The organism is Halobaculum sp. MBLA0143, assembly GCF_041361465.1.
Taxonomy (GTDB): Archaea; Halobacteriota; Halobacteria; order Halobacteriales; family Haloferacaceae; genus JAHENP01.
The window spans coordinates 1,866,491-1,923,084 of record NZ_JBGKAC010000001.1; the positions used below are offsets into that span (position 1 = coordinate 1,866,491).

Annotated in this window: 59 protein-coding genes and 2 tRNA genes (2 of these 61 running past the window's edge); 23 read left to right on the top strand and 38 right to left on the bottom strand. The window is 69.7% G+C overall.

Annotated elements, in window-relative coordinates; genetic code table 11:
* The 3 genes in view from RYH79_RS09555 to RYH79_RS09565 are tightly spaced (at most 59 nt apart) and all read right to left on the bottom strand, a layout consistent with a single transcriptional unit that may run on beyond the window.
* Positions 1–648 carry the 5' portion of an LD-carboxypeptidase gene (locus RYH79_RS09555; protein ID WP_370898511.1) on the bottom strand. Its footprint begins 339 nt before the window's first position, so 648 of the gene's 987 nt are visible here — the first part of the coding sequence; its start codon is at positions 646–648; its stop codon lies beyond the left edge, outside the window.
* Between the two features lie 59 nt (positions 649–707).
* Positions 708–1,277 (bottom strand): hypothetical protein, encoded by a 570-nt coding sequence (locus tag RYH79_RS09560; RefSeq protein WP_370898512.1) that lies wholly within the window; start codon positions 1,275–1,277, stop codon positions 708–710.
* A gap of 38 nt (positions 1,278–1,315) precedes the next feature.
* Entirely contained in the window at positions 1,316–2,287 is a 972-nt protein-coding gene (locus tag RYH79_RS09565; RefSeq protein WP_370898514.1) for a transcriptional regulator, read from the bottom strand.
* Positions 2,288–2,467: 180 nt separating this feature from the next.
* Between RYH79_RS09565 and RYH79_RS09570 the strand changes: the two genes are divergently transcribed.
* Both RYH79_RS09570 and RYH79_RS09575 read left to right on the top strand, forming a co-directional pair.
* A complete protein-coding gene (locus RYH79_RS09570; protein ID WP_370898516.1) occupies positions 2,468–2,923 on the top strand; it encodes a DUF2240 family protein in 456 nt (151 codons plus the stop codon).
* A complete protein-coding gene (locus tag RYH79_RS09575; protein WP_370898518.1) occupies positions 2,923–3,429 on the top strand; it encodes a DUF7993 family protein in 507 nt (168 codons plus the stop codon). The genes RYH79_RS09570 and RYH79_RS09575 overlap by 1 nt, the downstream gene beginning before the upstream one ends.
* 7 nt (positions 3,430–3,436) lie before the next feature.
* On the opposite strand, the gene RYH79_RS09580 is transcribed toward RYH79_RS09575, so the two are convergent.
* The gene (locus RYH79_RS09580) at positions 3,437–4,531 is read right to left on the bottom strand and encodes a CNNM domain-containing protein (RefSeq protein ID WP_370898520.1); all 1,095 of its coding nucleotides are present in this window, start codon (positions 4,529–4,531) and stop codon (positions 3,437–3,439) included.
* Positions 4,532–4,645: 114 nt separating this feature from the next.
* On the opposite strand from RYH79_RS09580, the gene RYH79_RS09585 reads away from it, so the two are divergent.
* A complete protein-coding gene (locus RYH79_RS09585; RefSeq protein ID WP_370898522.1) occupies positions 4,646–5,926 on the top strand; it encodes a DUF7405 family protein in 1,281 nt (426 codons plus the stop codon).
* A 102-nt stretch (positions 5,927–6,028) separates the two neighbouring features.
* On the top strand, positions 6,029–6,646 hold the full coding sequence (locus tag RYH79_RS09590) for a DsbA family oxidoreductase (RefSeq protein ID WP_370898524.1): 618 nt from the start codon (positions 6,029–6,031) through the stop codon (positions 6,644–6,646).
* A gap of 12 nt (positions 6,647–6,658) precedes the next feature.
* On the opposite strand, the gene RYH79_RS09595 is transcribed toward RYH79_RS09590, so the two are convergent.
* Positions 6,659–7,915, bottom strand: coding sequence for a saccharopine dehydrogenase family protein (locus RYH79_RS09595; RefSeq protein ID WP_370898526.1), 1,257 nt, complete (start codon positions 7,913–7,915; stop codon positions 6,659–6,661).
* Positions 7,916–7,991: 76 nt separating this feature from the next.
* Positions 7,992–8,855, bottom strand: coding sequence for an SDR family oxidoreductase (locus RYH79_RS09600; RefSeq protein WP_370898528.1), 864 nt, complete (start codon positions 8,853–8,855; stop codon positions 7,992–7,994).
* Between the two features lie 116 nt (positions 8,856–8,971).
* On the opposite strand from RYH79_RS09600, the gene RYH79_RS09605 reads away from it, so the two are divergent.
* Positions 8,972–9,826, top strand: a complete 855-nt coding sequence (locus tag RYH79_RS09605; protein ID WP_370898530.1) for a DUF7839 domain-containing protein — start codon at positions 8,972–8,974, stop codon at positions 9,824–9,826.
* On the opposite strand, the gene RYH79_RS09610 is transcribed toward RYH79_RS09605, so the two are convergent.
* Positions 9,823–10,476, bottom strand: coding sequence for a helix-turn-helix domain-containing protein (locus RYH79_RS09610; protein WP_370898532.1), 654 nt, complete (start codon positions 10,474–10,476; stop codon positions 9,823–9,825). The two genes, RYH79_RS09605 and RYH79_RS09610, sit on opposite strands and share 4 nt — an antisense overlap.
* 83 nt (positions 10,477–10,559) lie before the next feature.
* Here RYH79_RS09610 and RYH79_RS09615 point away from each other — a divergent pair, with 83 nt between their 5' ends.
* The 5 genes from RYH79_RS09615 to paaE are packed head-to-tail and all read left to right on the top strand — an operon-like array spanning position 10,560 to position 13,323.
* Positions 10,560–11,498, top strand: a complete 939-nt coding sequence (locus RYH79_RS09615; protein WP_370898534.1) for a Phenylacetic acid catabolic protein — start codon at positions 10,560–10,562, stop codon at positions 11,496–11,498.
* Positions 11,499–11,537: 39 nt separating this feature from the next.
* The gene (gene paaB / locus RYH79_RS09620) at positions 11,538–11,885 is read left to right on the top strand and encodes a 1,2-phenylacetyl-CoA epoxidase subunit PaaB (RefSeq protein WP_370898536.1); all 348 of its coding nucleotides are present in this window, start codon (positions 11,538–11,540) and stop codon (positions 11,883–11,885) included.
* A complete protein-coding gene (paaC, locus tag RYH79_RS09625; RefSeq protein ID WP_370898538.1) occupies positions 11,882–12,706 on the top strand; it encodes a 1,2-phenylacetyl-CoA epoxidase subunit PaaC in 825 nt (274 codons plus the stop codon). Before paaB ends, paaC begins: the two co-directional genes overlap by 4 nt.
* A gap of 2 nt (positions 12,707–12,708) precedes the next feature.
* The gene (gene paaD / locus RYH79_RS09630; RefSeq protein WP_370898540.1) at positions 12,709–13,125 is read left to right on the top strand and encodes a 1,2-phenylacetyl-CoA epoxidase subunit PaaD; all 417 of its coding nucleotides are present in this window, start codon (positions 12,709–12,711) and stop codon (positions 13,123–13,125) included.
* A complete protein-coding gene (gene paaE, locus RYH79_RS09635; protein WP_370898542.1) occupies positions 13,126–13,323 on the top strand; it encodes a 1,2-phenylacetyl-CoA epoxidase subunit PaaE in 198 nt (65 codons plus the stop codon). It begins immediately after the preceding gene.
* A gap of 45 nt (positions 13,324–13,368) precedes the next feature.
* Here paaE and RYH79_RS09640 read toward each other — a convergent pair whose 3' ends face one another.
* Positions 13,369–14,013 carry a hypothetical protein gene (locus RYH79_RS09640; protein ID WP_370898544.1) on the bottom strand — a complete coding sequence of 215 codons (645 nt, stop codon included), beginning with the start codon at positions 14,011–14,013 and terminating at the stop codon, positions 13,369–13,371.
* Positions 14,014–14,276: 263 nt separating this feature from the next.
* Here RYH79_RS09640 and RYH79_RS09645 point away from each other — a divergent pair, with 263 nt between their 5' ends.
* The gene (locus tag RYH79_RS09645) at positions 14,277–14,438 is read left to right on the top strand and encodes a hypothetical protein (RefSeq protein ID WP_370898546.1); all 162 of its coding nucleotides are present in this window, start codon (positions 14,277–14,279) and stop codon (positions 14,436–14,438) included.
* A gap of 55 nt (positions 14,439–14,493) precedes the next feature.
* On the opposite strand, the gene RYH79_RS09650 is transcribed toward RYH79_RS09645, so the two are convergent.
* The 3 genes from RYH79_RS09650 to RYH79_RS09660 are packed head-to-tail and all read right to left on the bottom strand — an operon-like array spanning position 14,494 to position 16,407.
* Complete coding sequence (locus RYH79_RS09650) at positions 14,494–14,835, bottom strand: type II toxin-antitoxin system PemK/MazF family toxin (protein ID WP_370898548.1); 342 nt, start codon at positions 14,833–14,835, stop codon at positions 14,494–14,496.
* Positions 14,832–15,194 (bottom strand): MarR family transcriptional regulator, encoded by a 363-nt coding sequence (locus RYH79_RS09655; RefSeq protein ID WP_370898550.1) that lies wholly within the window; start codon positions 15,192–15,194, stop codon positions 14,832–14,834. The genes RYH79_RS09650 and RYH79_RS09655 overlap by 4 nt, the downstream gene beginning before the upstream one ends.
* A gap of 52 nt (positions 15,195–15,246) precedes the next feature.
* Positions 15,247–16,407: a pentapeptide repeat-containing protein gene (locus RYH79_RS09660; RefSeq protein WP_370898552.1), complete on the bottom strand. Its 1,161-nt coding sequence runs from the start codon at positions 16,405–16,407 to the stop codon at positions 15,247–15,249.
* Between the two features lie 99 nt (positions 16,408–16,506).
* Between RYH79_RS09660 and RYH79_RS09665 the strand changes: the two genes are divergently transcribed.
* From RYH79_RS09665 to RYH79_RS09675, 3 genes are all read left to right on the top strand, one after another.
* Positions 16,507–17,094 carry a thymidine kinase gene (locus RYH79_RS09665; RefSeq protein WP_370898554.1) on the top strand — a complete coding sequence of 196 codons (588 nt, stop codon included), beginning with the start codon at positions 16,507–16,509 and terminating at the stop codon, positions 17,092–17,094.
* A 122-nt stretch (positions 17,095–17,216) separates the two neighbouring features.
* Positions 17,217–17,356, top strand: a tRNA-Met gene (locus tag RYH79_RS09670).
* 85 nt (positions 17,357–17,441) lie between these two features.
* The gene (locus RYH79_RS09675; RefSeq protein ID WP_370898556.1) at positions 17,442–18,602 is read left to right on the top strand and encodes a hypothetical protein; all 1,161 of its coding nucleotides are present in this window, start codon (positions 17,442–17,444) and stop codon (positions 18,600–18,602) included.
* Between the two features lies 1 nt (position 18,603).
* Here RYH79_RS09675 and RYH79_RS09680 read toward each other — a convergent pair whose 3' ends face one another.
* Positions 18,604–19,626, bottom strand: a complete 1,023-nt coding sequence (locus RYH79_RS09680; RefSeq protein ID WP_370898558.1) for a queuosine salvage family protein — start codon at positions 19,624–19,626, stop codon at positions 18,604–18,606.
* A gap of 337 nt (positions 19,627–19,963) precedes the next feature.
* On the opposite strand from RYH79_RS09680, the gene RYH79_RS09685 reads away from it, so the two are divergent.
* Positions 19,964–20,761 carry an HpcH/HpaI aldolase family protein gene (locus RYH79_RS09685; RefSeq protein WP_370898560.1) on the top strand — a complete coding sequence of 266 codons (798 nt, stop codon included), beginning with the start codon at positions 19,964–19,966 and terminating at the stop codon, positions 20,759–20,761.
* 11 nt (positions 20,762–20,772) lie between these two features.
* Here RYH79_RS09685 and RYH79_RS09690 read toward each other — a convergent pair whose 3' ends face one another.
* The gene (locus tag RYH79_RS09690) at positions 20,773–20,949 is read right to left on the bottom strand and encodes a DUF8178 family membrane protein (RefSeq protein ID WP_370898562.1); all 177 of its coding nucleotides are present in this window, start codon (positions 20,947–20,949) and stop codon (positions 20,773–20,775) included.
* A 49-nt stretch (positions 20,950–20,998) separates the two neighbouring features.
* Complete coding sequence (locus RYH79_RS09695; protein ID WP_370898564.1) at positions 20,999–21,592, bottom strand: DUF1684 domain-containing protein; 594 nt, start codon at positions 21,590–21,592, stop codon at positions 20,999–21,001.
* An 83-nt stretch (positions 21,593–21,675) separates the two neighbouring features.
* Here RYH79_RS09695 and RYH79_RS09700 point away from each other — a divergent pair, with 83 nt between their 5' ends.
* Positions 21,676–22,515, top strand: a complete 840-nt coding sequence (locus RYH79_RS09700) for an MBL fold metallo-hydrolase (protein WP_370898566.1) — start codon at positions 21,676–21,678, stop codon at positions 22,513–22,515.
* A 93-nt stretch (positions 22,516–22,608) separates the two neighbouring features.
* A complete protein-coding gene (locus RYH79_RS09705; RefSeq protein WP_370898568.1) occupies positions 22,609–23,136 on the top strand; it encodes a DUF7975 family protein in 528 nt (175 codons plus the stop codon).
* Between the two features lie 15 nt (positions 23,137–23,151).
* Here RYH79_RS09705 and RYH79_RS09710 read toward each other — a convergent pair whose 3' ends face one another.
* The 7 genes from RYH79_RS09710 to RYH79_RS09740 all read right to left on the bottom strand — a co-directional run bounded on the left by RYH79_RS09710 (position 23,152) and on the right by RYH79_RS09740 (position 29,986).
* Positions 23,152–24,390, bottom strand: coding sequence for a hypothetical protein (locus RYH79_RS09710; protein ID WP_370898570.1), 1,239 nt, complete (start codon positions 24,388–24,390; stop codon positions 23,152–23,154).
* A gap of 38 nt (positions 24,391–24,428) precedes the next feature.
* On the bottom strand, positions 24,429–25,364 hold the full coding sequence (locus RYH79_RS09715; protein ID WP_370898572.1) for a GNAT family N-acetyltransferase: 936 nt from the start codon (positions 25,362–25,364) through the stop codon (positions 24,429–24,431).
* Positions 25,355–26,629 carry a Glu-tRNA(Gln) amidotransferase subunit GatD gene (gene gatD / locus RYH79_RS09720; RefSeq protein WP_370898574.1) on the bottom strand — a complete coding sequence of 425 codons (1,275 nt, stop codon included), beginning with the start codon at positions 26,627–26,629 and terminating at the stop codon, positions 25,355–25,357. Before gatD ends, RYH79_RS09715 begins: the two co-directional genes overlap by 10 nt.
* Before the next feature lie 87 nt (positions 26,630–26,716).
* Positions 26,717–27,652, bottom strand: a complete 936-nt coding sequence (locus RYH79_RS09725; RefSeq protein ID WP_370898576.1) for an amino acid ABC transporter permease — start codon at positions 27,650–27,652, stop codon at positions 26,717–26,719.
* Positions 27,649–28,386: an amino acid ABC transporter ATP-binding protein gene (locus RYH79_RS09730; protein ID WP_370900848.1), complete on the bottom strand. Its 738-nt coding sequence runs from the start codon at positions 28,384–28,386 to the stop codon at positions 27,649–27,651. The genes RYH79_RS09725 and RYH79_RS09730 overlap by 4 nt, the downstream gene beginning before the upstream one ends.
* A gap of 44 nt (positions 28,387–28,430) precedes the next feature.
* Positions 28,431–29,147 (bottom strand): amino acid ABC transporter permease, encoded by a 717-nt coding sequence (locus tag RYH79_RS09735; protein ID WP_370900850.1) that lies wholly within the window; start codon positions 29,145–29,147, stop codon positions 28,431–28,433.
* 38 nt (positions 29,148–29,185) lie between these two features.
* Positions 29,186–29,986: a basic amino acid ABC transporter substrate-binding protein gene (locus RYH79_RS09740; protein WP_370898578.1), complete on the bottom strand. Its 801-nt coding sequence runs from the start codon at positions 29,984–29,986 to the stop codon at positions 29,186–29,188.
* A 279-nt stretch (positions 29,987–30,265) separates the two neighbouring features.
* On the opposite strand from RYH79_RS09740, the gene RYH79_RS09745 reads away from it, so the two are divergent.
* The 3 genes from RYH79_RS09745 to RYH79_RS09755 are packed head-to-tail and all read left to right on the top strand — an operon-like array spanning position 30,266 to position 32,765.
* Positions 30,266–30,673 carry a DUF7528 family protein gene (locus RYH79_RS09745; RefSeq protein ID WP_370898580.1) on the top strand — a complete coding sequence of 136 codons (408 nt, stop codon included), beginning with the start codon at positions 30,266–30,268 and terminating at the stop codon, positions 30,671–30,673.
* Between the two features lie 46 nt (positions 30,674–30,719).
* Positions 30,720–31,826 (top strand): oxidoreductase, encoded by a 1,107-nt coding sequence (locus tag RYH79_RS09750; RefSeq protein ID WP_370898582.1) that lies wholly within the window; start codon positions 30,720–30,722, stop codon positions 31,824–31,826.
* Positions 31,827–31,880: 54 nt separating this feature from the next.
* Positions 31,881–32,765 (top strand): DUF7547 family protein, encoded by an 885-nt coding sequence (locus RYH79_RS09755; protein WP_370898584.1) that lies wholly within the window; start codon positions 31,881–31,883, stop codon positions 32,763–32,765.
* On the opposite strand, the gene RYH79_RS09760 is transcribed toward RYH79_RS09755, so the two are convergent.
* From RYH79_RS09760 to RYH79_RS09770, 3 genes are read right to left on the bottom strand one after another with little or no spacing between them, the layout of a single operon-like run.
* Complete coding sequence (locus tag RYH79_RS09760; RefSeq protein WP_370898586.1) at positions 32,766–33,137, bottom strand: Zn-ribbon domain-containing OB-fold protein; 372 nt, start codon at positions 33,135–33,137, stop codon at positions 32,766–32,768. It abuts the gene before it with no gap.
* A complete protein-coding gene (locus RYH79_RS09765; protein ID WP_370898588.1) occupies positions 33,134–34,300 on the bottom strand; it encodes a thiolase family protein in 1,167 nt (388 codons plus the stop codon). Before RYH79_RS09765 ends, RYH79_RS09760 begins: the two co-directional genes overlap by 4 nt.
* Before the next feature lie 57 nt (positions 34,301–34,357).
* Positions 34,358–35,455 carry an NADH:flavin oxidoreductase/NADH oxidase gene (locus RYH79_RS09770; protein ID WP_370898590.1) on the bottom strand — a complete coding sequence of 366 codons (1,098 nt, stop codon included), beginning with the start codon at positions 35,453–35,455 and terminating at the stop codon, positions 34,358–34,360.
* Between the two features lie 136 nt (positions 35,456–35,591).
* Here RYH79_RS09770 and RYH79_RS09775 point away from each other — a divergent pair, with 136 nt between their 5' ends.
* On the top strand, positions 35,592–36,935 hold the full coding sequence (locus tag RYH79_RS09775; RefSeq protein WP_370898592.1) for a serine hydrolase domain-containing protein: 1,344 nt from the start codon (positions 35,592–35,594) through the stop codon (positions 36,933–36,935).
* Positions 36,936–36,941: 6 nt separating this feature from the next.
* On the opposite strand, the gene RYH79_RS09780 is transcribed toward RYH79_RS09775, so the two are convergent.
* A complete protein-coding gene (locus RYH79_RS09780) occupies positions 36,942–37,319 on the bottom strand; it encodes a DUF7510 family protein (RefSeq protein WP_370898594.1) in 378 nt (125 codons plus the stop codon).
* Positions 37,320–37,415: 96 nt separating this feature from the next.
* Between RYH79_RS09780 and malA the strand changes: the two genes are divergently transcribed.
* Positions 37,416–39,515 (top strand): alpha-amylase MalA, encoded by a 2,100-nt coding sequence (malA, locus tag RYH79_RS09785; RefSeq protein WP_370898596.1) that lies wholly within the window; start codon positions 37,416–37,418, stop codon positions 39,513–39,515.
* A gap of 15 nt (positions 39,516–39,530) precedes the next feature.
* Here malA and fer read toward each other — a convergent pair whose 3' ends face one another.
* From fer to RYH79_RS09820, 7 genes are all read right to left on the bottom strand, one after another.
* Positions 39,531–40,187 (bottom strand): ferredoxin Fer, encoded by a 657-nt coding sequence (gene fer / locus RYH79_RS09790; RefSeq protein ID WP_370898598.1) that lies wholly within the window; start codon positions 40,185–40,187, stop codon positions 39,531–39,533.
* A 294-nt stretch (positions 40,188–40,481) separates the two neighbouring features.
* A complete protein-coding gene (locus RYH79_RS09795; RefSeq protein ID WP_370898600.1) occupies positions 40,482–41,345 on the bottom strand; it encodes an ABC transporter ATP-binding protein in 864 nt (287 codons plus the stop codon).
* Positions 41,342–42,193: an ABC transporter permease gene (locus RYH79_RS09800; protein ID WP_370898602.1), complete on the bottom strand. Its 852-nt coding sequence runs from the start codon at positions 42,191–42,193 to the stop codon at positions 41,342–41,344. The genes RYH79_RS09795 and RYH79_RS09800 overlap by 4 nt, the downstream gene beginning before the upstream one ends.
* Before the next feature lie 84 nt (positions 42,194–42,277).
* Complete coding sequence (locus RYH79_RS09805) at positions 42,278–42,451, bottom strand: hypothetical protein (protein WP_370898604.1); 174 nt, start codon at positions 42,449–42,451, stop codon at positions 42,278–42,280.
* Positions 42,452–42,853: 402 nt separating this feature from the next.
* Positions 42,854–43,588 carry a hypothetical protein gene (locus tag RYH79_RS09810; RefSeq protein ID WP_370898606.1) on the bottom strand — a complete coding sequence of 245 codons (735 nt, stop codon included), beginning with the start codon at positions 43,586–43,588 and terminating at the stop codon, positions 42,854–42,856.
* Positions 43,585–45,228 (bottom strand): protein kinase family protein, encoded by a 1,644-nt coding sequence (locus RYH79_RS09815; RefSeq protein WP_370898608.1) that lies wholly within the window; start codon positions 45,226–45,228, stop codon positions 43,585–43,587. The genes RYH79_RS09810 and RYH79_RS09815 overlap by 4 nt, the downstream gene beginning before the upstream one ends.
* Positions 45,229–45,343: 115 nt before the next feature.
* Positions 45,344–46,135 (bottom strand): DUF3179 domain-containing (seleno)protein, encoded by a 792-nt coding sequence (locus RYH79_RS09820; protein WP_370898610.1) that lies wholly within the window; start codon positions 46,133–46,135, stop codon positions 45,344–45,346.
* Between the two features lie 164 nt (positions 46,136–46,299).
* Between RYH79_RS09820 and RYH79_RS09825 the strand changes: the two genes are divergently transcribed.
* Entirely contained in the window at positions 46,300–50,922 is a 4,623-nt protein-coding gene (locus RYH79_RS09825; RefSeq protein ID WP_370898612.1) for a DUF7997 domain-containing protein, read from the top strand.
* A gap of 200 nt (positions 50,923–51,122) precedes the next feature.
* Here the strand turns inward: RYH79_RS09825 and RYH79_RS09830 are convergent.
* From RYH79_RS09830 to RYH79_RS09855, 6 genes are all read right to left on the bottom strand, one after another.
* Positions 51,123–51,193: transfer RNA gene (locus RYH79_RS09830), tRNA-Gly, on the bottom strand.
* A 51-nt stretch (positions 51,194–51,244) separates the two neighbouring features.
* Positions 51,245–51,655 (bottom strand): MarR family transcriptional regulator, encoded by a 411-nt coding sequence (locus RYH79_RS09835; RefSeq protein WP_370898614.1) that lies wholly within the window; start codon positions 51,653–51,655, stop codon positions 51,245–51,247.
* A 76-nt stretch (positions 51,656–51,731) separates the two neighbouring features.
* Positions 51,732–52,814 (bottom strand): NAD(P)/FAD-dependent oxidoreductase, encoded by a 1,083-nt coding sequence (locus RYH79_RS09840; protein WP_370898616.1) that lies wholly within the window; start codon positions 52,812–52,814, stop codon positions 51,732–51,734.
* Between the two features lie 147 nt (positions 52,815–52,961).
* A complete protein-coding gene (locus RYH79_RS09845; RefSeq protein WP_370898618.1) occupies positions 52,962–53,933 on the bottom strand; it encodes an ABC transporter ATP-binding protein in 972 nt (323 codons plus the stop codon).
* Positions 53,934–54,136: 203 nt separating this feature from the next.
* Positions 54,137–55,810 (bottom strand): methyl-accepting chemotaxis protein, encoded by a 1,674-nt coding sequence (locus RYH79_RS09850; protein WP_370898620.1) that lies wholly within the window; start codon positions 55,808–55,810, stop codon positions 54,137–54,139.
* Positions 55,811–55,998: 188 nt separating this feature from the next.
* Positions 55,999–56,594, bottom strand: the 3' portion of a protein-coding gene (locus RYH79_RS09855) for an enoyl-CoA hydratase/isomerase family protein (RefSeq protein WP_370898622.1). The gene runs 367 nt beyond the window's last position; only the last 596 of its 963 coding nucleotides appear in the window; its start codon lies off the right edge, out of view — the gene reads right to left on this strand; its stop codon occupies positions 55,999–56,001.

A 56,594-nucleotide genomic window follows, 5' to 3' on the forward strand; every position in this document is an offset into this window, starting at 1 on the left:
CCGGGCGGCACACAGCTCCCGTCTGACGACGCCGAGTCGCCCGCCCCACACCGGACCGGCGACGGTGCCGCGGTCCCGCCACCGCCAGCCCGAGCGCGAGGCCGTCTCGTCGCCGAGCGACCGTCTCCCGTCGTCGCCGTCGGCCGACGCCGTCGGTGACGTGACGTCGCCGAGGCGTCCGAACAACGCCCGCGAGAGGCCGTCCCGGAGCCGGCCGTCGACACCAGCCTCGCGCGTCAGCGCCGGGTGCGCAGACACTCCCCAGGAGACGACTCCGAGCCGCCAGAGGAACAGTCGGACGGCGTCGACCCGGCCGGTGCCGAACAACCGAGTCGGGTGGCGGCGGAGCCGGCCCTCGTCCAGGTGTGAGACGACACGCGCCGCCGGACCGCCGTCGGCGACCGCGAACACGGCGTCGACGGCCGGGTCCGAGAACGCGCGCATCAGCTCTTCGGCCCGCTCGGCCGGCGGCGCCGGCCCGTCGGCCGGTGACCGCCGGGCCGTCGGGTACCGGGTCGTCGTCAGTCCGAAGACGGAACGGAGCCGTGTCGCCGCCAGCGCCGTCCGTCGGGCGGAGACGGGCACTCCCGGCGCGACCAACGCGACCCGCCCGTCCTCCCGCACGGGCGGCGGCCGTCTGCTCGTCACACCGGCGGTATTCTGTCGGCGTTCTTGTACTTTCGCCATCCGGCGGGCGGCCCCCCGGGCTAGGGGTCGGACTCCAACGGGAGCGCCGACAGCGGACGGTCGTGAGCGAGGTGGACAGTCAGCGACGTGGACGCCCCCTGGCGAGCGGCCCAGTGGACGGCACACGCCCGGTGGTTGCCGTCCAACAACCGCGGGGGCCACGACCCCGTCGGCTCGCCGTCGCCGTCGACCGCACGGGCGACGGCGGCGCCCAACTCCGTCGTCGCCGCCGGTCGCATGGCTCGGACCGTCTCCGTCGCCCCCGGGAACGACGACTCCACGCCGTCGGCGGCCGCGAATCGGTCGACCGCACCCGCGACGGTGCCGTCGTCGGACAGTCTGTCCCAGGCCGGCTCCGGGAACGTCCCGAGCGCTCCCAGCTCCGCGCCCGACAGCGTCACCGCGTGCCAGACTGGCTCGCCCGTGGCCGCCGGGCGCGCCGGCTCGTCGAACGTCTCGGCGAGCACGCGAATCGCCCGGTCGCGGTCCCAGCCCGTCGGGTCACGGTCCGGCGTCTCCGACTTGTCCGTCTCGCGGCGAATCCACTCCCGGAAGACGGTCGCCGGCGACAGTGGCTCGACGGAAGTCACGAGAAGGGCTGCGACGCGCGACGATCTAAAGCTGGCGGCTACGCCTCCTGTGGCTCGTCGGACCGCTCGCGGATGAGGTCGCGGAGTCGCTCGGGGTCGTCCGACAGCTCCGACCGGCCGACGACGGCCGTGCCGTCGACGGACTCCCGGTCGGCGTCGTCGTCGGTGAAGAACACCGCTCGAGTGTGGGTGACGCGGCCGATGGACGCCATCAGCTTGGCGCGTTTCTCGCCGGCCCGGGTGAGCGACGCCTGCGTGGACAACAGCGTGAACTCGGCGCCGGCGTCCTCCTCGCCGACCGTGTCGAACGGCGCCCGCTCCGTCGGGTGGACGACGAACCCGGCGGCGGACAACACCGCGTGGACACGCTCCGTCTCCGGGTCCGCCGATGGCTCCGGTTCGTCCGGGTCCGGCTCACCGTCGCGGACCTCCTCGGCGCCGTCCATCACGGAGACGGGGTCGGAGAACGGCTCGTCGAACACGTCCTCCAGCTTCACCGCCACCTCGACGGAGGCGTTCATCCCGTCCTCGTACTTCGCCACGGTGCGTCGGGAGACGCCCAGCTCCTCGGCCAGCCGGCCGAGACTCCAGCCGCGATCGCGCCGTTCGTCCGCCACCAGGTCGCCGTCGATGTTGACGTACAGCCCGCCGGGGGCGGCGTAGATCAGCGGCGGCACACCCTCCAACAACAGGTCGTACAGCGTGTCCGGGTGGATCGCCGGCACGCCGTGTCGGAAGTACACCACACCCGGCTTCAGGTCCTCGTCGCGGGTCCGCAGCCCGACGACCAACGGTGTACCCGACAGGTACCGGCCCAGGCGACGCATCTCACCGCCGGTCGCGGCGTCGAAGGCGTCCACGTTGCCCAGCACCTTGACGAGGAGCAGGTCCTCGCCCGACCGGGCAGCGAGGTCGAACCCCCGCGGACGGACCGCACACCGCTCGCTCGTCAGGAAGCCCGCGTCGGCGAGCAGCGCGGTCACGTTCTCCAGGAGTGCCTCACGGGACATACCACTACCTACCCGACTCCTGGTTGATAACGGTTGTGGCGACCGTGCGATCCTCGTCGGAGTCCCGTCCGGCGGATCGCCCACACGGGCGGCAAGTAGTTTGAAGTAGGGTCAGTCGGCGGCCCGCGCGGTCGGCACGGAGGGTGCGCTTTTTCACCCCACACGGCGACAGTGTGTGGCGTGAGCCTAGAGACGACCGTGGCGGTGCCGTTCCGGAGCGCCGGCACGGACAGGATGGGGGAAGGCGAGTTCGTCGTCGCGCTGTCGCTGGACCGGGACTGGTTCTCGCCGGACCAGGCCAAGCGGCTCGTCGACGTGGCAGAGGGTCGCGGACTCCTCACCCACGAGAACGGAGACCTGCGGGCGACGTTCGACCCCAGCGGCGTGACCGTGCCGGAGAACTTCACCCCGGACTCGGACGTGTTGACCGAGCAGTCCACGTTCGAACGGGTGATCGACCGGCTCGTCGCCGCCGGCGTCGAGAAACGGGAGGCGGTCGCGGCCGCCAACGAACGGCAGAGCGAGATCGCCGTCAGCCTGGAGACGGCGGCCGTCCTGGTGGCCCGCGAGCGTGGTGTCGACGTCGCCGACACCGCGGCGGCCGCCCGGACGGACCTGCTCGGGGGTGACGACTGATGGTCCAGGAACGACTCGACGACGGTGTCCGGATCGCACAGTTGTTGTCCTCGGAGCTGTCGAGCGAGGCCGTCCGCCCGACGTTCGCCGTGGTCGACGCCGACCCGGACGTGGAGCCGACGCCGGACGGCGCGACCGCGTACCGGGTCGTGCTGGACGGTGAGTCCGGGTCCGTCCCGGTCGCGTCCGTCGCCGTCCACCCGGACCGGGCCCACGCCGCCGTCACCGCGACGGACGCGACCGCGGCCGACCTGCCGGCGGTCGCCGCCGACGCCGCCCGCGAGGCCGGACTCCGGGTCCGTCCGAAAGCCGTCACCCCGCCTCAGACGCTCGTGTTCGTCGAGGACGGCGCCGACGTGAAACGGGTGCTCCCGGTGTTCGCCGCCGTCGCCGACGCACTCGGCGGGGGGGAGCCCGCAGACGACGGCGACGGAGAGGCCGCAGGCGACGGTGGGGGAGGACCCGCAGAGGGCGGCGAGAGAGGAGCCACAGACGACGGGGAGTGACCGTCGCTCAGTTCGGCGCGATGTCGTCCCGGCCGGCCGGGTGTGGTTCGTCCGTGTCCAACGGGTCCTCCAGCTCCCCCATCACCGTCTCTAGGGCGTCTGTCGCGGTGAGGAGGCCGACCACCTCGCCGTCCGACAGGACCAACGCGAGCTCCTGACTCTCCGCCTGGAAGCGGTCGACGGCGTCACTGACGGACGTGTCTGCGGAGATCGTCATCGGCGGCGCCGCGAGCTCCTCGAACGTCGTCTCCCCGTTCTTCAGCGCGTCCGTCTGGTCGACGACGCTCGGGACGTACACCATCCCGACGAACTCGTCGACGCTCTCGCCAACGAGCGGGTACCGGACGTACGCCGTCTCGGCGATCCGCCGCAGGTTCTCCGTCGGGTCGGCGGCCGTCGAGAGGAACGTCACGTCCGGCTCCGAGACCATCACCTCCCGCACCTCCGTCGTGCCGGCCTCCAAGGCGTGTAACACCTCCTCGCGCCGTTCGCCCGACAGCTCACCCTCCTCCAGCAGTGACGACAGCCGGGTTCGGAGCTGGGCGCGGGACTCGATAGCGTCTTCTTCCGCCTCCAGCCAGGCGCCGGTCATCTCGACGCCGAACAGCCGGAGGGTCTGTTTGGCCACCCAGTCGCCCAGCTTGATCAACGGCGAGATCACGACGTAGAAGTAGTGGAGCGGCGCGGCGCCGTAGCGGCAGACGAACCGCGACCGCTCGACCCCGAGGTACGTCGGGGTCTGCTCCCCGTGGGTGAGGTGGACGAGGTTGATGATGAAGTACGCGATCAGGGCGCCGGCACCCAACGACGCCAGCGCGGTGCCGCCGAACAACGGCTCGAACAACGCCGCGAGCGCCGGCTCTGCGACGATGCCGACCGCGATACTGGAGGCCGTGATCCCGACCTGACAGGTCGTGAGGTACAGCTCCAGGTCCTGTGTCATCTCCCAGGCGCGTTCTAGACGGCTGTCACCGCCGAGGAACTCCGACTCCGTGAACTGTCTAGCGCGTGTGAGCGCGAACTCGATTGCGACGAAGAAGCCGTTCGCCAGGATCAGGAGCGTGCCGGCGGCCAGCCGGAGCCCGATCTCGAACGTGTTCATACCGGTGGGCGGCGCGTCACGGGCCAGCCGTTAGTGGTCTTCGGTCGAATTCACCGTCGGCAGTCCGTGGGTGCCGTCGTAACCGACTAACCCCGCGAACACGGAGCGACGAGCGTGACGCTCGACGACACACTCCCTCGGCGGGAGTTCTGCAAGGCGGCCGTCGCAACCGGCGGGGCGGCGGCGTTGTCGGCGTGTCTGGACCGGTTCGGCGACGAGACCGAGCCCATCCCGGCCGGCGACGGCCCCGGCGCACACCCCCAGGAGCAACACGCCTGGAACGACCACGTCCGGACCGACGACCACGGGAACACGTTGTTGCCGCGCCACCAGCTGTTGCTGTACTGCGAGCTCCCCGGCGACGGCCCGCCGACGGAGACGGCCCGCGAACGGGTCGGAGCCGCCTTCGACGCCCTCGACGACGCGTTCGCCTGGAGCAACGAGGGGTTGCTCCACTCCGTCGCCTACTCCCGGGCGTACTTCGAGCGATACGGCTCCGGGCCGGCGGGGGTCGACCTCCCGCGGCCGCGGCCGCTGGCGGACTTCGAGACCCCGACGTTCGACGAACACGACCTGCTCGTCCACCTCGCGTCCGACCGCTCGACGGCGTTGCTCGCGGCAGAGGAGGCACTCCGAGGGCGACGCGACCGAGCCAACGACGCCCCCGTGCCGGCACTGACCGACGCCGTCGAGATCGCCGACCGCCGGACGGGGTTCGTCGGTGCCGGAATGCCGCGCGAACGCGCAGACGGGCTGGAGGGCATCCCGGACGGCAACCCGGTTCCCGAGGCCGCGCCGTTGTTCACGGGGTTCGTGGCCGGCTTTCGCCAGAACCAGGCGACCGAGGCGTACGTCACGCTCGAGGACGGGGCGTTCGCGGGCGGGACGACGAAGGCCGTCTCGAACTGGCGGCAACGGCTCTCGGACTGGTACGACGAACAGACCCACGACGAACGAGTCACGGAGTTGTTCTCGCCACAACACGCCGAACGGGGACTCGTCGACGGAGTCGGCGAGAGCCTCGGCGACGACAGCGGGGTCGACGCGTTCCTCGACGACCTCGGCGAGGTCGCCCGGGAACACGGCCGGATCGGTCACGCTCAGAAGGCCGCCCGGGCCAACCGCGACGCCGACGGCGACGTCCGTCTCCTCCGGCGACACTTCGAGTCGACCGACGACGGAGTGGCGAGTCTCCACTTCCCGTCGCTCCAACGGGACCTGTCGGCGTTCGAGGCGGTCCGGCGCGCGATGAACGGCGACGACGTGATGGACGCCACGCCCGCGGTCAGACAACGCGTCAACAACGGCATCTTGGAGTACGTGTTCGTCCGTCACCGGGGGTACTTCCTCGTGCCGCCGCGGGCCAAGCGAGCGCTCCCGCGTCCGGCGGAGTGAGGCGAGTGTCTCGGGGGAGACGGAACCGGTGTCCGTCGAGCGGCGGTACGCGACTCCGACTGGAGTCACTCTCCTGAAACCGCCACAGGACGAACGACGTGTGTGACCGACGACACACTGGCCGTCTACTCGGACTTCGTCTGTCCGTTCTGTTACTTGGGCCGTGCCGCACTCCGGGAGTACCTCGCGGCCGCCGACGACCCGCCGACCGTCGAGTGGCGGTTGTTCGACCTCCGCGGGTACAAGCGCGACCCGGACGGTGGGTTCCGGGACGTGGACGACGGGAAAGACGAGGCGTACTTCGAGGAGGCACGCGAGAACGTCGCGCGACTCCGGGAGCAGTACGACGTCGAGATGCAGTCGTTCGACGACCTGCCGGAGGTGGACTCCTGGGACGCCCAACAGGCGGCGTTGTACGTCCGACAGACGTCCGACTCCTTCGACGAGTTCTACAACGCGACGATGGACGCCTACTGGCGCGACGGCCGCGACATCGCCGACCCGGACGTGCTCGCCGCCGTCGCCGAGGACGTCGGCGTGCCGAGCGGGGAGATCCGCGAGGCCGTCTCCGACGACCGACTCGGCACGGAGCTAGACGACCGGTTCGAGCGCGCACGACGCCGGGGGATCAGCGGGATCCCGACGTTCGTCTACGGCGACCACGCCGCTCGCGGGGCGGTGCCGCCGGCCCACCTCGAACGACTGGTCGAGGGGGCCTGATCCCGAGGCGGCTCACGCCCGCGTCCCGGCCGTGATCTCGAACCCCACGTCACGGAGTCGGCCGGCGAGTGGCGTCCCGATTCCCGACGCCGGGGTGAGCACCCCACCCGACAGCGGTGAGTCGGTGTCGTCTCGGAGGAGTGCCACCGCCGACTCCCCGAGCATCTGTGCGGTCGCGCCGTAGCCCGGACCGCGGTCGGCCGCGAACGTCCCCTCGACGACGAACTGCCCCTCCGGTGCGGTGCCGCGCCCGAGCAGTCCGATCCGGAACCGGCCCTCCTTGGCCTCCTCGGACGACGGCCCCTCTCCCCGGTCGGGGAAGACGTACTCGCGTACCGCCTCGCGGACGGGGTCGACCGACAACGCAGCCGTCACCAGCCCCATCCCCGCCGACAGTCCGGTCGCGGCGGCCGCCCCGCCGAGACCGTCACCGGTCGGGATCGACTCGGTACACCGGAACTCCCGACCCCACGGGTATTCCAGGAGAGCGTTGCTTCGCCGGACCACCCGTTCGTTCACGACCGCCATCGGCGACGGACCGGTCCACTCCCCGCGCAGCCCGTCTCGTCGTGGCCCGGTCTGTTCGCCCGGGTCGACGCCGTCGCGTTCCCCCGCTGGCGCCAGCGAGTAGGGGTTCGCCAGTGTCTGGCGCGCGATGGGGTCACTCGAGGCCTCGTCGAACAGCTCTGCGAAGCTCGCCAACGTCCCACCGCTGACGCCGCCGTCGCCCGCCTCCAGGTACACCCGAACTACGTCACACGGCGCCTCGAAGGTCTCGAGCGCGTGTTCCTGTACGACCGCCGTCCCCAGATCCGTCGGGACGGAGTCGAACCCACAGCTGTGGACGATCCGAGCGTCGTTCGCAGCCGCCTCGTCGTGGTAGCGGTCGACGATCTCGCGGACCCAGTTCACCTCGCCGGTGAGGTCACAGTAGTCGGTGCCGGCGGCGGCACACGCCGCGACCATCGGCGAGCCGTAGGTGGTGTACGGCCCGACGGTCGTACACACCACCTGCGTCTGTTCGGCGATCTCTCGGAGCCGCTCCGGCTCGGTCGCGTCACCGAGCACGAGCGGGAGGTCGTCCCACTCGCTGTCGGCGCCGGTGAACGCCTCGGCGACCGCCGCGAGCCGTTCCTCGCTCCGACCGCCCAACGCGAGCGCCAGGTCCTCCGGCGCGTACCGGTCCGTCAGGTGTTCGGCGACGAGCCGGCCGGCGACCCCAGTCGCGCCCCACACGAGTACGTCGTACTGTCGGTGTTGTGTCGACACGGGTTGTCGAGTACTCTTCGGCTCGGCGGCGGTTCAACTGTGTGGTCTCCGACGACCACCCCCCGTCTCGCGAGGACTACCGCGAGAACGACTCGTCGAACATCTGCGCGGAGGTGGGCGCGGGGTCGCCCTCGGTGAGGTTGTACGGGGCGAACGACTCCACGCCGGCCTCGCGCAACACGTCCTCGTCGTACAGCGCCTCTCCCGTGAACTCGGCGGGATCACGCGAGAGGATCCCCAAGACCGTGTCGGCGACGATCCGCGGGTGTCGCCAGTCGTCTTCCGTCCCGAGGCCGAAGTACCGCGTCGCTCGGGTGTCGATGGCGGTGACCGGCCAGAACGTGTTACACCCGACGTCGTCGGCCGCGAGTTCTTCGGCCAGCGACAGGGTGAGGAAGCTCATTCCCAGCTTGGACCACGCGTACGGCGCCTTTCCCGGAGCGCGGTCCGTCGTCACCGGTGGCGCGTTCGCCAACAGCCAGGCACCGTCCTGCTCGCGGAGGTGTGGGAGGAACGCGCGGGCGACGAGGTAGCTCCCCCGGGCGTTCACGTCGTTCAGGAGATCGAACCGTTTCGTCGGGAGGTCCGCGACGTTGGCCAACTGGATCGCGCTCGCGTTGTTGATCACGATGTCGACCTCACCGAACTCGTCGATTGCGGTCTCGACGGCGGCCTCCACCGCCGCCTCGTCGCGCACGTCCAGTTGGACGGCGAGGCTGTCGACCCCTCGTTCCCGGCAGGCGTCGGCGGTCTCGCCGATCGTCCCCTCCAGGTCGGAGTCGGAGTCGTCGACGGTCTTGCCGGTGGAGACGACGTTCGCCCCCGCCTCGGCGAGCGCGAGCGCGATCTCCTTGCCGATGCCACGGGTCGTGCCGGTGACGAACGCCGTCGAGCCGGAGAGGTCCGGCGTCTCCAGCGCGTCGAGTCTGGGTGTGTCCACACCCCCCGGTCGTGCCGGACCGACAAGAACCGCGGGGAAGACCACGGTCGCCAACGGGCGGCGGGTTGTCGGCAGAGAGACGAAGCTACTTGCCTGGGGCACCACAACTCGGACACATGAGCGACTCGCGCGACGGGGCCGAGGTGTTACGGAGCAAGCGGGAGGCCACCCGGTACCGGATCCTCGTCGAGATCGCCCAGCGCCAGCCGGCGGTGAGCCAACGGGAGATCGCCGACGAGGTCGGCGTCACCGCCCAGGCGGTGTCGGAGCACCTCGGTGACCTCGCGGAGGCGGGCTACGTCGACCGCCAGGCCCGCGGGCGCTACGAGGTGACCGTCGAGGGGGTCGACTGGCTCATCTCGCAGACGACGGCGCTGGAGGCGTACGTCGGCCACGTCTCCGAGGAGGTGCTCGGCGACGTGGAGGTGGACACCGCCGTCGCCGCCGACGACGTGACGGACGGGCAACGGGTCGCGCTGTCGATGCGCGACGGGGTACTGACGGCGACACCGTTGGACGACCAGTCGGCACCAGACGGAGGCACGGACGACGAGGAGACGGCCGAACGGTCCGGCGCGACGGCGCTTGCGGTGACGGACGCGGCCGCCGGGACGGACGTGGGCGTGACGGAGTTCGAGGGGGTCGTCGACTACGAACTCGGGACAGTGACGGTCGTGGAGGTGCCGTCGGTGGAGGCCGGCGGGAGCCGCGCGGTCGACGACGAGACGCTGCGGCGTCACGGGGTGGAGGCGGACCTCGTCGCCGCCGCGGGGACGGAGGCGCTGGCGGCGCTGCGCCGGGCGGAGATCACTCCGGACGTTCGGTTCGGCACCGCCGAGGCGGTGGAGGAGGCGGCGACGAAGGGGTTGGACGTGAGCTTGGTCGCCGTCTCCGACCAGGTGTCGGTACACACGGACCGGCTGCGTGACTCTGCGGTCGGCTACGAGGTGATCGAGGCGGAGCCGAGCTAACCGAACAACTGCTCGAACAACGCCGCTTGACCCCGGCGGAGCCGTTCGAGGAAGGCGGTCTTCCCGATGTCCAGCTCTGCGGCCACCTCGCTCGCGGTGACGGCCTTCGGCACCCCGAAGTACCCCATCTCGGTCGCGGTCTCGATGGCCGCTCGCTGTGCGGGCGTGACGTCGAACCGACCGGCGGCGCCCGCGTCGCCGCCCCCCAACGGGTACACTCGTTCCAAGCCGACGCCGACGCGGTCGCCGGCGGCAGACATCACGCCCTGGAGCACCTCGCGGCCGACGACGGCGCCGGCGAACCGCGCCCCGTCCGGGCGGTAGGTGAGTGTCTCGGGCATGAACCCCACGTCGACGAGGTCGTGGACCACACACGGGGACAAGGAGAGACAGCGGTACGCGGCGCGGTCACCGGTAGCGGTGCGGTCGTCGGCGGCCGCGCGGTGGAGGTACCGCACCCGGTCGTCCCCGTCCAGTGTCGCCGCCACCCCCTCGCCGGCCGGGGCGGAACACCGGACGAGCGCGTTGCCGTCGCGGCGCAACGACGGCGGGTCGGCCGTGACCGTCGTCTCACAGTCGGCCGCGGCCGCCGACAACGGGCAGTCGTCGCCCGTCACCGCCACCTCGACGACGAGACACTCGTCGATCACACGGCAACATCTGCGCGGATCTCACTTCAACCCCGGCCATAGACGGGGAAATTCCTACGGTACGGCAGTCCGTGTCGCTGTACATGGACATCGAGACGGTGGAGGAACGTGCCGGGCCGCGGGCGTTCGGCCCGGACGACGACCTCCCGGAGGAGTACCGCCGCGCCGCGACGCGGATGATCCAGTTTCACGCCAACAGCGAGGTGATGGGCGGCTACCTCGACAAGCAGTTCACGCGGCACGCGCCGTCGCTGGACCGGAAGCTGGCGTGTACGGCGAAGGTGCAAGACGAGATCGGTCACGCCCAACTGCTGTACCGCGCCGCGGAGACGCTGGGCGTGAAGACCCGCGAGGAGATGCTGACGGAGCTGGCCGAAGGGGAGGGGAAGTTCCTCAACTGCTTCCACTACCCCGTCGACTCCTGGTACGAGGCACCGATGATCGACTTCTTCGTCGACGGCGGGGCGATGCGTCGGCAGGCCACGCTCAAGCGTACCTCCTGGACGCCGTACGCTCACGCGATGGACAAGGTGTGTTTCGAGGAGGGGTTCCACGTCAAACACGGGGAGTCGATCCTGAGGGAGCTGATGACCTCGTCGAAGGCGACCCAGGATCGCGTTCAGGACACCTTCGAGGAGTGGTGGCCCCGGATTCTCCAGTTCTTCGGGCCGACGAACGACGAGTCGCACCACGACGAGTTCGCCCAACGGGTCGGGCTGAAGACCGTCTCGAACGACGAACTCCGGAACTCGTTCCTCGACATGTACCTCCCGAAGGCCCGGAAGTACGGGCTGGAGATCCCCGAGTACCCCCGGATCTTCGAGCGCGACGACGGGACGATGGCCGTCCGCGAGGACGACCTGGAGTGGGACGAGTTCTGGACCATCGCCAAGAACGACTACGAGGGGAGCCACGAGCAGATCGGCAGCCGGCGGCGACGCCAGGAGGCCGTCGAGTGGGTCCGGAGCTCGTTGGACGGCGTCGAGGCGGCCGGCGACACGACGCCACAGGCGGCCGACTGACCGACACGAGAGAGACCAGCGGCACCACGGAGACCACACATGATCTGGGAAGTGTTCAGACAGGAGGAACCGGGTGACTACCACCAGCACGTCGGCAACGTCCACGCGCCCGACCGAGAGATGGCGAAGCAGTTCGCGGCCGTCCAGCACGCCCGCCGGATGGAGACGAACTCGCTGTGGGTCGTCCCCCAGTCGGAGGTCGGCGAGGTGGACGGCGAGGACACGGCGTTCGGCGGGACGACGGACAAGTCCTACCGGTGGGCGATGACGTACAACGACGTCGACGCCTCCTTCGCCGAGGAGGTGGCCGACAGCGAGGCGGCCCAGCGGGAGGCCGCAGAGAAGCGCGGCGACGAAGACGACGGCCGCGAGGGGGCAGAGTCGTGACGGGCGCCGGGCTGGACCGCGACGACCTCACCGACGAGCAACGGGCTGCGTTAGAGGAACTGCTGTTCCGGCTCGCGGACGACGAGTACGTCCACGCCGAGCGGGCGACGGAGTGGCAGATCTACGCCCCCACCCTGGAGTCGGACCTGGCGCTGGCGAACGTCGCGCAAGACGAGTTCGGTCACGCCAGACTCTGGTTCGACCTCCTGGGAGAGCTCGGTTACTCGGAGGCGGAGTACCTCTGGGAGCGGCCCGTCGACGACTGGACTCACAGCACGCTCGTCGAACGACCGTTCCCCGACGGGGGCTGGGGCAACGCCGTCGTCCGGGGGTACCTCTACGACGTCGCCGAGCGCATCCGGTTGGAGGCGTTGCTGGACACGAGCTACGCCCCGTTGGCCGACCGCGTCGGCAAGGCGTTAGACGAGGAGACGTACCACCGCGAGCACGCCGAAAACTGGCTCGAACGCCTGGCCGACGACCCGGAGGGGGCCACCCGACTCCAGACGGCCGTCGACGACCTGTTCACCCACGCGCTGTCGTTGTTCGCGGCCGGCGACCACGAGGCGACGATTCGGGAGGCGGGGTTCCGGACGGCGTCGCTGGCGGAGATGCGCGAAGAGTGGCTCGACACCGTGATCCCGCGGCTGGAGGGGCTCGGACTGGACGTGCCCGACCCCGAGGAGACGGCGTCACCCGAGGCACGCGGCCGTGACGGCAGCCACACCGACGCCTGGAGGGAGCTCCACGAAGAGTTCACCGCGACGTACCACGAGATCCAGCCCGAGGAGCCCGCGACGCTGTCCAGCGAGGGGGTGTAGCCGTGCCGACGAACGCGCCGCTGGACTCGGACGCCTGCGCGTACACGGAGTACGAGGACGGAGAGTCGCCGGCGGACTACCCGAAGACCGGCGCGGACGCGACCGGCGCGACCGCGGCGGTGTGGGACGCGCTCCGCGAGGTGGAGGACCCGGAGATGCCCGTCAGCGTGGTCGACCTGGGACTGATCTACGGTGTCGACGTGGACGAGACCGCCGGCACCTGCGAGGTGGAGATGACACTCACCTACTCCGGGTGTCCCGCCCGCGGCATCCTGACGAACGACGTGCGGTGTGCCGCGGAGACGGTCGCCGCGGTCGCGGACGCGGAGGTGCGGCTCCAGTACAGCCCGGAGTGGAACGTGAACATGGTGACCCCCGAGGGGCGCGACGCCCTGCGGGAGTTCGGACTGAGCGTGTAGATGAGCGAGACACCCACCCCATCGGCACCGACGGACGACGACGACCCGAGCACGACCACCAGCGGCGAGACGAGTGGCGTGGAGTGCCCCTACTGCGGGTCGACGGAGACGGAGCGCGACCACCCGCAGGGGCCGTCCTCGTGCCGGTCGATGCACTTCTGTCGGGACTGTGGGCAGCCGTTCGAGCGGTTCGGGTGAGCCCGGCGGACGGTCGTCGACCGCCGCGACACCCGTTTCGACGGCTCAGAACAGTTCGTCGAGCGTCCGGTCGCCGTCTGCGCCCCCGTTCAGGGCGCTCGGGTCTGCGGGGGCGGCGTCGGCGTAGAACGTCTCCTCGCGGAGATCTGCGAGCGTCGTGTCGTCGCCGGGCACGTCCGCCGCGTCTCGCTCGTCCCCGTCGAACGCTTCTTCGACCGCGGACGGTAGTACGGGGCGTGGACACTCCTCGTGTCGTTTGACCGTCTCGGTCTTGTGCGTGGCGTCGTGGACCGCGCGGAGCACCGGCAGCCCACGGAGGTAATTGTACTCCGCCAGCAACGAGACGCCGAAGACGGTGAGCCCCCAGAAGTCCGCGGGAACGTCACGAGCGTCCTCGTTCGACTCGTGGTGATACTGTGTCAGGATCTCGTGGTCCGCGAGGTCCGCGAGCTGGTCGCTGACGGCGGATCGACTCCGCGGGACGTAGTACGCGATCTCGGTCGTGGACGCAAGGTGAGACGGGTGTCCCAACAGGACTTGGAGGACGTTGTGTCGAGTCTCCTGCGAGAGGTACCGCTGGACCGTCCGCTCGGTCTCGTACGGCACGCTGTCGTCGACACCGAAGACGGCCGCGACCGAGGGAACGTCGGAGTCGGTGGTCGGTTCGGTCGCCTCTCTGGAACGACTCATTTTCACGAGACGGTACGGACGGCTGTCGTGTAAACGTTCTTCAGCTGAACGGCTCTGCTGCCGTCAGATCACCGCGGAGTCAGGGGCGGCGAGATCAAGAGCCGGTGGGAACAGTTGTTGCCGGCAAATGCCATCCCGCCAGTCGATATGCGTCTGTCACGACTGCGGGTAGCCGCTTGAACGGTTCAGGTAGGAGGGTACCCGTTCGAACTGCGGTTAGGGCGGACAACGCAGCTTTTGTATAATGTGACTAAGATTGGCGTGTGAGCGACAGCGACGATGAGACACCGACGACGAAAGGCGTCGCGTTCGACAGCTCCATCTCCGGGGCCGACCGAGAGGAGTGGGTGCGGAAGGCAAACGAGCGACTGAAACGGAAGCGTGAGACGGAGTGGGACGGCTCGGAGCCCGAGCCGGAGGCGTAGATGACGACGTACGTCGCAGACGCCGTCGGAATGCGCCGCTTGGTCGGAGAAGGGGTCAGACGGCTCCGATCATCTCTCCGACTCGCTCGGCGATTCGGTCGACCGCGGTGTCCGCGAGACGCCCTTTCGGTCGAATTACGTCTTCGTGTTTCAGTGTGAAGATGTACCACGGAGAGGCGTAGCTCTCGCCGCCAGGGTCCCCGAGTGCCCACGCTTCCGCAGAGAGTTCGACCGCTGGCGGGCGGTTCGTCCGTGTGAGTGCGACGACGCCGTACTCCTCGCCGTAGAACGGGTGATTCGAGTCGGTGAGTACGACGTACGGGCGCTCCTGTGGCCCGGATTTGAACGGCGCCGGGTGCCAGACGACATCCCGCCGTATGAACAGGTCGTCGCTCATCGATGATCCCGGGGGTCAACGTCACTGTTGTGCCAGCCATCGAACTCGTCGTCGGCGTGCCGCTCCTCAAACGCCCGCATCGTGTGGAGGGTTCCCTCGACGGCCGCGAGCCGGTCGTCGTCTGCGGCGGACCAGTACGGCGACTCGTGTTCCACCAGTCCGCGGTCGGCGAGACGGGACAGTGTCGGGTTGACGCTCCCGTCGGGGATCTCCACCTCGTCGCGGATCTCGCTCGGCTTGAACCCCAGCGTCGGGTTCTGTGCGAGGAACTGGAGGATGCGGAAGGCGTTCGACTCTGGGTCTATCGGGAGATCGTCGTCCGGACGATTCGCTCGGTACTCGTCGAACTCCACTGGCATATCCGAGTGTACGGATTGTATCTATTTGTAGCTACTGCCCGTCGGGCGACGATCACCGTGTCGCCCGCCGTCCGAGGACGAACACGAGCAGTGCCATCAGGAGCGCTCCGAGGAACGACTCAATGGTGGCGAGGAGTTGTCCGTAACCGACGGGCTGGAGGTCGCCGTAGCCGACTGTGGTGAACGTGACCGTTGAGAGGTAGAGCCCCTTCCCGAGGAGGTTCAGGAGGTCGGTGTTCTGGAGGGCGTAGGTGAGGACCTGGCCGTTGTTCGTCGTGTCACGGATTCCGAAGAGAGGGAAGGCGGCTGCTCCGGCCAGGACCGTCAAGATTGAGAACACGACGACGCGCCCCGGAGACTCGCCGTGTTTCGTGAGCAGGCCGAACAGTCGGTTTCTGACCCACGAGCGAACGTTTTGCTGTCTCCAATAGTACATTCGACGATGCTTTTTCCGTTGGATAGTAGCCTCAGTTACCTGCTCTGGGAGCGCGCTGTCTCGGGATATTTGTTCAATCTGCCGAAATGTCCACGTTGCTTTCTTACTATCGTCATCCTGGTCCGTGTAGTGGTCTCCAAACTGTGTGTTGTCGTCCAGACGAATATCCGAGAGAATTGCACCGTAGAGTTCAGCTTCAGTAAGGTTAGCGCCGAAGAGGTTGGCCTTCGAGAGGTCAGCGCGTTCGAGCGTAGCTGCATTGAAGTTGGCCCCCCTGGCTTGTGCATTTCGAAGATTTGAATCAGTAAAGTCGGCGTCTGAAAATTCAGCATCCCTAAGATGGGCACCTGACAAGTTAGCACTGGGAAGATCTGTGTCCAGAAAGTCGGCATTGAGTAGATCTGCTTCTGAGAGATCAGCCGCGAGAAGATCTGAACCCGAGAGGTCTGCATCTTCGAAATCAACTCCCGAAAGGTCGGCAAACCTCATCTGCACATCAGTAAGTGATTTTTCACCAAGATCGGCCCCAGACAGATTTGCACCGTCAAGGACGACCGGCTTGTCTTGATTGACCTCCGGAAAGTCTTTTCTAGGTTTTCCCGACACATCCGCATGCCAGATGCACCGGTCACCACCCGCAACAGTCTCACGACAGCACACAGCGGAGTGATAGGTCTCAGTAGCATTCGGAAGCGAATCTGGGAGAGGAGTGTACTCGGGCATAGCACTTGACGCCAGCATCTCGAAGCCACACCGCGTATCTGGTACTGCGCTCATTGAACAACTGACAAGGCTGATAGCAGAAAAAACTAGGAGCTACATCCACCCGACCACGTAAGACAACAGTTAACCTCGCCACCCCACACCGACACTGGCGTGCACGAGATCACCCAGTCGGGGTTCGTCGAGGTGATAACGGGGTCGATGTTCTCCGGGAAGACGGAGGAGCTGCTGCGACGGCTGCGGCGCGCGCGGATCGCGGGCCAGGAGATCGCCGTGTTCACGCCGGCGTTGGACGACCGCTACGGCACGACGAAGATCGGGTCACACGCCGGGCGGGAGTGGGAGGCGACCGTGATCGACCCGGAGGGGGACGGTCCCTGGGACCTGACGGAACAGTTGAACGGGGAGGAGGTGGTCGCGGTCGACGAGGCGAACTTCTTCGACGACACGCTCGTCGACGTGGTGGAGTCGCTGGCCGCGGACGACCGGCGCGTGATCGCCTGTGGTACGGACCAGACGTTCAGAGGCGAGCCGTTCCACCCGTTGCCGGAGCTGATCGCGCTGGCGGAGTACGTCGACAAGCTCCAGGCGATCTGTGCGGAGTGTGGCGAGCCGGCGACCCGGAACCAACGGCTCGTCGACGGGGAGCCGGCCCACGCCGACGATCCGACGATCGTCGTCGGCGCCGACGAACGCTACGAGGCCCGGTGTCGCAACTGTCACGAACTCCAGGGGGAGTGAGCGGGCCTGGCGGGCGCGACCGCAGACCAGTCGGGGCGGTGGCGCTCCCGACCGCGTGACCGCGTGACGAGACCGCGACGGATCGGAAGGGTAAAGAGTCTCACCACCCCACGGGAAACTGCGCCGGGGTGGCTTAGCTGGACATAGCGCCGCACTCATAGGGTTCCGAGATTCGGTGCGGTTCCCACTCCGCTCCCAGAGGCCCGCCGAGCCTCGTACCTGGGACATGCGGAGATCGCGGGTTCGAAGCCCGCCCCCGGCACTTCTCACAGTGGACGATACGTAGAGGTGCGTTCTGGACCAGTTGTCTGCTTAGTTATTTGTACGAGGGGGGAGCAGACCACGGTGTGACAGACGGCGACGAGACGGACGAGGGTGAGGTGAGTGTAGCGAGCGAGGGACTCGACGAACAGCTACGCGAACAGTTGGAGTGGCTGATTGACGTACCGCTGTTCGTCGACGAACACCGAATCGGGCGGCTGTACGACATCGTCGTCGGGTCGATCTTCCGTCCGTACAGGAGAGAACCAGAGGCAGGGGGCGAGACGGAAGAGGAGCGAGAGTTCGCGTCTGGCGGTGGCAGTTTCGAAGGAAACACAGATTTGAGCCTTGAGACTTCGGAACTCGTGGAGATGATAGCCGGTGGGTTGCCGATTTCGGGAGGCCTCAGCCTCACAGGGATGCTCGACGGGAGCTTCGAACGGGAGTCGTTCGACAGGTCGAGCAGGCAGTTCCAACTCGTCCAGGGACCACAGCGACAGTTGGCACAGATTGTCCTACGGTACCTTGGTGTAGTTGCCGACTCCGACAGTGACGGAGACGGCGGTGAGAGGATCCAGATAGCCGACAGTGGAGAGTTCGGCGGTGAGCCGATCGTCTGTGAGGGGTTCGGCGAGGTGTCAGATCACCTCGGCGGCAACTGCACGCCGACGCCTCCACGAGATCTCCTCGTGCTCGAACTTCCGGGCGTTCGAGACTCCGGAGCGACAACCGCAGGAGGCTCGCAGGAGAGTGATCTGGCGACGACACTGGTCCCGACCGCAGCAGAGTTCGCCGACGGTGCCGTGGTGTCACTGTACAGGGACCTGCGAAGCGGGCGTGAACTCCCACCTCGGTATCCACAGCGGGATCTGACGTGGTCGCAACTCGGGGAGTACTACAACAGCGAGGAAGACACCTACGACCCTGGTGCGCGCGTGGGAGACGACGTGTTGGAGGCACGGGAGTACTACTGGGACTGGTTCGAGGACAGCTTCGATCCGAAGACGGTGGTCCGTACGATCGAGGAGGCAGCCGGCGAACACGGACGAATCGAGTGGATAGACTTCAGGCTGCCGTACACTGACGAAGGGAACACGCTCCACCTCCACATCCAGGGACGCGGAGCGTACAACACCGGAACCTTCGCATACAACCTCGTGAAACGCGGGTATGAGCACGGAATCCGACTGGTGGGGACCGCGAAGTCCGGACCAGACTTGGACGTGCTGGCGATCTACGAGCGGTGAGTCAGTACGCAGTCGTCCGACACCGGTGCGGCTCCGTCTCGACACCGTCGCGCGCCTGGAACAGGGCGTAGTCCAGTTCCGGGCCGGTCACGGGACGGTCACGAGATCGAGACAGTTGGACAGCGAGTTCGTCGGCCGCGAGCAGCGTCGCGGCCCTGAGTTCCACCTCGGGACGCGAGCCCGGTTCGAGTGGCCGACCAGCGTCGACCTCCTCCGCGAGCGCCGAGTCGTACTCGAGGATGCCCAACGACCGGAGCACGTTCGGGAGGTTGTAGTCGGCGAACACGCTGAACGATGTCGGGCTCTCGATGGAGAACCAGCCGTCCCCGAATCGGCCAAAGAGCATTCCGGCCAGCAACTGTCCCCGCTTGTCGAACCGAACGGTCATGTGGTCGTCGGTCGTCTCCACGCGCCACTCGTCACGGAACGACGGGAACCGCTCGACTAACTCGTCGACGAAGCCGAACCCGTCGTCGTACAGAGCCACCGACTCCGTCTCAAACAGGTCGTGGAATCGCTCGCCCTCTGCAGCGACCAGTCGTTCGCCGAGTCCGGTGAGAATCTCGTAGCGTTCGGTCGCAAGGGGGAGCTGTGTCCCGTCGACCGGCGTGAACAGGTCGTCGAAGTCATCACGGGAGAGATCGGCAAGGAACTGTTCAGAGGTGATTGGAATCCCGGTGTCGTGTGCACGCTTCAGGCACGCCCACATACCGAACGCGCCACGCCACTCGTGACCGTCGTACTCTGCAGTGAACTTGCGGCCGGTTTCGAACTCTCTGAAGGCGAAGTTGATCGCGTTCCCGACGAACATGAAGTCGAACACGTCCGCAGGGGTGACCCCCGGCTGGCGCTCGTCCGGGAACACCGGCGCACGCCACGCCGGCAGTTCGAACTCCCGGTCGGCCCACTCTGCAGCAGTCGTCTCTACCGCCTCGGTGTTGACCCTGACTCGCCGGAGGTCGTCTGCGAGACGACCGACCGACTCGCGCACCGGCGTCGGCGGCAGTTGACGGCTTAGTACCATCTCTCGTTACTCTGGGCCGCCTCCCGGCTTCAACTTTCGGGAGTCTTCACCCGCCAACCCCCCACCCCATGTGAAACGTCCACAAGACACATACTCCTCAGCCACGCGGTGACACCTGGGGTGAGAGGGATGGACGAAGGAACGAGGCGCGCAGACGAGTCGAGCGAGAGAAAACGAGGTGGGCCGGCGTGTTGAACGACGCGACGGAGTCGGACCTCCTGGCGGCAGCGGTGGTCGTCGTCTGGGCGGTGGTCTGTCTGGCGGCGATCGGGATCAGGTTCGGGCTGTGAGCGGGGAGTACGGAGGGTTGAAACCCCCGGCCGGTCACGATTTTGCCGTGAGAGACGAGGGTATCAGCCGTCGGCTCCGCGAGGGAGCGCCGGCGGGCGTGTGGCTGTCGATGCCGTCGCCGACCGTCGCGGAGGTGGTCGCCGGCACGGGGACGGACTTCGTCGTCGTCGACACGGAACACACCGCCGCGAGCGTCGAGACGGTCGAGAACGCCGTTCGGGCGGTCGAGGCCGCCCCGGGCGACGCGGTCGCGCTCGTCAGGGCGGCCTGGAACGACCCGGTCCGGATCAAACGGCTGCTCGACACCGGTGCCGCGGGGGTGATCGCCCCACAGGTCGAGACCGCCGCCGAGACGGAGTCGTTCGTGGACGCGACTCGGTACCCCCCGGCGGGCGACCGCGGGCTCGCCGCCGGTCGGGCGTCCGACTACGGCGCGTCGTTGGACGACTACTACGACACCGCCGCCGACCGACTGGCGACGGTCGTCCAGGTGGAGTCCCCACGGGCCGTCGACAACGTCGCCGAGATCTCCGCCGTCGACGGGCTGGACGCCGTGTTCGTCGGGCCGGCGGACCTGTCGGCGTCGCTGGGCGTGTTCGGCGAGTACGACGCAGAGTCGTTCCGTTCGGCCGTCGACACCGTGCTCGCGGACAGCACGGTGCCGGTCGGTACACTGGCGACGGCGCCGGACCAGGTGGACGACTGGGCCGCCCGGGGGTTCGACTTCCAGGCCGTCGCGGCGGACACGACCGCGCTCCAGCGCGGGGTGTCGGCGTCGCTGGCACGGTACGCGGACACGGAGACGGGGACGGAGAACACCGAGGGGGGCTCGGGACGGAGCTGACGGGGGGTGCGTTACACTGCCCGGCCGTCGTTGCTCGTGCCGACGCGGTAGGTGCCGTACGTCAGGAGCGCGGCCGCCGGCACGAGCGCGGCCTGCCACAGCGGGCTGGCGTCCGCCTGGATTCCGGGGAGGAACATGAGAATCCCGATCAGCATCAGTGCGCCGCCGAGCGCGATGTCGCGGTTCATACGACTGCGTAGGCTCTCGGCGAGCAAAGAGGGTTTCTCTCCACGCCGGTCACGACTCCGTCGTGGCGGCCTCCAGGTCCGGCGCCCGCTCGCCCGCCGGGACCGTCGTCGACAGCCAGTTCTCCTCGGGCGGGAGCGGGCAGGCGAAGGCGTCGTCGAACGCACAGAACGGCGTGTACGCGAGGTTGAAGTCGACGACCACCTCGTCGCCGTCCGTCAGTTCACTCTCGGGGTGGAAGTCGAGGTAGCGGCCGCCGCGGTAGGTCGCTTGACCGGTCGTCTTGTCCCGGAACGGGACGAAGATTCCGTCGCCGCCGCCGGTCGGGCGGTAGCCACAGACCGACTCCGCGACGGTGTCGTCGCCGCCGGCCGTCGGCAGTTCGAACTCGAAGGTCACGACGGGGACGAGCCGCTGTGGATCGCCGTTCTCGACGGTGGCCTCCACCGGCTCCGCGTCGTCGTCGATCCGGACAGTCGCTTCGACGCGGTACGCCGGTGCGGGCTCGAAGTACTCCAGCCCGTCGAACTCCTCGCGGACGGCCGGCGACAACGGGGACCGCCGGTCCGTCGACAGGAACTCGTCTTTCTCCGCCCGACTCTCTCGGAGCCGTTCGCGCCAGTCGGCCTCGTCGAACTCCGTCACGGTCGGGGTTGGCCGGCGACGGGCTTCAGTGTCGCGGCTCGTGGTCCGCCACGCCTAACCCCGCTCGTGGCCGACGGTGACGTATGCGTGTCACGTTCCTCGGCACTGGGTCGGCGATGCCACACCCGGAGCGGGTTCAGACAGGGGTGCTCGTGGAGGCCGCGGCCGGCGACGCGAGCCCGTTGCTCGTGGACTGCGGCGCCGGCGTCCTCCACCGCCTCTCGCAGACGGACCCCGGCTACGAGGCCGTCTCGACGGTGTTGCTCACACACCACCACTTGGACCACGTCGCAGACCTCCTGCCGTTGCTCAAGGCGCGGTGGCTGGCCGGCGAGGAACACCTCCGGGTCGTCGGTCCCGCGGGGACGAAGGAGCTCGTCGACGACGCTCTCGCCGTCCACGACTACCTCGACGGCCGGATCGACCTCTCCGTCCGCGAGGTGGGCGCCGACGAACGAGTGGAGCTCGCGGGGGTGACTGTCGACACCTACCGAACCCGTCACTCCGTGGACTGTCTGGCCTACCGGTTCGAGCCGCGCGAGGGTGACGCCACGGACGCTGTGGGCGACGCCGACGCGGGCGAGGAGAACGGCGAACGCGACGCGGACGCTCGACGAGAGCCCGGCGCGTTCGTCTTCTCGGGCGACTCCGAGGCGTTCCCGGGGCTGGCGTCGTTCGCCGACGGCGCGCGGGTGTTGGCCCACGACTGTTCGTTCCCGGACGGGGTGGACGTGGACGGTCACCCGACGCCGACGCAGTTGGGCGCGGCGCTGGCGGAGGCCGACGCCGACGTGGAGCGCGTCTACCTCACCCACCAGTACCCCCACACGGACGGCGAGGAGGAGTCGATGGTCGCGGCCGTCGAGTCGCAGTTCGACGGCGACGTGCGGGTCGCCCGCGACGGGCTCCGGTTCCGGGTCTGAGACGGCTCCCGGACCGCGCCGTCCGTGGAGACGGCTCGGGGCTCGGCCCCCGGATACGGGTCGTTCTTGTGGCTCCGGGACGCACCTCTGGCCGTGACACGCTTCGACGCGACGACGGAGGCCGACCGCCGCGAACTGCTCGCGGCCGCCGTGACGGCACACCGCGAGCGGGGGAGCCGGTTTCTCACCGCCGAGGCGGCGACGGTCGCCGAGCCGGCCGGTGACGGCGGTGACGGGGACGGCGGCGCGGACGCCGACGGCGAGGGTGACGCCGCCGACGGCGAAGGCGACGGCGGCACAGACGCGACCGAAGAGAGCGGTGACGACGAGACCGAGGACGGCGACGAGCCGGTCGAACGAGTCCCGCCGTGGATCCAGTTCGGCGAGGGAGAGTTCAACCTCGACTGCACGGACGAGGAGCTGTCGGTGTTGCGGACCGTCGTCGACGACTACGCGGAGTTCCGCGTCGACCAGCTGGAGTCGCCCGAGACGGCGGCGGCGACGAACGTCCGGATCACAGCTCACACGAGCGAGGATCGGCTGGCTGCGTTCACAGAACGAGTGTTCCGAGAGGTGTACGGCCAGCCGGCGGAGTTCCGGCTGTGGGTGACGACGGTGTAGTCGAGCCGGGACGACTCACTCGAACCGGGCCTCGTCGATCCGTTCGCGGACGGCCTCGGCGTCCGCCAGCCCGACGAGTGTCCCGCTGTGCTCGCCGCCACGCACGGCCAGCCGTTGGAGCCGGAGCGCCGAGACGCCGTCCAGCACCGCCGCCCCGGTCTCTACTTCCGTGACGTCCGCCAGGTCGACGCGCCACTGTGGCGTCTCCAGGAGTCGGTCGTACGCGACCAGACAGTCGTCGTACAGCCGGTACTCCAGGTGACCGTACAGGAGGTCCGCCTCGGTCGCGACCGAGGCGGCGCCGACGACGGCGACGCCGGCGAGGATTCCCGCGGCGGCGACGACCCCGGCGGTGCCGTCGAGTACGAGCCACACGAACACGGCGATCGCTCCGACGAGCAGCCCGGCGCGAGTGAGGAGGACACGCCCCGGTCCCGTCAGCGCCCTGGCGGCGACGACGCTCCGCCGGTCGACGCGCCACGTCGCCGTCGGCGCACCCCGGCCGGCCGGGACCGGGTCACGGTCGCCGATCCGTGCCTCGGGCTGCATCCGCGCCGGGAGGAGTCGTCGGCCCAGCCCGACCGTGTCGGCCACGCCGACGAGCGTCCGTCCGCAGACGACGACGGCCACGGGAACTCCGGCGTCGACCGGGCCGCCGTCACCGAACACCACGACGACGACCAGAAACAGGAAGGCCGCCGGCGCGAGGAACTGTCGGAGCCGGACGACTGCCGCCGGCGACAGGTCGGCGTACGGCCGTCGTCGCAGGTTCACCAGCAGCGCCACGAGTTCGCCGAGCGTCACGCCGACAGCACCGAGGAGAACGACGGCCGCGTGTCTTCGGATTACGTCCGCCCCGACGAACGCGATCACGCCAGCGCCCGCCAGGAGCCAGACGAGCGATACGAACAGACCGGCGGTGGCCACAGTCGGGAGGGCGTGTGGATGGATCGGCGGGAGGAGGCCGGGTGTCTGTATGCCGCCGCGTTTCTCCCGCAGCCTCCGGAACGGCGGGTCGAGGGTGCTCCCGAGTTCGCTGTTCGGGCGAGCAGCGAGCGTCGCCTCAAACAGCAGCCGAGCGGCGCCCGTCCCGACTTCGAGCCAGTAGAACGACAACACCAGGTCTAGCCGCCAGCCGAACCCGACGACTCCCGCGACCGGGACGAGGACCGTGATCGCCGAGCGGGCGAGGCGAGCGGGTCGCCCGTGTCGCTCGCTGCCGTCGTCACCCGTGTCGACACCGGCCGATGTCATAGGCAGTCACTCGGAGAGGTCGGTACGGGTCCGGGTCGTCACTCCCCGCCGACTGCGGGATCCGTCAGATCCGCCTCCATGACGAAGTCCGGCTCGTCGGAGACGGGACACCGCACGGCCGCGAGGTCACTCACCGTCCGGACGGTCTCCGGGACGAACACCCGGACGGCGTCGGCGCCGAACTCGCCGGCGTCGCGGGCGACGCTGTCAACGACCGACGCCGCCGCAGTCGGCGAGTCCCAGGCGCCGACGGCGTACGTCGCCAGTCGGCGGACGCCCTCGTCCGTCTCTCGCTCGCTGGTCTGTGCCCGCGCGGCGAACCCGCGGGTGCCACCGTCCTGTACGACGAACAGGCCGTCCTCGTCGGCCGCTCGCCGGAGGTCCGACCGCCGGAGTTCGGAGACGGCCCACGACTCTCCGGCGTCCAGAGCGAGCCCCGAGAGCGTCCTCCGGGCGTCGCTGTCCGTCCAGTACGACCACGCCGCGTCGGGGTCGGCGACGACGGACAGTTCGGGCTCCGCGTCGGCGTCCGGCTCCGGGGTGGCGTAGCGGAACTCCGTCGCCGGGGCGAAGCCGACGGACCGCGACTGCCCCAGTCCGGCGACGTTCCAGGAGAACACCATGTTCCGGCAGACGACGGCGCCCTGCTCGCGGGCCCACCGGAACGCCGCCCGAGAGAGCCGCTGCGAGACGCCGTGACCGCGGTAGTCGGGGTCGACGCGCATCCCCTGAGCCCACGCCTCCGTCTCCGACAGCAGGACACACTGGAGCACGCCCGCGGGGTCGCCGTCGACGACGGCCACGAGCGTGTGTTGTTCGGGACCGTCCGTCTCGACCCACTCCGGGAACGTCTCCGGGAGGTAGTCGCTCGCCTCCTCGCGGTCGCTCCAGGTGTCGCGGGTGAACGCGACCACGCTGTCCACGTCCGACTCGCGGGCCTGGCGGACGGTGGTCGCCTCGTCGGTCACCGCCACGGCTGGCTCTCCTCCGTCAGTTCGCCCGCGAGGTCAGTTCGCATCGTCGCTTCGGGGTCGTCGCGGTTGGCGAGCGCCCACATCAGCTTCACCTTCGCGGTGCCGGGCAGGGTGTCGCCCGCCTCCACGACGCCGGCGTCCAGGAGGTCTCGACCGGTGTCGTACACGCGGTCACAGACCCGCCCCTCCAGACACTGGCTCGTCATCACGACGGTCGTCCCGTCGTCGACGAACTCCGCCAGCCGCGGGATCAGGTCCGTGTGGACGTGCCCGAGACCGGTTCCTTCGACGACGACGCCGTCCTTGTCCGAGAGGTAGTCCATGGCGGCGGGATCCATCCCAGGGGTGAACTTCAGCAGTTCCACGTCCGTCTCCATGTCGGCGGCGACGGGGATCTCGTCGGGACGGTCGTCGGGGCGGGTGCGGTAGTCGGCGTCCTCGCGCAGTCGGACGGTCACCTCGTCGGGGTCGTAGTCGACACGCCCCAACGGGTCGCCGCCGACAGTCTCGAAGGCGTCACGGCGAGAGGTGTGGTTCTTCCGGACGCGGGTGCCGCGGTGGATCGCGCAGCCGTCGTCCGTCTCGTCGGCGTGCATGCAGACCACCACCTCCGCGAGGTCGGACTTGGCCGTCTCGACGGCGCCGACGGCGTTGACGACGTTGTCGGAGGAGGGGCGGTCCGCGGAGCGCTGGCTCCCCGTGAACACGACCGGCACCGGGGTGTCGAGCGCGAACGACAGCGCGGCCGCGGAGTACTGCATCGTGTCCGTCCCGTGCATCACGACGACGCCGTCGGCACCACGTTCGATCTCTTCGGCGACCGCGTCGGCCAACTCCCGCCAGATCGACGGCTCCATGTTCTCCGAGAGGATGTTGGCGACGACCCGCCCGGTGTAGTTGGCCCGACCGGCCAGGTCCGGCACCGCCCGCAACACGTCCTCGGCGTCGAACCGCGCCGTCACCGCCCCCGTGCGGTAGTCGACCGTGGAGGCGATGGTGCCGCCGGTGGAGATCAGCGCGATCCGTTGGCGGTCCTCGTCGAACTCGATCTCCGAGCGCGCCCCCGGCTCCGTCTCCGTCTCTCCCACGTCGTACACGTCCGCCTCGACGAGCTCTACCGTCGACTCTGCACGCGAGAGCCCGACGTTGTACCCCCCGTCGAGCTTGACGACGAGTCGCTCGGCGTCCGACGACGGCATCAACACGCCCTCGTCCGTCACGCCCGCCCGCTGGACGCGGACGCGGTCACCCGGATCTGGTTCCATACGACCCGGTTCGCCGGGGGCAGACTTCAAGGTCACCTTCCAGGCCAGTCCGGCACGGGGGGTGTCTGTGACCGCCGGCGAGGGGTCTCACTCCCCTTTCCCCAACCCGGGGACGGCGGTGTACCCCTCCGCCCAGCCGGTCACCCGGGAGGCGGAGATCACGAGCGCGAGGTACAGTAGGGCCGTCAGCCCGAACACGGCGGTGTACTTGAAGTTCTCGGCCGCGATCTGGCTGGCGGTGTCGAACATCTCCGGGGCCGTGACGAACGCCGCCAGCGAGGAGTACTTGATGAGGTAGACGAGCTCGTTCGACCACCCGGGAATGGCGAACCGGAGCGCCTGCGGGAGCACGACGAACCGGATCGCCGCGGGCTGCGACAGCCCGACCGCGCGCCCGGCCTCCAGCTGCCCGGCGTCGACGCTCTCGATGGCGCCGCGGACGTACTCCGCCTGGTAGGCGGCGCTGTTGATCACGAACCCCAGCGTCGCCACCGCGACCGCCCGGTTCGCCAACACGGGGTCGAGCGCCGACGGAACGGCCGCAGAGAGATTGAGCCCGTAGTACAACACGAACAGCTGCGCGAGCAACGGCGTCCCGCGCAGCAGTTCCGTCACCCCCAGTGAGATCCACGCGGACACACGGCCGTACACCCGGGCGACCGCCAACGGCACGGCGAACACGAACCCGACCGCGATGCCGACGACCGTCATCACGACGGTGAGCCAGGCGGCGTTGGCCAACGCCGGCAGCGTGTCCAGCGCGAACGCGACGGGGTCGGTCACGCCCGCGACGACCGGGAGGGCGTCGCCGACCCCCCGAACGGCCGCCGGCGCGAAGAACGACTCCCCCGCCGAGACGACGACCCCGCCCAGCCAGTCGTTCAGCCACCGAGCGAGGAGGTACAGCCAGAAGACGGCGAGTCCGGCGACGACCCCAGTGCGGCGGCCGACGCCGTCGGCGACGACCGTGCGGACGCTGCGCGTGTCGGCGGCCGACTCTGCGCTCGCGTCCGCGCCGCTCACGGCTCCCTCCCGTCCAGGTTCGTCAGCCGGCCGAGGAACTCCGTCGTCCGGCGCTCCGTCGGCTCCTCGAACAGCTGTTCCGGTGGGCCACGCTCCACGATCACGCCGTCTTCCAGGAACAACAGCTCCGAGGCGACGGAGCGGGCGAACTCCATCTCGTGGGTGACGACCAACATCGTCGTGTCGCGGTCGGCCAGCTCCCGCATCACGCGCAGCACCTCGCCGATCAGCTCCGGGTCGAGCGCGCTCGTCGGCTCGTCGAACAGGAGGAGCTTCGGCTCCATCGCCAGCGCCCGTGCGATCCCGACCCGTTGCTTCTGGCCGCCGGACAGCTCGCCCGGGTACGACTCCGTCTGGTCGCCCAGGCCGACCTGTTCCAGTTGCTCGTGGGCGCGGGCCTCGGCGTCTTCGGTCGACTGCCCCAAGACTCGTCGCGGACCGAGAGCGACGTTGTCCAACGCGGTGAGGTGGGCGAACAGGTTGAAGTCCTGGAACACCATCCCGACCTGACGCCGGAGTTCGTCCACGTCTAGCGCCGACGTGTCCGTCCCGTCGAGCGTGATCGTGCCGCGCTCGAACTCCGCGAGGCGGTTGACACACCGCAGCATGGTGGACTTGCCGGAGCCGCTGGGGCCCACGAGAACGGTCACGTCTCCGCGGTCCATCGTGAGATCCACCCCCTCCAACACCTCCTCTTGCCCGTAGCGCTTGTGGAGGTCCGCGATCTCCAACAGTCGGTCGCCCGTCTCCGCCGGCCGTGACGTAGTGGTGTTTCGGCTCACGCGTTCCCCTCCGGGATCGAGAACCGCTCGTCGACGTAGTCCAGCGCCCGGTTCGTCCCGAACGTCAGGAGGAAGTAGATCAGGCTGGCGAACAGGATCACCTCCAGCACGGCGGTGGTCTGTCTGACGAACAGGTCGTAGCTGCGCGTCAGCAGCTCCGACAGCCCGATCGCGAACACGACGCTGGTGTCTTTCAGCACGATCGTCATCTCGTTCTGGAATCCGGGGACGCTCCGGCGCAGCGCCTGTGGCACCGCGACGTGCCGGATCGACTCCAGCCGGCTCATCCCGACGGACCGGGCCGCCTCCAGCTGCCCGTCGTCGACGCTCTGGAGGGCCCCCCGGAAGATCTGGCTCTGGTAGGCCGCACTCCGGAAGCCGAGCCCGAGAACGGCAGCGAGGAACCCGCCGGACACCTCGAGTCCGAGCAGCCGGAGGTCCGGCGTCGGCACGACGAAGAACATCACGATCAGGATGACGACGATGGGCGTCCCGCGCAACAGGGTCCCGAGAGCGGAGACGACGGCCGCGGACCGCCCTTCGCCGTACGTCTCGACGACACCTGCCGGCAGCCCCGCGAGGAAGCCGACCAGTAAGCTAACGACCGTCAGCGCGACCGTCAGCCAGGCTCCCGAGAGGAGGTAGTCGCGGTTCGCCCAGACGAACGCCCAGTCGTCGGGCGCGGTCTGGACGAGCGCCGTCGCCGCCTCCACGGCCGTGACGGCCGCCGCCGGGTCCGTCGGCACCGGTGTCACCCCGTGAAGTACTTGGCGGTCAGGTCCTCGTAAGTGCCCGACTCTCGGACGGCCGTCAGCCCCTCGCTGAGCGACGACTGGAGGTCGGAGTCGCCCTCCTGGACGGCGAAGCCGTAGTTCTCACCGGTCTCGTAGGTGAACGCCACGCTCACCGGACGCTGGGCGGCGAAGGTGTTGGCGACCGGCGTGTCTACGACCACCGCGTCCACGTTGCCGTTGACCAGGTCCTCTACCGCGAGCACGTAGCTGCCGTACGTGTTGAAGTCGGAACTCGCCAGGTCGCCGCCGTTCACGAGCTGTTCTTCGACGACGCCCGCGCCGGTCGTCCCCTCCTGTGCGCCGACGGCACCGCTCGCCAGGTCCGACAGCGCCGACGGCGCGAAGTCGCTGCCGTCGGCGACGAGGATCGCCTGATCGGCCGAGTAGTAGGAGTCCGAGAAGTCGACGGACTCGTCGCGGTCGTCCGTGATCGTCATCGCGGCCGCGACCACGTCCGCACGGTCGTTGCGCAGCGCCGGGATCAGGGAACTGAACTCGAACTCCTCCCAGCCGGCCAGCGTGTACTCCGTCTCCTCGACGACGGCGGTCAGCAGGTCCACGTCGAACCCGACCAGCTCACCCTCGTCGTTCTTCATCTCGAACGGCGGGAAGCCGGGCGCCGTCGCGGGGGTGATCTCCTCGGCGCCGCCGCCGGTGCCGGTCGCGCAGCCGGCGGTCGCGGTGATCCCCGCGACCCCACTCGCGCCGACGAGCTTCATGTACGTCCGCCTGTCCACAGTGTGTTCTGTACGAACCATACCCGCTTGCAGCGGTGGGCGGTGTAAATGGCTTTCTCCTACATCATTCTCCGCCGCCTGATTCGGGGATTCGATCTGCGTATTTTCTCGTTTCCGAGTTGATCGTGGCCACGGTGCACGGAACGACGCCGAGGTGTGTCGTCACCCCCCACGGTCCCGCCAGGCTTTACAGGTCGCCCGCTCGACAGTCGTGTATGTCGGTCGACGACCCCGACTCCGAGGATACCCGAAGTCGCCCCCGGGCGGCTGATCGGGAAATTCTGTGAGCAGGACCCGACCGTGACGGGTGTCGACGGCGGCGTCAGGCTGGCCGTCGGCGACCACACGGTGGAACTAGACGAGACGACAGCCAGACGACTCCGCGACCGGCTGACGGACGCCGTCGCCGGCCGCAGGGTGTTTCGACACACCGTCGGTCACACCCGCCCGGACGGGAGCTACGTCGTCGCCCGTCGCGGCGCCGACTCCGCCGGCCACCGGAAGGTGTTCGCCCGGTTCGGCGAACTCCGGGCGTTGTACGACGACCTGCCCGACCGGTTCCGGGCCGACGACGTGACCGCCGAGGAGGTCACGGGCAACCGACGGCACCTCCTCGTCCGTCACGTCGCCGAACACCCGGCGTTCGACTGCGAGCTGGTCGCCAGACAACCGCTGACCGTCTCGAAGACGGAGGAGGTGAACGACTGACCGCCTCTGCGTTGGACTTTTGAACCGAACAGAAAGTGTACCTGTTGTGTCACTGAAACTGTTCTCAGATGCGATACTCGGCGGTCGAACAGTCTCGAACCGTGTGATCGTGTCGCCGATGTGTCAGTACAGCGCAGACGACGGGGCTGCGACGGACTGGCACCTGGTCCACCTGGGGTCGCGGGCCGTCGGCGGCGCCGGCGTCGTCGTCGCAGAGGCGGCGGCGGTGGAACGGCGAGGGCGGATCACGACCGGCGACCTCGGGTTGTACCGTGACGACCACGTCCCCCCGCTGGCCCGGGTCGCGTCGTTCGTCGCCGACCAGGGCTCCGTCCCCGGGATCCAACTCGCACACGCCGGTCGGAAGGCGTCGAAGCGACGGCCGTGGGAGGGGCACAGACCACTGACGGACGAGGAGGGTCGCTGGCCGATCGTCGCCCCCACCGCGGAGCCGTACCCGTACCAGGATCACGAGGCACCACCGACCCGTCGGCTGTCGGCCGACGAGGTCGAGGCCGTCGTCGACAGCTTCGCCGCCGCGGCACGGCGGGCCCGCGAGGCCGGCTTCCAGTTCGTCGAGATCCACGCCGCCCACGGCTACCTCCTCCACGAGTTCCTCTCCCCGGTGACGAACGACCGGACGGACCGCTACGGCGGATGCTTCGAGGCTCGCACCCGATTGTTGCGGGAAGTGACGGCGACCGTCCGGGAAGTCTGGCCGGCCGACTCACCGGTCGGCGTCCGGATCTCGGCGACGGACTGGCTGGACGACCGAGAGTCGTGGACGGTCGCCGACTCCGCCCGACTCGCGCCCACCCTCGCCGAGGCCGGTGCCGACCTGATCGACGTGAGCGCCGGCGGGCTCCATCCGGACCAGAGCGTGTTGCGTTCGACCCCGGGGTACCAGGTGCCGTACGCGGAGACGATCCGCGAACACCTCCGCGAGGAGGACAGGGAGACGGCGGTCGCGACGGTCGGAGCGATCACGGAGCCGACGCACGCCGCCGCGATCGTCGCCAACGAGCGAGCGGACTTCGTCGCGCTGGGGCGCGAACACCTCCGGTCACCGTACTGGACCCACGACGCCGCCGTGGAGTTGGACGCCGACAGCGACGCCAACTGGCCGGTCCAGTACGGCTGGGCGACCGAGTGACGCCACGGGAGAGTCCGAACAACGCTTATCGGCGCGGCCCGCCAACTCCGAGACATGAGTTCCCGCGACGACGAAGAGCTCGCGGCGTTGTTGTCCGACCTGGAGACCACGCTGGAGGATCTCCGGACGGAGTTGGACGACGAACGCCGTGGGCGGCGACGAGACCGACAGCCACGCGAGCGTGACGAGCACGACCGGCGTGACGGCCGCGACCGACGCGACGACCGTGACAGTCGCGACGACCGGCCGCGTCGCCGCGAGGGGCCGCAGTTCGACCCGCCGTCCGTGGGCGACGTGTTGCGGTTCACCAACGAGTACACGCTGCCGACGCTGATCGCCACGCTGGAGGCGACGATCTCGGCGTTGGAGCTGTTCCAGAAGGTCGTCGGGGCGGTCGCTCCCGCGGACTCCGAGCCGCCACAGCGGCGCGACACCGGGCTGGACGGCGTCGTCGACGACGCGAGCGGCCGGGCGACCGACCAGCTCACTCGACGGCTGGACGACCTCCGGACGGCGCTCGCGGAGACGAATCTCCCACAGGACGGCGAGGCGCGCGACATCGTGAGCGAGGCGCGCTCGCTCACCGAGGAGATCGAGTCGCGGGTCCGCGACTCCCGGCAGACGGTCGACGACGCTCGCCGGGACGGCCGCGACCGTCGAGACGACCGCGACAGTCGCGACCGCCGGGGAGACGGCCGCGACCGACGGCGTGACCGGCGTGACGACCGCGACGGTCGTGGCCGCGACGACGGCCCGGTGGAGATTGCCGTCGGTAGCCCGGGCGACGACGAGGCGGACGACGACGCGGGCGACGACGCGAGCGACGGCGAGACCGACGAGGAGGCCGAAGAGCCCGCGCCGGAGGTGGACGTGGAAGCCGAACTCCAGTCGATCAAACGAGAGGTCGACGACGACGAAGACGAGGACGACGAGACGTAGTCAGATCGGCCGGAACCGGAAGCCGTCCCACGACTGACTGTCTGGCTCTCTGATCCCGGCCTCGGGGTCGCGCAGTTCCGGGGTGTACACTGGCTCGACCTCGTCGCCGATCGCCACGTCGTCGGTGGCCTGACCGAGCGCGCGGACGGGCTCTCCGTCCACGTCGAACTCTACGATAGCGAGTGTGTTCGGCTCCCGGACGCCCGGCGGCGTGGCGGTCGACTCCGTCCACGTCACCACGCGGGCGGTGTACTCCGAGAGGTCCACCGTCCCGACTCGTTCGGCACCGTCCGGGCTCACGGGGTGCGGGGGGTAGGTGATCGTGCCGTCGGCGTACTCCGCGGCCTCGAAGACGGGCTCGTCGTCGCTCACTCTGCCACCTCCAGGAGCGTCGTCGTCACACAGTTGCCGAACCCGCCGACGTTACACGCCAGCCCCACGTCGGCGTCCACCTGCCGCGGGCCGGCCTCGCCGAGCACCTGTTCGTACACCTCGACCGCCTGCGCGACGCCGGAGGCGCCCAGCGGGTGGCCCTTCGACTTGAGTCCGCCGGAGGTGTTCACCGGAATCTCCCCGTCGCGGGCGGTGCGACCCTCCGACGCGGCGCGCCAGCCCTCGCCTCTGTCCGCGAAGCCGAGACCTTCGAACTGGAGAACTTCCAGGATCGTGAACATGTCGTGGAGTTCCGCCACGTCCACGTCCGCGGGCTCGCGGTCGGCCATCTCGAAGGCGGCCGCCCCGGAGTCGCGGACGGCGCCCATCGTCGTCGGGTCCGGTCGCTCGTGGACGACGTGGGTGTCCGTCGCGCCGGCGACGCCGGTGACGACGGCGTACTCGTCGGTGTACGACGCCGCCAGCGACTCCGGGACGAGCAGGAGCGCGGCGGAGCCGTCCGTGATCGGACAGAAGTCGTACAGCCGCAGCGGGTCCGCGACGATGGGACTGTCCAGCACGGTCTCGCGGTCGACCGCCTCCCGGAACTGGGCGTTGGGGTTGTCGACGCCGTTGGCGTGGTTCTTCACCGCCACGTCCGCCAGGCTCTCCCGGGGAGCGTCGTGGGCGTCGAGGTACGCTCGGGCCGTGAGTCCGGCGAACGACGGCAGCGTGACGCCGTGTCTGTACTCCGCCGGGTGGGTGAGCGACGCGATCACGTCCGTCGCCTCCGCCGTGCTCCGGTGGGTCATCTTCTCGCCGCCGACCAACAGCGTGCAGTCGCTGGCGCCGGCGGCGACGGACTGCCAGGCGGCGTAGATTCCGGCGCCGCCCGAGGCCGAGGTCTGGTCGACCCGTGCGGTGTAAGCGGGAACTGCCCCCAGGTCGTGCGCGAGCGCGTTCGGGACCCCCGTCTGGCCCTCGAACTCCCCGCTTGCCATGTTCGAGACGTACAGGTGGTCGACGGCGTCGGCGTCGACGCCGGCGTCGGCCAGACACGCCTGACCGGCCTCCGCCAGCAGGTCCAGCACCCAGCCGTCCCGTCGGCCGAACTGTGTCATCGACGCCGCCACGACGGCGACGCGGTCGTCCGTGTCGTCCATACCAGACGGGCGAGCGGCACCCACTTGCCCGTTTCCCTCCGCGGCGACCGGCGAGTGTCAGAACCCCCGTCGGTACTGGACGGGCACGTCGACGCCCTCGGGATCGTCCAGTTCGTCGGCGGCGTGTAACGGCCAGTACGGCGACCGGAGGAACTCCCGGGCCATCGCCACCGCGTCCACGCGGTCGTTGGCCAGCAGTTGCTCCGCCTGGGTCGGCTCCGTGATCCCGCCGACGGCGCCGACCGCCAGGTCGACGCCCTCTTCGCGGAGGTGCTCGCGGATCGTCTCCGCGTACGGCACCTGGTAGCCGGGGCCGGTCTGCGGGACGGACTGTGCCGGGCTGATCCCGCCGGCGCTCACGTCGATCAGGTCGGCACCGGCCTCGGCGAGAGTGGGCGCGAGTCGGGCGGAGTCGGCGACTGTCCACGACTCTCGGTCGTCCAGCCAGTCCGTCGCCGAGATCCGGACGAACACCGGGTCGCCGTCCGGCCAGACCTCCCGGACGGCCGCCGTCACCTCCCGGAGGAGCCGCGTCCGACTCTGGAAGTCGCCGCCGTAGCGGTCCGTCCGGTCGTTCGTCACCGGGGAGAGGAACTCGTGGAGGAGGTAGCCGTGGGCGGCGTGGACCTCGGCGATCCGGAACCCCGCGTCGCGGGCCCGCTCGGCGGCCGCCCGGAACTGGTCGACGACGGTCTCGACCTCGTCGGTCGACAGCCGGCGAGTGGGCTGTTCGTCACCGTCGCGGGGGTACGGCTCCTCGCTCGGCCCGAGCGCGGTCCAGCCGTCCGCCTCGGGCGACACCGGGCTGCCGCCGTCCCACGGCGGCGCGGTCGACGCCTTCCGGCCGGCGTGTGCGAGCTGAATCCCGGGGACAGATCCCTGGTCGGCGACGAACGACGCGATCCGACCCAGCGCCTCGGCCTGCTCCTCGTTCCAGATACCCAGATCACCGGGCGAGATTCGACCGGCCGGCGAGACGGCCGTCGCTTCCGACAGCACGACGCCGGCGCCGCCGACGGCCCGCGACCCCAGGTGGACCAGGTGCCAGTCCGTGGCGACACCCTCGCTGGCGCTGTACTGACACATCGGCGATACGAACACGCGATTCGGCAGCTCCGTCTCCCGCAGCTCCAACGGCTCGAACAGTCGGCTCACGGAGTGAGTCCGGTCGGTGGCCACAAACCTCCGGCGTCGGGGGAACGTCTCGCCGGGAGTCCGGCGGCGAGCGAGCGGGGAGCCAGGAGCGAGGCGTCACCCGAACTTTACGGGGCGGGGCGTCGTCGCCAGTCGCGTGGACGACGAACGAATCGCGGCCGCAGAACGGTTCCTGGCGGACTGGCTCGCGGACGAACGAGTGGCGGGCGCCGGGCTGGCGATCGTCGCCGACGGGGAGCCGATCCACACGGCCGGCTACGGCGCCCGCGACCTGGCGACGGACGCCCCCGCGACGGCCGACACACTGTACGGGGTCGGCTCCGTCACGAAGTCGGTGACGGCGCTGGCGGTGCTCCGGACGGTCGCGGACACGAGACTGTCGTTGTCCGACCCCGTCTCCGACCATCTCGACGTCTTCGGTGACGAGCCTCGGCCGCCGACGGTACAGGAGCTGCTCACCCACACCTCCGGGATGCCCGCGGACGGGGCGAGCGTCGCCCTCATCTCGCGTCAGATCGGCGGCGACCCCGCGGCGGTGCCGTTGTCGTCGCCGGGGGACCTGGATCGCCACGTCGCCGGCGCGACTGCCGACCGCGCGGGCGACGAACGGTTCCGGTACTACAACACGGGGTACACGTTGTTGGGGCGACTCGTGGCGACGCTACACGACCGGCCGTTCTCGGAGTACGTCGCAGACGAGCTGTTGGCGCCGCTGGGGATGGACCGGGCCGTCCTCGCGCCGTCGTCGTACGACGAACTCGACGACGCCGCGACGCCGTACCACCCGGCGACCGGCGAGCCGACGCCGTTCCCGTCGAAGGGGACCGGCGCGGCCGGCGGACTCGTCGCGTCCGCCCGCGACCTGGCGGCGTACCTCCGGTTCCAGACGACCGGCGAGCCCGCGGTGGTCTCCGGCGACGACCGTCGGACCGCACACGCCGCCCACGCGACCAGACAGACGTACGGCGACGACACGACACAGGGGTACGGCTACGGCTGGATGCGCCGCCCGTTCGACGGGGAGACCCTGATCGAACACGGCGGTAGCATCGGCGTCGGCAGCGCCTACGTCGGGTTCCTGCAGGAGTCCGGGCTCGGGGTCGGGCTCGCCTGCAACGGCTCGCCCGAGGCACACCCACAGTTCGCCGGGCCGGCACTGCTGTCGGTGCTACGGGGTGGTGAGCCGACCGACACTCGATTCTACCGGCTCCGCGAGCGGGCCGACCGGGTCGCCGGCGACTACGAGTCGTACCGCGGGATCCAACGGGCGACGGTCGCGCGGGAGGGCGCGCGGATCACGGTCGAACTGGACGACGCTCTCGAGTCACGGTCGTTCGAGGCGTTCCCCGAGGACAGCGACGGGGAGACACACCGCTACGAGACGGTCGCGCCCGACGGCGCTCGGGTGCCCGTCAGGTTCGTCGAGACGGACGACGGGACAGACCTGTTCTACCGACGCTGGCGGCTCCACCCCGTCTGATCCCCGTCACCGCAGCAGCCGGAACTCCGTCACCGGGGCCGGGTGGACGACCCGGAACCCGTCGGCGGTGGAGTGGAGTCCTTCGTCGTCCGGCGGGGCGCCGGTGCGCTGGTAGGCGCTGTCGTCGACGACGGCCGACTCGTACGGGCTGTCGGCCCGCGGACCGTCGTACGGGGAGTCGTCTCCGTCGCCGACCGGGCCGTCGGCCGAGGCGTACGCCCCCTCGCGGTGCGGCGGGTCGTCGAAGTCCTCTGGGGGGAGGTAGATGCGCTGGCCGTCCCCGTCCCACACCACGAGCGCCGCCTCCCGCCCGCCGTCCACGTCGATCACCGTCCGTCCGTCGCGGATGGACAGCTCCACCGTGACTGCGTCGTCGTCTGTCACGACCGCACAGACGCGACGAGGTTACTTGTGCCTGACCCCGCTCGCGTCGCCCGCCGTGGGAAACCGGTTAAGTAACACGCAGTTGAAGCGGAGACGATGCACCACCCTGGCCCACCCCGGTTCGCGGCCGTCGGCGACGAGGTCGAACTCGCACCGCGGGAGCCGGACCCCGACCGCACGGCCGCGTACGGCTGGACGCTCGTCTCCGCCCCGACGGACGCGACCGCGACCGTCGGCGACGACGCCGTCGTCACCTTCGAGCCGGACGCCGCCGGGCTGTACCGCTTCCGCCACGACACCCCCGAAGGGAGTGAGACGCTCACCGTTCGCGCGTTCGGCGCCGACCGTCAGCCCGGGGAGACGGAGACCCGTCAGCAGTACTCCGGGACGGAGCCGCCGACGACGACGGACCACACCGTGCCCGAGACGGACGCCACGGCGGCGGCGACGGACGACCCCGGGTCCGGGCTCGCCCGGCTGGACGACGAGACGGGCCCCGAGCGACCGCGGCTGGATCTGACGACTCACACGGACGAGGCCGCCGGCGAACTCGTCGTCGCCGCGAGCGTCGACGGCGCCGCAGACGCGACCGTCGAGTTCCTCGTCGACGACCGAGACGACCTCCCGGCGGCGGCGACGACGACGGCCGACGGCCAGTTCCGCGTCGACGCCGCGGCCGTCGGCGACCGGCTCCGGATCCACGCCGTCGCCGTCGCCGACAGCTACAGCGTGCCGGCGCAGGTCGACGTCCGCCGGGGCGACGAGCCGGACACGGGGAGCACTACGGACGCCGGAGACCCGCCGGACACGGGGAACACTACGGACGCCGGAGACCCGACGGAGGGGACGAACGCGGCGACGGTCCACACCGTCGCCGGCGAGTCGTTCACCGTCACGAACCCGTACGCGCCGCCGGCGTGGGCGCTGGACGCCGTCGTGTACGAGGTGTACGTCCGGACGTTCGCTGGCGAGCAGGCGAGCGACGGCGACGCGGACACGGTGTTCGACCGCATCCGCGACCGGCTGGACTACCTCGTCGACCTGGGCGTGGACGTACTCTGGCTCACGCCGGTGTTGGAGAACGACCACGCCCCGCACGGCTACAACATCACGGACTTCTTCGAGATCGCGGCGGATCTGGGCGGCCGCGAGGCGTACGAGCGGCTGATCGACGCCGCCCACGACCGCGGGCTCCGGGTCGTGTTCGACCTCGTGCTCAACCACTCCGCCCGGGCACACCCGTTCTTCATGGACGCCTACGGCGAGGGAGACGACGTCGGCGTCGGGGAGGGGAGCCCGAACCGGGACAGCGACTACTACGAGTGGTACGACTGGCGCGACGACGGGGAGCCGGAGACGTACTTCGAGTGGGAACACATCGCCAACTTCGACTTCGACAGCCTGGCCGTCCGGCGGCACCTCCTGGACGCCGTCGACGAGTGGGCGGCGTTGGTCGACGGCTTCCGGTGTGACATGGCGTGGGCCGTCCCGAATGCCTTCTGGCAGGAGATCCACGACCGGCTGAAGACCCACGACGCCGACTTCTGGCTGTTGGACGAGACGATCCCGTACATCCCGGCGTTCCAGGCCGGCCTGTTCGACACTCACTTCGACTCCACGACCGCGTTCCAACTGCGCGAGGTCGGCGCCGGCGACGCCGCCGCCGACAGTCTGTTGGACGCCGTCGCCGAGCGCCGCCGGATCGGCTTCCCCTCGTACGCGTCGTTCATGCTGTACGCGGAGAACCACGACGAGAGCCGGTACGTTCAGAAGTGCGGGCGGGAGGCGGCGCTGGCGGCCGCCGGCGCCGTCGCCACGCTCCCCGGCACGCCGATGCTGTACGCCGGCCAGGAGATCGGCCAACTCGGTCGCCGGGACGCGCTCGCCTGGGACGAGGCCGACGAGGGACTCCTGGACCACTACCGTCGGCTGCTGTCCGTACGCGGGGAGACGGACGCGCTCGCGGCCCGCGAACGGCTGGACCGTGTCGAGTACACTGTCGAAGACGGCGACCCGGGTCGAGTGACCGCGTACGCCCGCGGCGGCGAAGACGGGGTCGTCGTCGTGCTCAACTTCGGCGACGAGCCGGCGACCGTCGAGTTGACACCGGCCGTCGGCGACGTGAACTTGGTCGACGGGGAGTCCGTCGACCCAGCCGCGCCGACCGTCGAGAGTGTGCTCGTCGTCTCGCGGTGAGGCGTCACCTTCCCGTCACTCTCGGTGTCGCCGGTCGAAGCGATCGGCCGGCAAGAGGAGGTCCTCCAGTTCCGGGACGTGTTTCACGTTGAACACGACCCGCAGCTCCGCGGAGACGGGCGTAGAGATACACGACAGCCGGAACCCACGCCCGCCGAGGTCGTCGTCCAGAATGTGGTCGTCGGGCGTCGCCAGTTCGCCCTCGTACACGAGGACGGCGCAGTTGGCACACGCGCCGCCGCGGCAGGCGAACGGCCACGCGAAGCCGCGTTCCTCGGCCGCCTCCAGTAACGTCTCGTCCGGCTGAGCGAGGAACCGGCCGTAGGCGTGGTCCGACAGGTCCGCCGCGGCCGCCCGGTCGAACAGCTCCGGGTCGGACAGCGACCAGTCGTGGTCGACGGCCGCCTCGTAGTCCAGGTACTCCACGCGGGTGCCGACGTCCGGCGGCGGTGTCGTCGGTTCTTCGCTCGGCGCTGTCTCGGCGTCGCCGTCCCCGTCGCTCGGCTCGTAGCCAGCCTGGATCCGTTCGTAGGCCGTCCGCACCCGTTGGAACTCGCGGGCGGACCCGCCCTGGTCCGGGTGGGTCTCGATCACCCGACGCCGGTACGCGCGGTCGACGGCCGCGTCGTCGGCGTCCGGCTCGACGCCCAGCACCTCGAACGGTGAATCCACGCACGGTGGGAGGTGACGCGGACGGTAAACCCCCGCGGCTTCCGGTGACGCCCGTGAGGGTCACTCCGGCAGCGTCACCGCCGGAACCGTCTCTGCTTCGGTCACGGGCGACGACACGGACACCCGTGGCCCGTCTCGGAGAGATCACGTAGCCTGGCGATACGTCGACACTACTCGTGCTCAGTCGGCAACTCGTGAGCCGCATCGGGGTCGAGCCCCGTAACACTCGCCTCGACGGCCGGGGGACGAGTGGCGAGCCCGGGAAGCATCAGAGAGTGACCTCTCGAGACGAAGTCACTCGACGAGATGGGCGTAGTAGTTGAACAGGTCGCTGTACGTCGGCTCGGTCACTCGGGCGTCCGAGACGTTGGAGACGAGATCGGCGGCGTCGGTGTCGGGACGGACGATCCCACGGACGACGCCGTCACCACGGAACACCTCGCCGTCGATCACACCGTCGGTGATCGCCGGCGCGTTGCCCAGCGAAGTCTCGACGACCGGCGGCACCTCTCGTCTGACCTCCTCCGGCGTGCCGCTCGTCACGACGCCGTCGCCGGTGACGAACACGATCCGGTCGGCCGCGTCGGCGTCCATCGGGAGGTGTGTCGTCACCAGAACCGCCTTGCCGGCGTCGCGCAGCTCCGACAGGAGGTGGTGGACCTCTCGCACCATCGTCAGGTCGAGTGCCGCGGTCGGCTCGTCGAGGACGTACAGTCGGGCGTCGATGCTCAGCGTGATGGCCAGCTCCAGCTTTCGGCGCATCCCCCCGGAGTACTGCTCGACGGGGTCGTCCAGTTGGTCCGTGATCTCGAACAGGTCCGTCAGTTCGCGCCACCGATCGGTGAAAGACGGGTTGAGTCGAGCGTAGAACTCGACGTTCTCTCGACCGGTCAACCCGTCGAGACAGAGCGCGTCCTGTAACAGGAAGCTCGTCGTCCCCGGCGAACTGGCTGGCGGGTCACCGAGCACTTCGATCTCTCCCCCGGACGGAGTGGTACCCCCCGCCAGACACGACACCAAGACGGACTTCCCGGTCCCGTTCGGGCCGAGCAGTACCACCGTCTCTCCGGCGTCGACAGTCAGGTCGACACCGTCGAGCACGGTCGTGTCCCCGAAGGACTTCTCGACGTTCTGTGCGCGTAACACTGGTTCGGTCACGGGAGGACCCCCCTGTCGTACAGCCCGCGTCTGACGAGGGCCACCGCGACCCCCGTCGCGGCCAGCGCGTAGCCGGCCAGCAGCGCCGGCCACCCGTCGGTCTGGGTGATCTCGACCCCGTCGGTCGTCACCAACTGGAGCGCCATCGCCCGGGTGCCGAGCGTGTTCGGGAGGAGACGCACGACGGCCTCGTCCAACACTGCCACTGACGGGACGATCCCGTTGTACCCGGTGAGCATGAACGCGAACACCGCGATCAGAGACAGGGCGAACTGTGCGTACTGTTCGTCGTTCGCCGCTACGACGACCGGTACGGCGAGACTGGCGAACACGACGCTCACTCCGACGAACCCACCGAACGCAGTGACTGCTGGTACGACGCCGGCGACACCGATGGGAGCACCGGTCGCCACGCCGACCAGGAGCCCGACGAGGAGCGACACGGCTGCGACGCCGACTCCGGCGAGCATCCGACCGACGACGTCTGCCGACGGCGACACCGCCATCGACCGGTAGGCGTGGAACCGTCTGTCGTCGGCGTCGACCGCCAGTTGGCTCCCGAACACGGTCAGGGAGGCGATCGTCGCCCCCAGCACGGCGATTCCGACCGCGAAGAGTCCCTTCTGTGTCGGCGGGAACTCCCGCGTCGCCGTGAGCAACAGGTACATCACTGGCGGTAACCCGACTGCGACTCCGAGAACAGTCCAGCTCCGGGAGACGTCTCGTGTCGTGCGGTACGCGAACGCACCGACCTGGTCGAGCCACGCCGAGAGCCCGGCCCCCTCGTGGGCCGTCTCGGCGGCGTTGGACGCAGTCGTCTGTTCGGAGTCCGCCGACTCACCGGCCATCGCGCACCCCCCGGCAGCTCTGTGCACTCACACTGGTCCGTCGGGAGAGACCCGTCGTACAGCCGTGGTCGTGGTCTCGAGTCTTCATCCGACAGTCGTGACGGTCGTGGTCGTCGTGGTCGTCGTGGTCGTCGTGCTCGTCGTGGAGGCTCGTCTCCTCGTCGGCCCTCGCTCGTCGGCGAACTCCTCGGCGAACTCCCGTCTGTACTGGTCGCCGTCCGGCGACACGACCGTCGGCGTGCTGTCTCCCGTCTGCATACGTGTCGTAGAACTTCGTACAGTAATCAAACGCCCTGGGGAGTCCGAGATACTACGACCGAGGACGACAACTTATACCGGAGAAATTCGGACCGGAGCCCGTTTCGGCCGGTCCGGGGGGATCGGTCGGCGGTGACGACTGTGACGGTCGTCGCGGAACAGGTCGGACCCTCGACTTCACCGTGGTCGAAGTCGTCGCCGAGTGTGTTCTCGAGTTCACCGAGACCCTGTGCTATCGTTACCGTCTCGACTGCTCCCGATGTCCAGGTACGAGTACTGTACCCGTACGTACGAGTGTCCTACAAGTTCTCTCTTATCGATACACTGGCATCGTCGTTCGTGTACTCGTGAGATTTGCGCGTCGCTTCCTCGTTTGATGCCAGTGGCAGTTCCGTTCGGTCGTCACACGGAGACGGCGTGTTGCCGGAACTTGATCACGACCGCGATCAGCGAGGCGGTCCCGAGGAGGAGGAACGTCGCCCCGAGACTGTCGAGGACGGCCGTCTCCGGCGACACCAACAGGAGCGCCGTCGAGACGGCGGCCGCAGACACGAACACGAGCGTGAGCAGGACGTGTCTGACGAGTGTGTCCACGAGTGTCCCCTGGGTGGCGGTGCCGCGCAAGTGCTCGCGGAAGAAGTACCCGCCGTAGACGACGATTCCCGGCGCCAACAGGATCGTGAGCGCGGCCGACAGCGACGGGCCGATCACCAACGGCGGCAGCCCGACGCCGAGGATACCGACGACGATCCCCACCTCCGCGCCGCGTCTGGTGGGGTAGTCGCCGAACCGTTCCAGCTCCGTGTTGGAGAAGACGGCGTTGTACTGCGCCTCCCGCATAGAGAGGGCACACCCGAACGCGTAGCCGAGCAACAGCGTCGGGACGAGCGCGGCGACGGCCGTCGGTGGCGCCGACAACGACACCCGGCCGGCGCCGACGGCGCCGACGAGTAGACCCGCGAGCCCGACGAACGTGTAGTAGCCCCACAGTGACGACTGGGACTCCGGGGCTGCGCCGGCGATGCGGCGGGCGACGAACGCCATCCACGCCGACAGGACGGCCAACAGGACGAAGCCGACGAACCAGATCAACTCCGTCCCGGCGGCGGTGCCGACGAGGGGGGCTGTCGGCGTCACTCCGACTCCTCCACGAGGCCGCGCAGTTCCTGGCCGAGTCTGGTCGCCGACTCGTAGCGCCACGGCTTCTCCGTCGCCGTCGCGGTCTGGACGATCTGATCCAACTCCGTCGGGAGGTTCGACACCGTCATCGTCGGGTCCGGGACGTCGACGGGGACGAACCCTCCGTCCAAGTCGCGGGGGTACGGCGGCGCGTCGCCCGTGAGCATGGTGTAGAGGGTGGCGCCCAGTCCGTACACGTCGGAGAGTCGGCCGACGGAGCCGTACTCCTCGGACATCGCCTCCGGCGGAGCGTACCGCTCGTCGATCCGGAGCGTCCGCGGTCCGCCGAGGTTGGCGGCGACTCCGACCCGAGTCAGCTTCGGGACGTACGCGGCCGCGGTCTGGACGATTCCGATCGACCACGGGGAGACGGCGCCGTGGGCGGTGCCGCCCTGGTGCATCGTGGCGACGGCGTCACACAGCTCGATCGCCGTCTCGACGGCCGTCACCGGCGGGAGCCGGCCGGCCTCCCACAGCGGCCGGGGGAGGTAGTCTGTCGTGACCCACGGGTGCGGTGACCGACCGTAGTCGTGGACGGCGGCGACGTTCTCCAGCCCGTCGACGGCCGTCCAGTCGTCGATCGCCGGCTGGAAGTCGCGCTGGAAGTCCTTGGTCGCGTACCGTCCTTCGGGGACGTACGTGTGAATGTTGAACTTGGTGTACTCGTTGTCGACGGTGCCGGCCGCGACGTACACCCGTTCGTAGTGCGAGAGACCGACGATCTCGATGGAGCTGACGGCCTGGAGCACGCTGGAGTCGGGGGTGAACGTGTTCGACTGCTCGCCGACGACGCGGTCCTCGACAGTGGGGTATGTGATGTACGGCCCCCAGAGCGTCCCGTCGAGCTGTTCTTCCGGCGGGGCGAGCGTCACGTCGACCCGGCCGGTGTCGGCGGTCGTCACGTCGTGGTAGTAGTCGAGCATGTCGACCAGGAACTCCGTCTCTCGAGAGTCGTGCTGTTGCGCCCGGGCGGCGAGGTGGTCGACGTTCGTCGGGTGGTGGTCCGCGACGAGCGCGACCGCCCACATCGCCGTGAGTCTGACGTGCCGACGGTCGTGGGCCAACAGCCGCAGCAACGAGGGGGTCCGCTGGGGTGCCTTCCACATCTCCTCGACGACCGTCTTGACGACCTCTCGCGCCTCCGGCGCGAGTTGGAGCGGCGCTTCGGACACGCGGGCGTCACGCCGGGGCTCGTCGGTCGGCTCCTCTCTGGCACCGGGGACGCCCGCGGCCACGTCCGCCGGAGTGGCCTCCAACGCGTCGTCGACCGGGTCGGGGCGCACGTCCTCCGGTCCGACCGCGTTGGTCGTCGCCGGGCCGGGCTCGTCGGGGGCGAGCCGTTCGCTGTCGGTCAACACGTCGACGACGAACTGGGCCTCGACTGCCGCCCGGGACTTCGCCTGTGCGACCACGCCGTCTGCGGTCTCCGGACGGAACTCCGTCACGACGACCAACGCCCACATCGCGGTGAGTCTGACGGCTCTGTCCGGGTGGTCCAACGCCTCCACGACGACCGGGAGGTTCTCGACAGTTCCGTCGATGTCCGTGGCCACCTTCGTCGCGATTCGTCCGACAGTCGTGCGGTGCGGCGCAGCCATCTGTCACCCCCCTCGAACACGGTGCCACCCGGGCAGTGTCCGTCGGTACGATTGGCTACCGGTGCCGACCACTTAAATTGCGGTACGAACCGTCTCTCGAAGCGGTGGAACCGCGTTACTCCGGCGGCGCTGCCGGAGTGACGCCGGCGTACCGGTCCGTCTCGGCCACCCCAGAGTGTGGCGGCGGCAACAACACCTCTCCGTCGGGGTTGGCCGTCCGCCACGCTCCCCACGTCGACAGCGTCGACGGTCGGATCGACAGCCGGGTCCCCGTCTCCGGGCCACAGATCCCCGTGGCGAGGAGCTGGCTCCAGTAGCTCTGGGTCGTGGTGTCGAGCAGGACGAGGTTGCCGCTGGCACGCACGTCCACCTGCCGGCCCCCGGTGCGTTCGGCACCGAACGCCCGTCCGTCCCGTTGGGCGGCCGCGACCTGGATCCGCTCGGGCCGCCACAACAGCCCGGTGACGAGGAACGTGCTCGCCCGGCCGTCGATCCGCCGGTCGGCGACGACGCCGCTGCGACAGATCGGACAGAAGCTGACGAGCACCGGGCCACCGAACCGGTCACAGACCGCCTCGTGTTCCGCCAGGAGCTCCAACGGGTACGCCCGGGCACGGTCGCCGTCGCGGAGCCCGACGACGGTCTGTTCCGGGTCGATCCCGCCGACAGCCCCGGTCGCGGGGGCGTAGCGGTCGGGGATCTCGTGGGCGGTCCAGTCCGGCGCGAACGCCGGCTCGACGACCGCGTGAATGCCCGGGTCGGCGGCGACCGGCTCCGAGCAGATCGTCGTCGGGACACCCTGGGCCGCGAGCCCACTCGGCGTCCGTGTGGGGGTGCCGGTCGCCTCGCGGCCGGCACAGCCGGCGGTCACGGCCGCGAGCGCGGCGAGGAGTCGGCGGCGGTTCACGACCCGGGGTCCGTCGGCGACGCGCCTGAACTGCTCGCGGTCGTGCGCGGGGTGAGCGACACCGCGGTCGGAACCCCGTGGCGCCGCAACAACGGTGACTCGTAATTCGGTACGAGAACCGAACACCACGAGAGATTATATATCCAGGCGTCCGAGTCCGTCCCATGCGCCTGCGAACGGCACTCAACGAGTTCAAACGCGACCCGTCGGACGGCGGGGCGGCCGACACGTCCACGGGCGCCTTCTCCGGGCGCGGGGACAGGCTCGTCCACGTCGACCCCCGTGGTCGGCTCCGAGACTACTCGTCGGCACTCTCCGGACTGTACGGAGTAGACCGCTCGCGGTTCGGGATCGAGACGGACGAAGAGACCTACTGGTTCGACGAACTGGACATCGTCCGGCAGCACTACTACCGAGAGACGATCCTCGTGGAGACGGAGTACGACGCCGGCCGGTTCACCGTCCACCAGTACGACATCACGCTCGGCCGGGCCCACGTCACGCACGTCGAACTCCGGGGCGCGGTGCCGCCGGAGGCGAGTCTGGTCGCCTTCCTCACGCTCGCGCCGGAGGGCCGCGAGAGCCGGGTCGGCCGACTGATCCACGAGGAGGCCGGCCCGGAGTCGGCGACCGCACTGGAGGTGTTCCACCGCGACGAACACGACTACGTCACCGCCTCCACCGGACTGTCCGACGTGCGGGGCCAGGTGCCCGAGCGGTTCTACGAGATCCTGGACGACGACCCCGTGGAGTTCCCCTCGGAGTCGGCGCTCAACCGCTACGAGGACACCCACCTCTCCGGTGACGTGGTCGTCACCGCTCCCTTGGAGGCGGCCGGCCGCGGCCGCCGTACGTCGCTCGTCACGCAGCTGTCGGACCACACGGACGTGGACCGGGCGGCGGCGCTCGGCGACCTGGCCAACTGCGCCGCGGAGTTCGACTCCGCTCGGGCGCTCCGCCGGGAGGCCGTCGGCCGGACGGAGGTGGCCGTCCCGGACGACGTGGCCCGCGAGCAGAACGTCCGTGACGACCTCCGTGCGCTCGCGTTGCTGGAGGCGCCCTCTGGCGCCCGGATCGCCGGCCCGGAGTTCGACCCCTTCTTCACCAACTCCGGCGGCTACGGCTTCACCTGGTTCCGCGACGACGGCCGAATCTCACAGCTGCTGGCGGAGTCACGCGACAGCCTCGGGCTGGACGTGCGCGAGAAGCTGTTGGAGAGTGCACGCTTCTACTGTGACACCCAACGGCCGGACGGCTCCTGGCCACACCGGGTGTGGGCCGCCGACGGGTCGCTGGCGCCCGGCTGGGCGAACGCTCGGGTGGAGGACCGCCCGGACTCGACGGAGTACCAGGCCGACCAGACGGCCACCGTCGTCCGGTTCCTCGCGACGGTGTTGTCGGAGTACGACGAGGAGCTGTCACCCGCGGACCGTGACCGAGTGACGGACGCCGTCCGGGCGGGCGTGGACTCGCTGCGAGGCTCGCTGGACGGCGACGGGCTGCCGGAGCCGTGTCAGAACATCTGGGAGGACGCGAGCGGCCAGTTCACCCACACGGCGGCGACGTTCCTGGAGGCGTTCTCGGCGACCGCGACCGCCCCGGTCGGGGAGTCGCTGCGCGACCGCGCCCGGACGGGCGCCGAGGCGGTCGTGGGTGGGTTAGACCGGTTGTTCGACGACGACAGCCGCACGTTCGGGATGCGGCTGACGGACGGCGAGGTCGACGACCGGTTGGACGCCGCGACGTTCGCGCTCGTCGACGGGCTCGTGACGTACGCCGACGTGGACGCGGTGACGCTGCCGGAGCCGTTGATCGACCGCGTCACCGACCACGTCGAGACCTGTCTGGAGCGGCTGTACCGCGACCCGGACGACAGCCCCATCGCCGGTATCGTCCGGTACGAGGGAGACCGGTGGCGCACCGGGGGCCAGGACGACGAGAAGGTGTGGTCGCTGACGACCGCGATGGGCGCGGCCGCCGCCGCGAAGCTGGGGACGTTCCTGGAGTCGCGGGCGGGCCGCGCCGCCGCAGACGGCGGGGTGACGGCTCACGCGCGGGCGGACCCGGACGCCGCCACCCTGTTCGACCGGGCGGCGGAGCTGTACACACTGTTAGAACAGGACGGCCCGTTGACGAACGACATCGGCTACCTCCCGGAACAGACGTTCGACGACGGCCGGGCGGACTCCGCGACGCCGTTGGGCTTCTCACACGGCTACCGGCTGTGTGCGACCGCGCTGCTGTCGGCCGCCGACGCGCTGCCGAGTCGGGCGGGCAGCACCCCCAGTCCGCCGGAACGGCCACAGTGGACCACCGGCGAGAAGTTCGGCGTCGGCACCGCCGCCGACCACACCACGGACACCCCCTCCCGCACCTGGTTCACGCTGACCGAGGGGGCGCTGACGGAGGTGCGATTCCCCCGGGTCGACGTGATGAACCTCCGGACGCTCGACTTCGTCGTCGTCTGCGAGGGCGACGAGTACACCGCCCGGACACACGTCGAAGGGGCGGCTGCCGGCGACGACACCGTCGACCGGAGCGTCGTCGCCACCGCGGACGACGCGCTGGCGTTCGCCCATGTCGTCACGGAGACGGGCGACGGCCGGGGCCACGAGTGGGAACTGCGCGTCGACTACGCCACGGACCCGGACCACGACGCCGTCGTGGCGGACCTGTCGTTCGAGGCGGCAGACGGCCACGAGTACGCGCTGTACGCCGTCGCCGACACCGCCCTGACCAACACCGGGGCGACCGACCGCGGGCTCCGACTGGGCGAGCCCGGCAGCCACTACCTCGTCGCGCGGGACGCCGACGCCTACACCGGCGACCGCCCGGCGGACGAGGACCCGCTCGTCGTCGACGAGGACGGCGACAGCTACTCCGTCGCGCTGACGATGGCGACGGCCAGCCGGTTCGACTGGGCCACCGTCGACGCCGCCGGCGGCGACTTGGACGAGCTGTTCGCAGAGGGGTCGACGCCGTCGACCCGCGAGACCGTCACTGACGAACGGGTGGTGCTCGCCGGGCGGGTCGGCGTCGGGGAACGACTCTCCGACACGCTCGCCGTCGGGTTCGCTCGGCAGGCGGACGTGGCGGCGTCGCTCGGGGAGGCGGCCGGTGCGCTGACCGACGGCTTCGACGCCGTCGCCGAACGGTACGCCGACACCTGGCGGTCGTTCCTCGCGGACAAGCCCGTCCCCGAGGCCGTCGGCGACCGCGCCGCCGAGACCGCCGACGGGGAGACCGTCGACCTCGCCGCACAGTACCGCACCGCACTGATGACGCTCCGGGCCGTCGAGGACAAGACGTTCCTCGGCGCCTCCATCGCTTCCCCCTCGGTCCCGTGGGGTGAGGCCGTCACCGCCGACGAACAGAAGGGGTACGGCTACAACTTCGTCTGGTCGCGCGACCTGTACCAGGTGTTCACGGCGTTCGAACTCGTCGGCGACCTCCAGACCGCCGCCGACCAGGTGGCGTACGTCTACAACTACCAACAGGACGAACGGGGGTTCATTCCGCAGAACACCTACCTCAACGGGATCACTCGCTGGGGGGGCGAGCAGATGGACAACATCTCGTTCCCGTCGGTCATGGCCTACCACCTCCACGACCACGGCCTCTCGTTCGACGACGTTGACTACGACTACGAACACGTCCGGCGCTCGGCGAGCTACATCGCCCGCAACGGTCCCGACAGCGGCCAGGAGCGCTGGGAGGAGGAGTCCGGCTACTCCCCGTCGACGATCGCCGCGGAGATCGGCGGGCTGGCGTGTGCCGGCAAGATCGCGGCCGACACCGGCCGGGAGACGGACGCGCTCGTCTGGCTGGCCGTCGCCGACCGCTGGGCCAACCGGGTCGCCGAGTGGACCGCGACGACAACCGGCACGGAGCGACACACGGAGACGCCGTACTTCCTCCGGATCGCCCGCGGCGGCGAGCCGGACGCCGGCCACCACCGCACGCTGGCCAACGGCGGCCCGCGACTGGACGAGCGCGACGTGATCGACGCCGGCTTCCTCGAGCTCGTCCGGCTGGGGATCCTCCCGTGGGACGACGAGATCGTCCGCAACTCCGTCGCCGAGGTGGACGACACAATCCGGGTGGATCTCCCGGAGGGGGCCGCCTTCTACCGCTACAACGGGGACGGCTACGGCGAGGTGGAACAGGGCGACATGGGCGCGCCGTGGTCCGTCGACCGCCCGGGGAAGGGCCGGCTGTGGCCCATCCTCACCGGCGAGCGCGCCGAGTACGAGCTGCGGGCCCCGGGAGACGAGCGCGACGAGGGTGTCGCCCCGAAGCGTGCGCTCACCGCGATGGCGTCGTTCGCCAACTCCGGGCGGATGATCGCCGAACAGGTGTGGGACCGCGAGGTGTCCACCGACTACGACTGGGCGTACGGCGAGGGCACCGGCTCCGCGACGCCGCTGGCGTGGTCGATGGCGCAGTTCGTCCGACTCGCCCACGGGATCGACGAGGACCACCCCGCCGAAGAGCCCGCGTTCGTCGCCGACCGCTACCGCGAGCAGGGTCTCCACCGCCCGGACGAGAGCCCGGCGCTCCGCGTCGACACCGACTTCCGCGGCAACGAGGTCGTCGTCAACGGGGAGACCACCGGCGAGGCCGTCGCCGTCTCCACGCCGACCGACGGCGCGTTCGTCGAGGTCGAGGACGGCAGCTTCGAGGCCACGGTGGAGATCGAGTACGGCGAGAACGACATCCTGGTCGCGGCTGCGTCGGATCGTGACCTGGAGGCGGCTGGGACGACCGTGACGCGGTTCACCGTCTGAGGCGGTTCTGCGACTCCCGTCTTCGGGTCGTTCGTCTCGACTCGCTACAGAACTGCGTCGAGCGGGAATTGAACTTCGGTCGTTCTGCTCGCTCGCTGCGCTCGCTCGCGTCACTCTCTAGTTCAATTCCCTCGTGACGAAGACAGCCGCCGACGGGCCGAGGAGCGACACGAGGTCACTCCGGCCGTCGGCGACAGAACTGCGCCGAGCGGGAATTGAACCCGCGTCGATGGCTTGGAAGGCCATTGTCATACCACTAGACCACCGGCGCGCAGCCACTGCTACTGGCGGGGAGCATTAAGACGTTATCCTTTCCGGCGGACTACAACGCCACGAGTGTCGTCAGGACTTCGTAGACGGCGTACACCGTCACCGCGAGGATCAGCACTCGCAGGAGGTGGCCGACTGGATTGTTCGGCAGTTCGTCCCAGGCCGCCGCGAGGTCGACACCCTCCTGTGTACCGCCGTCTGCCGTGAGCGAGCCGCCGCCGGCACCGCCGGTCGTCAGCTGGCCGCCGCTGCCGACCGCCTCGTCGCCGAACAACGACGCCATCTCCCGGTCGCCACGGTCCAACGCCGCCTGGAAGGCGTCGTAGTCGTCGAACCGACTCGTCACCTGGCTGACGTACGACGCAGAACAGTCACACGCCTCGGCGATCTCCGCGTTCGTCGCGTCCGGGTTCTCGCGCCAGGTCAGGAGGATCTCCCGCTGGAGTTCCGTCTTCTCCGTCATACCGACTGTCACGACCCACAGATAATGGGTCTAGGGTTCGGAACCGCCGTCGGACGTGTCAGAGGAAACTAGACGATCAGTCGTCCGCGGGCGCCTCCGCCTCGTCACTCTCCTCTTCGACACGCGGCCCGCCGGCGTGGCCCTCGTGTGCGATGGCGGTCGCCATCAGTTCCGACGAGACCGCGGGCACGTCCGCCTCCGTCACCGGCCCCTCCTCGTCGATCTCCTCGGCCGAGCGGGGGAACTCGCGGGCCTCGTAGTGGATGCCGATGCCGGCCTTCGCGCCCTGGCCCATCGCCACCGGGATCTGGTTGTGGCCGGGGACGATGTCGCCGACGGCGCGGACCCCGTCCACGCTGGTCTCCCCGTGGTCGTCGACGGCGATCGTCCCGTCGTCGTTGCGCTCCACGCCCAGTTGGTCCGCGAGGTCCGCGTTGTAGTCGGAGCCGTACATCGGGAAGCCGCCGCGGTACTCCCGGCGGCTGTCGTCGGCGAACTCGAACGCGCGGAGCCAGCCGTTCTCGTCTTTCTGTATCCCGGTCACGTCCTCGTGGACGATCTCGACGGGGTGGCTCCGGAGCTGTTCGTCCGTCTCCTCGCTCCACTCCGGCTCGTCGCCGCGGGTGAGCAGGTCCACGTCGTCCGTGAAGTTGAGCATGATCATGGCGACGTGAGCGGCGGCCTCGCCGGTCCCCATCACCCACACCGGCTCGTCGACGAACATGTAGGCGTCACAGTGGAGACACCAGTGGAGCCCCTTCCCGGTCCGGGGCAACGGCGGGTCCGGTCGCTCGTCGGAGAAGCCGGTGGCGAGGACGACGTGGTCCGCTCCGAGCGCCTCGTCGTCGGCCGTCACCTGGAAGCGGGGGGTCTCGTCGTCCGCGTCCGCGCCCGTCTGTTCGATCCGGGAGACGAACCCCTGGCGGTAGTCCGCGCCGTAGCTCTCCACCTGTTCGCGGGCCGTCTGGAGGAACTCCACGCCGCTGACCTCCTCGGTCACCCCGATCACGTTGTGGGTGTCCGTCATCATCGCCGCGCGGCCGCCGCCGCGGTTGACGACCACCGTGTCGTGCCCCAGCCGGGTGGTGTAGAGTGCTGCCGTCAGCCCCGCGGGGCCGCCGCCCACGACCGCGACCTCGTAGTCTGCGTCGTCTGTCATCGTACAGTCGTTCGGGTCGCCAGCGGTAAAAACACGTCCGGTCGTGTAGCCGCGACAACACACCGAACGGGACGGCGACTCGGACGGCTCTGCGCCCCCGTTCGAAGCTACGGGGACTCGCCCCCGTTCGAAGTCGTCGAGACCCGCTCAGTCGTCCGCGCCGGACCGAGGCGGCTCCTCGGTCTCCGGCTCGGTGTCGTCCGACGCCGAGTCGTCGGTCGGGCCGTCCGGGCCGACGCGCCGGCTCCCGGGCATCGGCTGGCCGGCGACGTCGAGGAAGATCTCCTCCAGCGACGGCTCCTCCGTCCGGATGTCGAGCACACGGCCGCCGTCCGCCTCCACCCGTTCGCGCAGTGTGTCGACGGCGGTCATGTCCGGGAGCTCCGCGACGTGCCGGTCGCCGTCCGGCTCCGTCTCTGCCGTCGGCTGCGAGGTGAACACCCGGTATGTGGTGTCGCCGTACTCCGCCCGGATCTCCGGGACCGTCCCGCGGGCGACGATCCGTCCCTCGTTCATGATCGCCACCCGGTCACAGATCGACTCGACGTGGTACAGGTTGTGTGCCGAGAACAACACGGTCTTGCCCCGGTCCGCCAGTTCGCGGGTGAACTCCAACACGTAGTTCGTCGTCAGCGGGTCCAGCCCGGAGGCGGGCTCGTCGTACACGAGCACGGACGGGTCGTTGACCAGCGACCGGGCGATCGCCACCTTCCGACGCATCCCCTTCGACACGTCACCCAGCCGTCGTTCCCGGTGCTCCAACTCCAGTTCGTCCAACGCCTCGCCGATCCGCTCGTCCGCGACCTCTCGGGGCACGTCGTACAGGTCGGCGAAGAAACGGAGGTACGACAACGCCGTCATGTCCTCGTACAACGGCGACTCCTCCGGGAGGAACCCCAGGTCCGACCGTGTCGACGGCTCGTCGGCCGGCGCACCCGCCAGCCGAACCGTCCCGGCCGTCGGCTCCAGCAGTCCGGCGACGCTCTTCAGTGTGGTCGTCTTCCCGGCCCCGTTCGGGCCGACGATCCCGAAGATCTCCCCCGGCTCGACCGCGAAGCTGCTGTCGTCGACGGCGACGAACCCGTCGTACACCTTCCGCAGCCCCTCGACGCGGATCATACACCCTACACGGTGGCTGCCCGAGTAAAAGCCGTCGCCTCCGTGGGTCCCGGTCCCCCCGCGTGGACACGCTCTCGGTCGTGTCTACCGTCGGCGGCGTACCGTCTTCTCCCGCCAGCCTACCAGGGCCTCGGCGTGCCGCGTCTCCGCTCGCTCCGCGCCGGCACGAACTACTTCGAACGGGAGTCGGCTCTCCCGCGGGGTCAGTCGCCGGGCGTCGGGAGGGGTGTGTCCGAGGCGTCGGGAGTGCCGCCGTCGCCCGTCTCCGGCAGGCGAAAACGGTCGAACATCGCCGACAGCCGGTCGGCGTCTGTCGACAACGACGCCGCGTCGGCGGCGACGGCGTCGGCCGCAGACGCCCCCTCGTCGGTCGTCGCCGCGACCGTCTCCGTGTCGGCGGCGGTGTCGGCCGCCAGCGTCGCCACGGAGTCGACGTGGCCCGCGAGTTCGGAGGCGACCCGGGCCTGTTCGTCCGTCGCGGCCGACACCTCCGCCACCCCGTCGTCGATCTCCGCGACCGCGTCCGCGAGGTCGTCGAACCGGCCCAGTGCCCCCTCCACGCGGTCGACCGTCCGTGTCACCTCTCGTCGGGTCTCCTCGACGCTCGTCGCCGCCGCGTCCGCCCGTCGCTGTAGCTCGTCGGCCGTCGCCCGGATCTCCCCCGCCCGTTCGCGGCCCGCCTCCGACAGCTCCTGTACCTCCTGGGCCACGACCGCGAACCCGGCCGCGCCGTCCCCGTCCGCGCGCGCCGCCTCGATCGAGGCGTTGATCGCCAACAGGTTCGTCCGGTCGGCCAGTTCCTCGATCACGGAGGCGATCTCGTCGACCTCCTCGACCGCCTCCACCAACGCCGCCACCGTCTCCGCCGTCTCTGCCGTCCGGTCCGTCACCGTCTCCAGCTCCTCGACCGCAGACGCAGCCGCCGTCCGCCCCTCGTCGGCGAGCTCGTCCGCCTCGGCCGTCCGCTGGCGTACGTCCGTCGCCGACGCCGCCACCTCCTCCACCGTCGCCGACAGGTCGCTCACGTCCTCGCTCGCGGTCGCTAGCTCCCGTTGCTGTCTGTCGGCCGCCTGCGCGATCTCTGCGGCGGCGTCTGCGGCCGTCTCGCTCGTCTCCCGGAGCGCGTCCGCCCGACTTCTCACCTCGTCGGTCGTCGTCGCCACCGCGTCGGCGAAGGCGTCCGCCTCCGCCAGCGACGACGCCAGCGTCTCCAACAGGTCGTCGAAGTCCCGCGCCAACGCCTCGTAGCCCGCCGGCACCCGGTCGGGATCCACCCGGGCGGTCAGGTCGCCGTCTCTCGCGGCGTCGGCCGCCTCGCCGAACTGCTCGACCACCGTCTCCAACTCTCGGGTGTAACGCCGCAGTTCGGCCCGCATCGCCGACAGCGCGTCGCCGAACTCACCGGGCACCGTCTCGTCGAACGCCGGGTCGTCGAACGACCGGTCCGCGAGCGCCTCCGCCTGTCGTTCGACCGTCGTCAGCGACGCACGCATCTCCTCGACTGCCCGAGCGAGGTCGCCGATCTCGTCCGGCTGTGTCGGGTCCACGTCCGGGTGGTCGCCGACGGTCGTCTCCGGCACCCGACCGGCCGCCACCGACTCGACGACCGTCCGGAGCCGCTCGACGGGCGCGATCACGTTCCGTCGGGCGAGAATCGCCGTGTTGCCGAACGCGACGGCCGCCCCCACGAGCAACGCCGCCTGCGCCGTCAGTCGCACCGGTCCCGCCGGCAGCAGCAACGGTGCCCCGGCCTGCGCGAGCGACACCCCGAACTGGATCGTCACCGCCGCCAACACCGTTCGTTCGACGCTCTCGTCGACCCCCAGAGCCGACACCGACCAGTACAGCGTCGCAACGTACCGCTCGCGGAGGCTCACCGTCGTCCACCTCCGTCGCCGTCTTCGTCGCACAGTGCCGTCGTCGTCCGCCGAGTAGTTCGGATCATGCTACGGTGTCTGTGGTCGTCGCGGCCGTCTCGGCCACGCGTCTGTCGTCTCACTCACGAGTCGATCACTCTCCGGCAGAAGTCACTCCCTCGTTGTTGAATTCCGAGAATCGTCGCAAGCTACTCCCCGTGCCACTCGGGGTCGCGGTCCTCGAGGAAGGCGTCGATCCCCTCGTTGCCGTCGTGACTGCCGACTAGGCCGACGAACAGCTCCCGTTCGTGCGCCAGGCCGTCGTCCAACGGGCGCTGGGCGGCCGCTCGCACCGCCTCCGTCGCCCGCCGGACCGCGAGCGGGCTCTTCGCGGCGACCGTCTCCGCGAACGCCGTCACCCGGTCGTCCAGCTCCGCCGGCGGCACGGCCTCCTCCACGAGCCCGATCTCGGCGGCCCGGTCGGCGTCGATCACCTCCCCCGTGAGGATCAGCCGTAAGGCCTCGCCGGCGCCGACGAGCCGCGGCAGTCGTTGGGTGCCGCCGCCGCCCGGCATCAGCCCCAGGTCGATCTCCGGCTGGCCCAGCTTCGCGTCCGCTCGAGCGATCCGGAGGTCACACGCCTGTGCCAGCTCGCAGCCGCCCCCGAGCGCGTGGCCGTTCACTCGAGCGACGACCGGCACCGGACAGTCCGCGACCGTCTCGTACACGCGGGGGAACTCACTCGCCGCCCGTTGTTCGACCGCCGACCGCTCGCGCAGTTCCGTCACGTCCGCGCCGGCGACGA

Excerpts from the sequence above, each read along its gene's own strand:
- RYH79_RS09565 (WP_370898514.1), bottom strand. The coding sequence starts at position 2,287 with ATGTCCCGTGAGGCACTCCTGGAGAACGTGACCGCGCTGCTCGCCGAC.
- RYH79_RS09575 (WP_370898518.1), top strand. The coding sequence starts at position 2,923 with ATGGTCCAGGAACGACTCGACGACGGTGTCCGGATCGCACAGTTGTTG.
- RYH79_RS09580 (WP_370898520.1), bottom strand. The coding sequence starts at position 4,531 with ATGAACACGTTCGAGATCGGGCTCCGGCTGGCCGCCGGCACGCTCCTG.
- RYH79_RS09605 (WP_370898530.1), top strand. The coding sequence starts at position 8,972 with ATGAGCGACTCGCGCGACGGGGCCGAGGTGTTACGGAGCAAGCGGGAG.
- RYH79_RS09615 (WP_370898534.1), top strand. The coding sequence starts at position 10,560 with ATGGACATCGAGACGGTGGAGGAACGTGCCGGGCCGCGGGCGTTCGGC.
- paaB (WP_370898536.1), top strand. The coding sequence starts at position 11,538 with ATGATCTGGGAAGTGTTCAGACAGGAGGAACCGGGTGACTACCACCAG.
- paaE (WP_370898542.1), top strand. The coding sequence starts at position 13,126 with ATGAGCGAGACACCCACCCCATCGGCACCGACGGACGACGACGACCCG.
- RYH79_RS09640 (WP_370898544.1), bottom strand. The coding sequence starts at position 14,013 with ATGAGTCGTTCCAGAGAGGCGACCGAACCGACCACCGACTCCGACGTT.
- RYH79_RS09650 (WP_370898548.1), bottom strand. The coding sequence starts at position 14,835 with ATGAGCGACGACCTGTTCATACGGCGGGATGTCGTCTGGCACCCGGCG.
- RYH79_RS09655 (WP_370898550.1), bottom strand. The coding sequence starts at position 15,194 with ATGCCAGTGGAGTTCGACGAGTACCGAGCGAATCGTCCGGACGACGAT.
- RYH79_RS09660 (WP_370898552.1), bottom strand. The coding sequence starts at position 16,407 with ATGAGCGCAGTACCAGATACGCGGTGTGGCTTCGAGATGCTGGCGTCA.
- RYH79_RS09680 (WP_370898558.1), bottom strand. The coding sequence starts at position 19,626 with ATGGTACTAAGCCGTCAACTGCCGCCGACGCCGGTGCGCGAGTCGGTC.
- RYH79_RS09690 (WP_370898562.1), bottom strand. The coding sequence starts at position 20,949 with ATGAACCGCGACATCGCGCTCGGCGGCGCACTGATGCTGATCGGGATT.
- RYH79_RS09700 (WP_370898566.1), top strand. The coding sequence starts at position 21,676 with ATGCGTGTCACGTTCCTCGGCACTGGGTCGGCGATGCCACACCCGGAG.
- RYH79_RS09710 (WP_370898570.1), bottom strand. The coding sequence starts at position 24,390 with ATGACATCGGCCGGTGTCGACACGGGTGACGACGGCAGCGAGCGACAC.
- gatD (WP_370898574.1), bottom strand. The coding sequence starts at position 26,629 with ATGGAACCAGATCCGGGTGACCGCGTCCGCGTCCAGCGGGCGGGCGTG.
- RYH79_RS09740 (WP_370898578.1), bottom strand. The coding sequence starts at position 29,986 with ATGGTTCGTACAGAACACACTGTGGACAGGCGGACGTACATGAAGCTC.
- RYH79_RS09755 (WP_370898584.1), top strand. The coding sequence starts at position 31,881 with ATGAGTTCCCGCGACGACGAAGAGCTCGCGGCGTTGTTGTCCGACCTG.
- RYH79_RS09765 (WP_370898588.1), bottom strand. The coding sequence starts at position 34,300 with ATGGACGACACGGACGACCGCGTCGCCGTCGTGGCGGCGTCGATGACA.
- malA (WP_370898596.1), top strand. The coding sequence starts at position 37,416 with ATGCACCACCCTGGCCCACCCCGGTTCGCGGCCGTCGGCGACGAGGTC.
- RYH79_RS09800 (WP_370898602.1), bottom strand. The coding sequence starts at position 42,193 with ATGGCCGGTGAGTCGGCGGACTCCGAACAGACGACTGCGTCCAACGCC.
- RYH79_RS09805 (WP_370898604.1), bottom strand. The coding sequence starts at position 42,451 with ATGCAGACGGGAGACAGCACGCCGACGGTCGTGTCGCCGGACGGCGAC.
- RYH79_RS09815 (WP_370898608.1), bottom strand. The coding sequence starts at position 45,228 with ATGGCTGCGCCGCACCGCACGACTGTCGGACGAATCGCGACGAAGGTG.
- RYH79_RS09825 (WP_370898612.1), top strand. The coding sequence starts at position 46,300 with ATGCGCCTGCGAACGGCACTCAACGAGTTCAAACGCGACCCGTCGGAC.
- RYH79_RS09835 (WP_370898614.1), bottom strand. The coding sequence starts at position 51,655 with ATGACGGAGAAGACGGAACTCCAGCGGGAGATCCTCCTGACCTGGCGC.
- RYH79_RS09840 (WP_370898616.1), bottom strand. The coding sequence starts at position 52,814 with ATGACAGACGACGCAGACTACGAGGTCGCGGTCGTGGGCGGCGGCCCC.
- RYH79_RS09845 (WP_370898618.1), bottom strand. The coding sequence starts at position 53,933 with ATGATCCGCGTCGAGGGGCTGCGGAAGGTGTACGACGGGTTCGTCGCC.